Consider the following 57,028-nt stretch of genomic DNA (forward strand, 5'->3'; position numbering starts at 1 on the left):
CCCGATCAATATCCTGCGGGGCATCCCGTCGCCCGCTCTGTGTCTTTGTCCCTGCATCCTGATCACCTCTTTCATCCGCGCCACAACGCAAAAACCCGCAAGGCACAAGGCCTCGCGGGTTTCGGTCCGGGTGCATTTCTCCCGTTGACTTTTATTTTATGCCATAGTTAAAAGAACAAATCAAGAACTTTTTCGGGAAACTTTATAGGCGGCTTGGCTAAGCCGGACTCTTTCGCGGGTTCCCTTTGCGTCCGATCAGCCGCCCGTCAATCACGGCAAGCCCCAATCCGATGACGGCCATCCCGCCGATCTGGCGCAGTGCCAGCGTTTCGCCAAGAAACAGCACGCCCAGCAAAATCGCGCTAACCGGGATCAGGAAGGTGACGAGCAGAAGGTTGCTGGCCCCGGCGCGTTTCAGAAGCTGGAAATACAGGATGTAGGCCAGCGCCGTGCTAAACGCCGCGATGCCGAGCACGGCAAGGATGGTTTCCGTTTTGGGAAACGGCAAATGCCACGGCGTATCAATCATCATACAAATAGGAAGCAGCATCAGGCTTGATGCACTGGTTTGTCCCGCCGCGGTCAGGATGGGCGGGGTGTTTTTGAACCGGCGGCCAAACACCCCGGCACAGCCGTAGGAAATTGCGGCGATCAGTACCGCCAGCGGGGCAAATGGGGCGAGGGAAAAAACGTCCTTGAATACGCTGGTGCCCGTGTTGGAACTCATGCTGGACTCAATCGCGGGAACAATTCCGTCCGGCAAACCGATCACGATCATCACGCCGACAAAACCGGTCAGCACACCAATCACTTTCCGCCGCGTCAGCTTTTCATTCCGGGTCGCCAGATGCGCGATGATCAGGGTGAAAAGCGGTGTCGTCGCATTCAGGATTGCCGCCAGACCGCTTGCGATATGGGTTTGTCCCCAGACGATAAGACTGAACGGAATCAGGTTGTTAAGGGCCCCCATAACAAGGAAGCTTAACCATATCTTCGGATCACGCGGGATGTCGATATGGCGCAACAGAACCACCCACCAAAGTATCATCGCCGCAATCGCCACCCGCCCCAGCACAAGGGTAAAGGGCGGCAAATCGACAAGGGCGATTTCGGTAAAGAAAAACGACCCGCCCCAAAGTACCGAAAGCACAATCAGCATCACCCAGCTTTGCCCATCCATGCGCGGGGATAGGTCTTTGTTCTGGTCGATGTTTTCCGGTTCTGGCGGCAGTGTTTTCGGGCTCGCCGAAATACGCCGGACTCGTGTGCGGTCGCGATCATATTCCGGGTAAAGGGCAATCCCGGTATCCGTGCTCATATCCATGATCCGTCTGAAAATGTGGTGGTGACGGATTGGATGGTAAAGCGTATTGGCGGGGCTGGCTGGCCAGATTCGGACATCAACGCCGAATGGTAAAAATGCTCAGGCAAAAAGCCGCATGCCGCGCTCTGCCGCCATCTTGAAGCTGCTAACGACATGCTCGGCCAAAGCATCCCCTGCCGGGCCGGTACCGGGGCGCTTGGCCAGGGTTATGCGGTATTCGCCAAGCTCGGGCAGTCCGTGGCGGGCATCAAGATGGATCAGGCGGTCGGAAATCACGCTGATCGGGACCGGACAGATCGCAAGGTCAGCCTCGGTTGCGGCAATCTGGGCCTGACAAAATTCGCTGGTATAGGCAACGCGGTAATTGATCCCCGCTTCGTCAAGCGCCCGTAATGCCATCGCCCGCCAATAACAACCCGGTTCGGCTAAAGCGACCGGAAGCGGGCGTTTTTCAATCGTCATTCCGTTGCGGGCACCAAGCCAGACAAGCGGTTCACTATGGATTGGCGGTTGCGGATCAAGTTCGGGGTCATAGCTGAATACGGCGATATCGGTGGTGCCGTCGGCAATGCGCTGGCGCAGGCTTGCGGTCGGACCAAGAAAGACATCGACCTCGACATGCGGGTGGCTGATCGCAAAGCGGCGCATAATTTCGGGAATGGCGATGATGCCATTGTCATTAGGCACGCCAAGCTGCACCTTGCCGGTAAAGTCAGGCGTGCGGAAGCGTGACATGGCTTCGTCGTTAAGCTGCAAAAGACGTCGTGCAAAACCCAATAAAACCTCGCCATCCGGGGTGAGCCGCACCCGACGGGTTTCGCGTTCAAACAGGCTGCATCCGACAATTTCCTCAAGCTTCTTGACCTGAAGACTGATGGCCGAGGCACTGCGATTGACCCGCTCCGCCGCGCGCGAAAAGTTGCCGGTTTCGCAGATCGCGACAAAGGTACGCGCCAGATCAAGGTCAAGATTTGGCAGGGCAGCGGGCAGCGAGGACATGAATATCAACCAGTATTATGAGGTTTCCTAATAGATAATATTAAATCTTCTCGTTTGTCTCATCAATAAGAAATCCTCATCATCTCGCTATCCGTGATTGGGGAAAACTTGAAAAGGATGATGGCCATGGCAGCGCAAATTTCATGCGAGCCGACGGTAGCCGCCAAAACCGACGTGACCAGCAGGTCCGATGGGGTGTGGGTCAGAATGGCGGGTTTTTGGGCCAAATGGCGCGTGCGTCGGGAGACCTATCGCAGGAGTCTGCGCGAGGTTGAGGTCATGCTGGCGATGGAAGACTGGATGCTGAAAGACATCTATGGGGTCGAGCATGGTGATATGATCGCAGCCAAGCGCAGCCTTATGGTCAATTGGCTCGATCCCGGTTGGCAGCTTTCGCGATTTTTGCAGGATCGCATAGAGGCAAACCGGAAGGAAAAGCAAAGGTGGACAGGGCGATAGAGCTGGATCATGGCGATCTGTCTTGCACCGTTATTCCCGTGATGCGAGTATCGCCCAAAGTGCCGTGATCACGGTGAATAAATGCCGTTACATACGGTAAAACATAGCGGGATCTGGAATGAAGATCGCAATTCTTGACGACTATCTCGACAGCATTTTTCATCTGCCGTGCTATAGCAAGCTGGCCGGGCATGACGTGACCATCCTCACGCAGAAATATGATGATCCGGCCGATCTGGCGGGCGCAATTGGCGATGCGGAGGCGGTCGTGCTGTTTCGCGAACGCACCAAAATCACCGATGAATTACTGGCACATTTGCCAGGCGTAAAACTGATCAGTCAGCGCAGTGCCTATCCGCATATTGATGTCGATGCCTGCACGAAACGCGGCGTGTTGCTGTGTTCGAAACAGGGCGCGGGCAAGGCACCATCCTATGCGGCGGCGGAAATGACATGGGCGCTGATCATGGCATCCGCCCGCCAGATCGTCGAACAGAACGCGTCGCTCAAATCAGGCCAATGGCAGATGGGGATCGGCAAGACATTGCGCGGGCGAACAATCGGTATTCTGGGATATGGCAAGATTTCGCGCGTGGTCGCGGGCTATGCCAAGGCATTCGGGATGAATGTGCTGGTCTGGGCGTCCGAGGCATCGCGCAAGGCTGCTACTGAGGGCGGGCTGGATGTTGCCGCGTCACGCGAGGCGTTCTTTGCTGCGCCCGATATCATCACGGTGCATATGCGCCTGACCCCGGAAACCCGTGGCACGATTACGGTCGATGATCTGGCCCGGATGCGCCCCGGAAGCCTGTTTGTCAACACATCGCGGGCGGGGTTGGTGGCTCCGGGCGCGCTTCTGGCGGCTCTCGATGCCGGACGTCCGGGGAAGGCGGCGGTGGATGTGCTCGATACCGAACCCCTGATCGACGCCGATGACCGGTTTGCCAACCACCCCAACGTACTGGCAACCCCGCATGTCGGCTTCGTGACCGAGGATGAGCTGGACATGCAGTTTGGCGATATCTTCGATCAGGTGGTGGCTTATGCCAACGGCGACCCGATCCACATGATCAACCCCGAAGTCTGGCATGGTCGCAAAGCCAAACCGGCATAGATTGGCAAACGGTCGCCTGCGATATCGTCAGGCGACCGTTTTTTGTTCATGCCTTGGCGGCGGCTTTGGCGGCTCGGGCTTTTGCGCCGGGCAGGCGGGCAAATATCGTGATGTTGCCAAGAAAGATCATCACAAGCCCCGTCGCCCCAATCGGCGTCCAGACATAGCCTTCAAGGAAGGTCGAAACCGTAAGGGCCACCACCGGGAACAGGACGGTGACATAGGCCGCACGCCCCGCACCGACCCGGTGCACCAGTGCCAGATAGGCAATAAAGGCAACGACCGACCCCGGAATGGCCAGATACAGAAGCCCGCCAATATAGACCGGATCGGTCGGCAGGACCGGCGTCTGACCGCGCAGCAGGGCAAAGATCAGAAGCATGACCGCACCATAAGCCATGCCACGCGCGACCGCATCGCGGTTGGGAATACCCATCGCGTTCAGTTTGACCGAAACCATGTTGCCCATGCTAAACACCGCCGTCCCGCCAAGCGCAAACAAAAGGCCGGTGATGGCATGCGGATTATGCGACAGGGCATAAATCTGGTTGGCAAACAGGCACGCAATACCGCCAAGGCCGAATGCGGCTCCGAAGACAAAACGCAGCCCCGGCCGTTGGCCATAGAACGCCCAATTGCCCAGCGCATTGAAAATGGTCGAGGTGGTAAAGATCACCGCAACAATCCCCGATGCGATATAGCCGGTCGCCGAATACATCAGGATAAAGTTGATGCCAAACAACCCGCAGCCCAGCAGCACGATCCACGGATGGGCCCGCCACGGAACCGGCCGCCATTTACGCGACAGGATCAGGAATCCGCACAGCACGACAGCGGCCAGCAAAAAGCGATAGAAGATCGACATTTCAATCGGGATCGGCCCGATCTGAAGCTTGATCGCATACCAGGTAAATCCCCAGCAGGCCGTGACGATCAGAAAAAGCAGGGCGGTCATGATAAAGCGGAAACTCCGGTGACGAGAGGGGCAGGGCGAAAAACAGGATAAGGTCGATATGTGGGGCATATCCCAAGCCCGTTTATAGACTGTTTGGGGGATGTACGGCTTTCACGAACTTGCGGTGTTTTTCACAATCTTGCGCAAATCAATGCAGTCCTTCGCACGCCGGGCTTTGCAATATGGTGCTGCAATGCGATGATTGTGCCTTGGAAACAGGACGTGCCGATGTTTGTGCCCAATGGCCGATACCAGAATTTTGAAGTCTACAATCAGCTGATCGGTGATGCCGAACTGCTGAATGCGGGTGATTTTGGCGACAGCATTTCGGCGGCACACTGGCGGCGCAATGCGGATGTCATGACCCGTTATACCGATCCTGACCATCACACCATCAGCCTTTATGTCAATGGTGGTACAGGCATTAAACGCCAGATCGGACCCGATCCGCTAACCGGTGGCGGGCCGGGGCGTTGTTGCCTGATGCCGGCCCATCTGACATCGGATTGGGTGGTCAATGGCGAGGTCGAGCTGTTCCACCTCTATATCCCGCATTCCGCGTGGGAACGCGCGGTGGTCGAGGCGTTTGATATCGAACCCAACGCCGTTGAGGTCCCTGAAAAGACATTCTTCCTTGATCCCCTGATCGAGCAGACAATCCGCCATGCGATGTTGCCGCTGGACTGGAGTGCCCCGGCCGATCGTATGGCGATGTCGAGTGCTGGGCAGATGCTGATGGGGCATATGCTGCGCAGCTATTCGTCGAAACGCGATCTGGAATTCCGGGTGCGCGGTGGCCTGTCGCCGCAAATCAGACGCCGTGTGTTTGATTTTATCGAGGCCAATCTGGATCAGCCGCTGTCACTCGAACAGATTTCAGCCGAGGCGGGGCTTTCGCCCTATCACTTTGCGCGCATGTTCCGCCAGTCGGTGGGCGAGGCACCGCATAAATATGTTCTGCGCCGCCGGATTGAGGCCGCCAAACGGATGCTGCGCGATCCGGCATTGTCGGTTGCCGATATCGCGCTCGCCACCGGTTTTTCAAGCCAGGCCCATCTGACCACGCGGTTCAGCAGCTTTACCGGGTTGACCCCGGCAAAGTTCCGAAGCGTCGCCCGGTAGCGGCGGGGGCGGCGATGTGCTTGTGCCCGCAGACAAGCGATGGCGTTGCGAAACTGCGTAATAATGGGATTGGGCTTTATGCGTTGCTGGCAAAGGGTAAGGCATTTGGTCTGCCAAGCAGATATCCTTGCACATAATCCACGCCGTGATTGGTCAGGAAATCAAGTTCGCCCTGGCGTTCGATCCCTTCTGCCACAACGTCAATGTCGAGTTGCTTGGCCAGATCGATCAGCTTGCTGACGATGGCCTGTTTGTATTTATCCTGATCAACATGGTCGATCAGTTCACGGTCGATTTTAATGATGTCGGGTTGCAGTTGCGGCAACATGTTCAGGGTAGAATAGCCCGATCCAACATCGTCCAGTGCAACCCGAAAACCTGAATCACGATAGGATTTCAGGATCGCGCCAAGATGTTCAATACTGCGGACTTTTTCGGTTTCGATAACTTCAAAGACAACATTGTTGCGATCCAACCCGCATTCCGACACCACATCAATCGTTGTGCGCAGGCAGGAATCCGGATCGTAGATCGAACTTGGCGTGAAGTTGACAAACAGATTTCCCGAAATCCCCGCTTTGTGCGCGTTACGGACATTTGCAGCCCGGGCTGCCCGGTCAAGCTGGAACAGCAGATCGGCTGATTGGGCCGCGCCGAATAGTTTATCTGGTGTGATGACATTGCCGGTTTTATCGGTCCCGCGGATCAGGCATTCATGGGCATAGGGTTTTGTGATGTTTCCAACGGCAAAAATCGGTTGGAAAACGGAATTCAGGCGATTTTCCCGCAGCATATCGCCAAGCCATTCCGCGCCGATCTGTGCGCGTATGGCACCAAGCGACGTGACGCGCGCAATGTCGTCAAGTTGGGGTTCCCTATTGCCGGGCATGATCAGCGCCTTGGTGTCTGTGATTTCTTCGGGCAGCAGATTTTCGGAAATCGCGTCAATCAGCGGGCGCAGACCCGGACGGACATAATCAAGATAAAGCGTTGCAACGGATGTGCTTTTTTCTGCGGAGTGCCCGGACTTCTTGATATTGGCAAGAATTTTTCCCGTTGTATGTGCAACAGGAGGCCAAAGGTAAAGGCGGCCTTCACTTGGGGCCATTTCCGGTATTTTGTCGCACTTCTCGCAGAAGGTCAAAATCGTCTCCGTTTTTTGGTTTTCCAGATCACCCGAAGGTCCATCACCTTGTAAGATAATGGCTTCTTTCATTAAAGCATATGGGATTTGGGTGTGGCAAAAAAAGCCTGAATGTCAGGCGAGGTCGGACCTGCCTGCCAAATATGACCGGCAAATGTGATCGGATTTTACGCACATTCGACGGCGGCCAGTTTCTGATTTTGCGTCCCCGATAGGTCAAAGATCATTTCCCGGTTGATTACAAGTTTCAGCGTCTGGAATTGAAAATTTTCAACTAATCTTTTGATTTTTAATAATTTTTACAAGTTGAAAAATCGATTGACAAGATTGATCAGAGCTATCTAAAATTTCAAACAAACTAAAATATCAATTAATGGCAAAATGCCAATCCAACGGGAGGACTTCCATAATGAAATTTACTGCGAAAACACTCGGAATCTGTGCTGTACTTGCCGGGGCGCTTGCTGCGGGCATGCCTGCGACGGCTGCAACGACGCTTCGTATCGGAACGGTTCTGGCGCCAAATGACCCGATGGGGCAGGGGCTTGAGAAGTTCAAGCTTGATGTCGAAAAAGCCACCAATGGCGACGTTATTATCGAGGTTTTCCACAATTCCCAGCTGGGTGACACCACCGAAATGATCGATCAGGCGCGTGCGGGTGCCGGTATCGGTACGGTCACGGATGTCGCCCGTCTTTCAAGCTTCGTTCCGTCGCTGGCGATCATGTCGGCACCGTTCCTGTTTGATACCTATCAACAGGCCGACAAATTTGCCCTTTCAGATGAATATATCGCCTGGGGTGATGAACTTCGCGAGAAATCCGGCCTCGTGATGATTGCATCGAACTGGTATCAGGGCGCGCGCCACGCCCTGACACAGAAACCGGTGAAAAGTCCGGCTGATCTCGCCGGTGTTCGCATGCGGACAATCGGTGCGCCTGTCTGGATTGAAACCATCCGCGCAATGGGTGCCGAACCGACCCCGATTGCATGGGGCGAAGTATACACCGCCCTTCAGCTTGGCACGATTGACGGTGCCGAAGCCCAGCCGACCGCAATCTGGAATGCCAAACTTTACGAAGTGATCAAGAATGTGACCAAAACCGGCCATATCCAGCTCGTGACCGCGCTGGTTGTCGGTGCCGAGGCATGGGATGAAATCTCTCCTGAAAATCAGAAGATTGTACGTGATCTTGCGGTCGAGGACGGTCGTTATGCGTCGCAGCTAACCATCGAGCTTGGCGAAAAGGCGCTTGAAGATGTTGCCGCAAGCGGGGTTGAGGTCAGCGAAGTTGACCTTGCACCATTCAAGGAAGCTGTAAAGCCGGTTTACAAACAGCTTGATCTCGAAGCCGAGGCCGCCATCGTCAATAAAGTTCTCGGTCGCTGATTTTCCGGTAACGGTAAACGTGCCTTGCGAATGTGCGTTGTTCCGCATGCGGGGCAACGCACATCAATCTTCAAGATGGAATGGAATACATGCTCAAGCAAATTGAGTTTGCCTGTGCCGGGATTCTGCTTGTTGCAATTGTCGTTCTGGTGGGCGTTGCGTCAATTGCCAGGGCGGTGGGATCCCCGATTATCTGGTCAATTGAAATGGCCCAGCTTATTTTCGTCTGGCTTTGCATGCTGGCAGCTGACATTGGCATGCAGGAAAACCGGCATTTCGGTCTTCAGGTCCTGCAGGACAACATATCCCCCAAAGCACGCGATCTCGTCGAATTGTTCAATATCGTCGTGATCATCGGGTTCCTTGCGTTTCTGCTGTATTACGCGTGGGGCAATATGATTTTGATGCATCCCCGTCTTGTCGGCGCGACGCAAATCCATGCCTCTTACATCCATGCTTCGATGGTCGTCGGTCTGATCCTTTTGATGCGGACCATGGTTTTTAAGCTTATCGAACGAATTCGAAGCAGGGGGCAGTTCTGATGCTCATACTGATTGCGGTACTATTTACGGTTTTTCTGGTCATCGGAATGCCTGTCGCCTTTGCCCTGGCGCTTGCTTCGGTGCCGGTATTCATTATGACCGGGGCCATGCCGCCAACCGTGGTGATCCAGAAAATGGTAACGGCAACACAAAGCTTTCCGCTTTTGGCTGTGCCGTTCTTCATCCTTGCCGGAAATCTGATGAATGTGACGGGGATTACGTTCCGTCTGGTCAAGTTTGCCCGTTTGCTAACCGGCTGGATGGCCGGGGGGCTGGCACAGGTATCCATCGTTCTAAGCTTCATGATGGGCGGGATTTCGGGGTCGGCCGTTGCCGATGCCTCGATGGAAGCGCGCCTTCTGGGGCCCAGCATGATCAAGCAGGGCTATTCCAAGGCATCAACGGCTGCGGTTCTGGCCTTCGGGTCGGTTATCACCGCAACCATTCCACCAAGCATCGGACTGATCCTGTTCGGGTTTGTGAATGAAGTTTCGATCGGTCGCCTGTTTTTGGCCGGCGTTCTGCCCGGTATTTTCCTGACGATTGTCCTGATGATCACATCCTGGTTTGTCGCGCATAAGAACGGCTATAAACCCGACCTGCCAAAGGTGCCGAGTGGAAAAGAGCTTTGGTCGAGCTTTTCGGAAAGCATCTGGGCGCTGGCATTTCCGGTCATTCTGATTGTCGGCTTCCGCTTTGGTCTGTTTACCGCGACCGAGGCGGGCGCGTTCCTTGTTTTCTATGCGCTTTGTGTCGGATTTTTTGTTTATCGGGAACTGGACCGCAAAAAGCTTTACGAAGCGGTGACCGGCTCTGTTTCCGACCTTGGAATGGTGATGTTGCTGATCATTATGGCGGCGGTTCTGGGCTATGCCATGACTATTGAACGCGCACCCCAGCAGATTACCGAATTTGTCACAACGCTTACCGAAAACCCGGTTCTGATCCTGACGCTTGTTGTCGCGGTTCTTGTGATCAGCGGCATGTTCCTTGAAGGAGCGGCAAACATCCTTCTGGTCACGCCGATTGTCATGCCGGTTCTGGTCAATGCCGGATATGACCCGGTCCATATGGGGATTTTGATCGTGACCCTGATCAATTTTGGCGGTTTAACGCCACCGGTCGGGGTCATCATGTTTACGGTTTGTGGCATTCTGGATGTCAAAACCGGGGCTTATACCCGGGCATCGATCCCGTTCTTCATTGCGATGGTGGTATTTTTCGTTCTGATGGCGGCAGTGCCAAGCTTGACGTTGTTATTGCCCAACGCATTGATGTAATGAAGGAACCAAGGGATGCAGGCACATGCGCAATTGCCGGGAGTTGAGTGAAAATGAATACATTCATGGGCGGTCTCATGCCTGTTTATGATAGCGCGATGAAAGCCAATGCGCATGTTCCTGCTTCGGCACTTGTTTATGAGGAACTGAGAAGCCGGATCATTTCGCTTGTCCTTCCGCCTGAAACAACACTGGTTCGGGCAGAACTGGCGGACAGTTTCAAAGTCAGCCAGTCACCGGTGCGTGAAGCCATCATGCGTCTGGAACAGGATGGGTTGGTTGCATCCTATCCCCAGTCGCGAACCGTGGTGACCAAGATTGATGTTGCGCGTATCCGCGAGGAGCATTTTCTGCGTGTTGCGGCGGAATGCGAGGTGGTGCGGCAATTGGCGGAAATGGGGGAAACTGCTGCCGTTGTCAAAGCCAAGGGCATCATCAAAATGCAGGAAGCCCTTGCGGGTGATATCGAACAGATTGATCTGTTCAAGCAGCTGGATGAGACGTTCCATGCGGCTCTTTTCAATGGGGTCAATCAATCCAACCTGCATGTGCAGGTGACGGCACGTAGTGGCCATCTCGCACGTGTTCGCATGCTTGATCTGCCGCGTGCGGGTAAAATGCTTTCGGTGCTTGAAGGTCACAAGGCGGTAATTGCCGCGATCCAGTCCGGTGATGGCAATTTGGCCAGTTCGGAAATGCGGCAGCATCTTTCGGGAACCATGGAACGTTTGCCACAGATCGTTGAAGAAAACAGGGAACTGTTTTCATAAGGTTTTAGCCTTCCTCCCGGGCGGCCAATCAGCAAGGCGTTTTTAATAAACGCCTTGCTGATTTTGTTTGTGCCGGTATCGGCTGTCGAGGGGCTTTGCGGAACTGCGGCAATCGCATATCCTGTGGCTCTTGAACAGGAACAGAAATGCAAACAAGTTTTCGCCAGTATCGGTCTGAAGCCGCCAGCCACAGCCACGACGATTTCCACCAGATCATCATTGCCGATCTTGGCATGCTCGAGCTTGAGGTCGAGGGGCGAGGTGGCTGTGTTTCGGGCCGCAGGCTGGCGTTTGTTCCGGCGGGCGATACCCATGCCTATCGGGCGTTGGGGATGAACCGTTTTCTTGTGCTTGATGTCGATATCGATCTTGCGGCGCAAACCGGGCTTGAACGGTTTTGGTATCAGGCGGGCGCGTCACCCTATCTTGAAGTCGGGGCTGGCTATGCCGGGCATTTGACAGGTCTTTTGCAAGGACTTGAGCAAAAGCGTGTGATATCGCGCATACGGCGATTTTCGCCGGATGGACAGGGAAGACTGCAATCTGAAAATCTGTCATTGCGTCATGTGGCGGGAATTGCTGTGTGTGAAAACACCTTTGCCGATGACGCGTTTGTTTGCAAAACTTTAGGCGAAGTCCTGTGCCATTCAGCAGCCACGCAAACTGACAAAGCCGACGCAGGCAGCATGATTCCGATGCGATTGCAGCGCCTGCTTGCCTGGATTGAGCTGCGTCTTTCTGAACCGGTCGGGGTTCCTGAAATGGCGAAGATTACCGCGCAATCGGAAAGCGCGTTATTTGCGGCGTTTCAAAAGCATCTGGGTACAACGCCGATGCGCTGGCTTGGCGAACAACGATTACAGCGTGCCTATGCAATGCTGAATGATCCGCAAAATACAATGCCGCTTGGCGATATCGCGCGTGAGGTCGGTTTTACCGATCAAAGTGCATTTTCCCGTGCCTTTTCCCGGCGGTTCGGACATGCGCCGATTGCGCTTCGCCGCCGAACTTAAAGGCCTCCGGGTTTATCTCATTCGAATGAAATCCGGAGTTTCGGCAAAGACGTCTTCATCCCGACCTGCTTTGATCACCGATGCGATTAGTTGAACTTCGGGATGGTTTCATGACTTTGCTTGATCACCGTACAAAGGCCACCATGATTGGTGGTATTGCCATTGTGCTTTGGGCCTTGCTGGCGTTATTTACGACAGAAGTCAGTGCCATCCCGCCTTTTCAACTGGTCAGTCTTTGTTTCTCCGTTGCGGCCATTTTCAGCTTTATCTGGATCGCACGCGGCGGGTTGGCGGCATTTCAAGCATTGAGGCAACCGGTTGGTGCCTGGGTGCTTGGGGTTGGCGGGTTGTTTGGGTATCACTTTTTCTATTTCGTAGCCTTGGCCAATGCGCCCGCGGTTGATGCCAGTCTGATTGCCTATCTGTGGCCACTTTTTATTGTCCTGTTTTCTGCACTTCTGCCAGGCGAACGATTGCGCTGGTATCACATTGCCGGTGCGGTTCTGGGACTTTGCGGGGCTGCGGTTCTGGTGACCAAAGGGCATGGGTTTGATTTTGATCCGACCTATGGCCTTGGCTATGGCGCGGCAATGGTTTGCTCTATCCTGTGGTCGGGATATTCGGTTTTGAACCGGCGCTATCGCGATGTTCCTGTTGAAGCCGTTTGCGGATTTTGTGCCGGTGCGGCGTTATTGGGTTTTATAACACACGGCGTGACTGAAATCTGGGTCATGCCGGATGCGGGGCAATGGCTTGCGATTATCGGGCTTGGGCTTGGCCCGGTCGGGGTTGCTTTCTTTGTCTGGGATTATGGCACCAAGCATGGCGATATTCAGGTTCTGGGTGTCGCGTCTTATGGTGCACCGTTACTCAGCACGATCCTGCTGATCGGTTTTGGCAAAGCCGAAGCAAGCCCGACCGTGATCGCGGGGTGCCTTTTGATTGTTGGTGGCGCGCTTTTGGCTTCGATAAAAATGCTGCGACGGAAAACGGTTGTTGCGTGACCTAGGGCCTTGTTGGCGCTAGAACTGGATCAGGAAAGAAAATAAGAAAATCCGGAGCGCCAGAAATGACACAGCATATTCCCAAGGCCGAATTGCATCTGCATATGGAAGGTGCTTTGACGCCTGCATTAGTGCGGAAATTCGCCGCCCGCAACGGTATTAGCCTTCCGGACGGGATTTATGATGATCAGGATCGGTATATCTGGTCAAACTTCCCCGAATTTCTGGGCAGTTTTGACAGGGCGAGTGCGGCAATCCGTACCGGTAAGGATTATGCCGATCTGACGCATTGGTATCTGTGCGAACAGGCCAAAGCGGGGGCGCTTTATGTCGAGATTTTCTGTTCGCCGTCACATGCACTCGAATGTGGCATTTCCTTTGATGATCATCTGAATGGTGTTGCCGAGGGGATTGACCGTGCCGGGAAGGAAACCGGAATTATCGGACGGATCATCATGACCTGCGTTCGCCATATCGGCCCGGAAAAGGCGATTGGTGTGGCGACTGATACGGTTGCGTGTGGTCATCCCTATATTGTCGGGTTTGGCATGGGCGGGAACGAAAGCATGTTTTCGCAGGAAGCGTTTTACCCGGCCTATAAAATTGCCGCCGATGCCGGGCTTGGATGTACAACGCATGCCGGTGAAGTTGAAGGTCCGCAAAGTGTCTGGGATGCAATCAACAAATTGCCGGTGACCCGAATAGGGCATGGTGTGCGATCCATCGAAGACCCGAAACTGGTCGAAGAACTGGTGAAACGCGGCATTGTTCTGGAAGTGTGCCCCGGATCGAATATTGCCCTGTCTGTATATCCGGATTACGCATCCCACCCACTGCGCAGGCTTTATGATTCCGGGGTTAAGGTGACGTTGGGATCAGATGATCCGCCGTTCTTCCACACAACATTGGCCGAGGAGTATCAGCGCGCTAAAGATGTGTTTTGTTTTAGCGAGAATGAGCTTCGTGGTATAACGCGTACCGCCCTTGAGGCGGCCTTTGTGGATGCGGACACGAAAGCCATACTGATCGCAAAGCTTGATGCGAACTAATACAAAACGCCCCAGAAATCCGGGGCGTTTTTTGTTCTGTTACCAGGCAACTTTACCCAGAAGCTTTTCACCAAGCGTTGTCAGCTTTGCGCGTTCATAGCGCGTCTGTTCCCAATTGCGCGGGTCACCCGGGAAGGCGTGACCGCGTGCCGGCAGGCGTTCCGACCAGCTTTTGGTCCGCCAATCAACAAGTTCCTGTTCCTCGGGCGTTGCCGGGGCCATGGATATATATTGCGCAACGCGGGTCTGGTTGGACCGGTTGGCGCGAATGCCATGTGCAAGCAGGCTATTGAAAATCAGAAGATCGCCCGCCTGCATCGGAATGCGTTTGGGTTCATACGGAATATTGGCGATGTCCGGACGAAACGGGTCTCGGTCCTTTGGCGCGGTGGCAAGCCATTCGGCGAAATTGGCAAACAGATCCGGTACACACTGGAACCCACCCATATCATCATTGGTATCGACCAACGATAAAACGCCCTGCACATTGATCGGCAGCGGGACCTGACTGGTGTCGGCGTCCCAATGAATGAAACCGTCAAAGGCACGCGTGCCGACATTGGGCGTATTAAGGTTGGCGCGATCAATCGATACCCAAAGATCGGTCCGATCCCAGATATCGACAAATGCGTCATAAATCCGCGGTGTCTGGCGGTTATCCCACATTGATTGATGATGATAGGCTTCGACCATGCCGGAATTGTTCAGTTCGGTCATGGCATGGTCGCGCATTTGCGGCTGGGCCCAGCTTGCCGGATCATTCGGATTCATTTCCTGAAATTCCCAGAGGAAATCGACGGTGGCTTTGACCTGTTCCTGCGGGACGGCATTTTTTACGACAACAAAGCCATAGGTTTGCCAGTGTTTGAAGTCCGCATCCGATAGCACGCGGAGCGGCAGCGATTTTTTAAGATCACGCAATTGCGTGCCGGTGACTTCCTTGACCGAGGCATTGCCCGGCCGGTTCGCATTCGGGCCGGTCGGGGCCATTGTCGCCGTAGTTGCGTTTGCCAGCATGCTCATGATTTTTCCTCCCGCATGGTTCATGATGTTGGAACCATTCTAGAGGGCCGCAATGGTCGCGCCCACTGACAGGGCGGACATAATATGATACTATTCGGCCAAATTAATCGATTTTGATAGCCGTATAAGCGGGTGTTTGAATGAAACTGCTGTTCGAACATGTGAAAATTGCACCGGATCGGTCATGGCGCGGCCTGCACCGGAACCTGCGTGCGATCCCGTTCGAGTGGCATTTTCATCCGGAATACGAACTCACCCTGACGCTCGGAAGTGAGGGGCAACGCTATGTCGGGGATCATATCGGTTCTTACGGTGACGATGATCTGGTCTTGCTGGGCCCGAACCTGCCCCATACATGGCATTCGCACAATGCCGCCCCGCCCGCATCCGGGAAAATCGATATGGGAGCCTATGATCTTGATTTGCAGGCAAAGCCGGGCGAACGGCCACATCAGGCCTTTGTGTTCTGGTTTACGGCCGATTGGATCAATAATGTTTGTGAAACCATGCCGGAATTTGCGCGGCTGCGACCTGTCCTGACAGATGCACGGCGGGGTGTGAAGTTCGATACCCTATCAGCACGAAAGGTTGCGGCCTTCACACACCGGTTTGATATAGGCGATCCGGCCGACCGGTTATTGTTGCTGATAGAAGTATTGCGGATTTTGCTGGATGCGCAGGAACGGATACCGCTTGCGTCCGAACGGTTTGACGCGACGGTGCCCGATTATCATGAGGCAACCCGGCTTGGTCGGGTTCTGGATATTTTGCATTCGCACTATGTCGAACAAACCGGAAGAGCCGAAATTGCCGAGCAGACCGGCATGAGCGAGCGGACCCTGCGCCGTTTTTTCAAACGTCATACAGGGTCAAGCATTCAGGATTATCTAATGGGATTGCGGTTGGGGCGGGCGGTGTCTTTGCTGTTGTCGTCCGAATTGCCGATTTATCGGGTGGCGGAGGAATCCGGGTTTCAGAACCTGTCGCATTTCAATCGGCAATTTGACCGTCATCGCGGCATGTCGCCCAGCCGGTTCCGACGTGAACGGTTTGAAAAGGGAATGTTGCAGTCGGTTTGAGAAGGTAGACGTGCCTATTAGAAACGAGGCAGGGGCCAGTCGGTATGATTGGTTGCCAGATGCTGGTCAAATGCCTGCCAGAAAAGGTTTCGGAAAACATCGCGTTCCTGAAGGATTTCATGGCGGGCTTCGGGGATTTCGACCATTGCAACCGATGGATGATCGCCAAACAGTTCCTGTGTGGCGCGGTTGCTGACCACCTGATCGTTTCCTGACAGAATCATCGTAATCGGGGGCAGGGGCGAGGTCACAAAATTATTATCCGGTACAATACGCTGGGATAATTCCGCCTGTGCCCTGAAACAGGCATCAAGCCATCCCGCCGAAACGCCACCAACCACCAGATCAGGGTTATCTTGCAGGCAGGTGACGTTGCGTTCGTAGCGCGCCCTATCCGACGTCAGCAGATTGTCATCGGCAAAGGGTTGCAATGGTGACAGCAGCTTTTGTCCTGGCAGGAATTGCTTGTCGAAACCATATCGGCACAGTCCGGCTGACAAAAACTGCGCGGCAAGTGCGATCCAGTCCGGCCCACCAAGCCCGAAAAATGGGGCGATCATGACGCTGCTTTCAAACAGGGACGGTTTTTCAAGCAGCATGTGCATGCCCACCAGCCCGCCAGTCGAGTGGGTCAGAAGCAGATCACAGTGGATATTGTAATGATCGGCCAGGTGCGAAAGCACATCATGCGTATCTTCGATATAATGGGCGATATCGCGGACATAACCCATATGGTTTTCGGTGACTTCGCGGGTTGATCCGCCCTGTCCGCGGAAATCGAAAGTGACACAGCCAAGCCCGCGTTCGGCAAGTTCATGTGCTGTTTCGCCGTAGCGTTCGATGAACTCGCCGCGCCCCTGAAGGATCAGGACATGACCAATGGCATTTTCAGGCGAATTCAAGGCATAACGAAATGTCAGGCCGCTTCGTCCGGTAAATCGATCAATGGCAAAGGTCATGTCTGTGCGTGCTTCTTATGGCGGAAGGCGATGATCAGTTGTGCAAACTGTTCATCAATTTGCGGTCTTTCCCGGGACTTCCAGTGACACTTCGATGAAATGGGTCATTTTGTCGAGCATGCTGACAAAATCGGGGTTGAAGGTTCCGCGCCGCAGACTGCCCAGGGACGCGGAATCCGACAGATTCAATTCACCATAAACCGCATCGCTGCTGGTCTGGCATTTACTGTTGGCGCTTTGCTCGTCGTAATGGTCGCATCGACGGATAATGCCATCCATACCGTAATGCTGGTTATCGGGATGCATGGTAATGGCAGTATGGGCATGATTAAGCGTCCGCCAGTCCGGAGCCGCAGATTTGACAATGTCGACACCCTCACACAAAGGATGTTCGTCAATCAGGTGTTCTTCGCCCTGATACCAGATCAGGCGCTTGTTATCATTTGTGACCTTGTTGCAGAAGAAGTCGGCCGCCAATAAGGGATCAACCGTGTGGTCATCGGAACTGGCCACCATGAAGACGGGGATATCGAACGTATCCATGGTGCCATCGCGATAGGGTTCAGTCAGCAGATGAAATTCCGCCGCGGCATTCATTGCCATCGAACCATATTTGGCAGCATCACTGTTTTCACCTTTGCCAACCCAGCTTTGGACATAACGGGCATAGGGTGTCAGCCATGCCTGATCGCTTTTGGCAGCAAAGCCCGGCGATAGTAAAACCATTGCCGTCATCCGCGGATCGCGGCGACGGGCATCAAATTCGCGCCCGATCAGGGCCGCCCCCATCGAATAGCCAATGGTGATGACATGGTCGGTGCCGTTTGCGAACCCGTCCAAGCCATAACGCACTGTTTTGATCCAGTCCTCGTAACTGACGTCAATCAAATCACCTGGGACGGTGCCATGCCCCGGAAGAAGCAGGCCATGGAAGGTCGCGCATGGGAATTTGGATTGCAACGTATCGCGCACATCGGTCATCAGAAACGGACTGTCTGTCAGGCCATGTACCATCAGGAAACCGACATCTTTGCCATGTGCCGTGTCATTGCCCGCCGCATCGCAGGCCGCTTTGTTCGGACCTGATGCGAAAGGGGCACGCATCGCGACCACCTGGTCAAGATCGTATTGGCCAAATGGCGCGGCTTCCTTGTCAAAGCGCTTTGCTTTAAGTGCCGTGTGAAGCTGTTCGCGGGTTTTCTTGACATAATCGTCAAATGATTGGTTCTCGGCGGGGGCACCAATGGCAAGGCCGGACGGATCATGTTGCGGGTCTTCGAAAATGCATCCCGACAGTGCAATCGTCGCCGGAATGGTCATAGCGACAAGTGTCGAACGCAAAAGGCCGTTTGCGGACATGGAATGCTTCCCCGTTTCGTTTCGGTGTGGTGGCTTGTCCGATAAACTCTAACTCAGGCTGCATTATGACGCGACCAACAAAAAAGCGGCCCGTAACGGACCGCTTTGAAATCGGTGGCAGAACACGCCCGAAAGCTGGCTTATTCCATGATTTCCCAGCTATGCGTGATTTCGGCCGCCTTCGACAGCATGATTGAGGCCGAGCAATATTTCTCGGCTGAAAGTTCAACCGCACGGGCCAGTTTGGCTTCGTTCAGGTTTTCACCCTTGGCCTTGAAATGCAGGTGGATTTTCGTGAATACCTTGGGGTCGGTTTCCGCACGCTCGGCTTTGACATCGGCTTGGACATCGATGATTTTCTCGCGGCCTTTCTGAAGGATATGCACGACATCAATCGACGAGCATCCTGCCAGACCGAGAAGCAGCATCTCCATCGGGCTAGGACCAAAGCCGGTGTCACGGTTGCCATCCATGACAACGCCATGGCCAGAGCCGCTGGTGCCGGTGAAGGTCAGATTTTCAAGCCACTTTACGCGTGCTTCCATGATCGGGTTCCTTGTCTTGAGAATTGCATGCTTCATCGTCTAGCCTGCCTGATCGGTTCGCGCAAGCCGTGATCAGATAAGGCAGTTAAAGGTTGAAAAACATCAAGTACAGGGGTGTAAAACTGTTATAGGAGTTTTTACCTTAACAGGAGATAATGTATGTCATTCCAGACCGTTATCGCCAAGGAGGGTAAATCATGACGCAGGATGCCGGACGCAGCAAAAGCCGTTTCATGATGGCTATGGAGCATGTTTTGCGTGAAGTGAACCATGAAGTCATCAGTCCTGCGATCCCTGATATGAGCGTCGATACGGCTTTGCCGCTTATTATCAATGTTGCCAAGTTGCGTGCCGACTATCTGAAATATGCCTTCAAGCTCAGTGCAGATCGCAACGACAATCATCCGACGGCCGAGGAACTGGCGAAGCTTAAACTTCTTCGCGAGAGCTATCAGGAAATGCTTGCGGCTGCGCGTGAACTCGAACATTGCATTGATCGGGGATATATTGACCTGCCGGTCGGCGATAAAAAATCGTGACGCATTGGCTCTGGTCGCAAGACTAAGCTTGTCATATACTTACGTATGGAATAAGAGCTTTGAAAAAAGGCCTGCTAAGCGGCCTTGGTAATAAAATCCGATGGTTTTGGGGCATTATAGATAACACGGGAAAGGGAGTGCGTCGCAAAGCGGCGCGTGCGTGTATTGTCAATTGCTCCAGACATTGTCGCCACAGCAGCACTATCGCGCGACGGCATTATATTCATCGGTTCGTCCGATTTGAAAATCGCCCATGCCAATTTGGTTGCGGTTAACCTTTTTAACGCATCGAAGTCGGCCTTGCGAGACGGAACCGAAATCAAGCAGTTCCTTGCTTTTCTTGCCAAAAATGCGGAATTTTCGTCTGGCGACAGTGTCGGTGCGGCACGCGAAGCGCTTAGCCTCATTTCTGGTAAGGATGCCAAGGCCGATTTGCCAGCCTTTCAAATGAATGGCAGAAAAGTTACGTGGCGTAAGGCCGAAGGTCCCGAAGGTGTGACAGCACTGGTCTTTCGCGAGGCTGGCAAGGCAGAAGAGCTTGCCAAGGCATTGGCCGATCACAAGATTTTCATCCAGCATCTGATCGATGTGTTGCCTGTCCCGGTTTACCTCAAGAATCTGGATGGTGTGATCAACCGTTGCAATGATGCTTTTGCCGAGTTGCTGGGGCAGGATCCCAAAAAGGTGATTGGCGGCAAATTCGCCGATGTGGCCCCGGCGCCGCTTGTTAGCCGCATTTTCGATTACGAGGCACCGTTGCTGAAATCAGAAGGCAATGTGCGTCATGAAATTGATTTCGAAATGGACGGTGTCGAAAAATCCGCATTGTTTGCCGCCGCCAGCCTGAAGGGGCCAAGTGGCGCAATTGCCGGTACGATTGGCTCGTTGATTGATGTGACATCGCTAAAACAGGCACAGGCCGAAGTCGCCGCGGCAGCACAACGTCTGACAGGGCTTTTGGAAAAGGCACCAATCGGTGTTGGCATTTCCAACCGGGATGGCGGGGAATTCCAGTTTTATAACAAGATGTTCGAGACTCTTCTGTCTCTTGATAGTGATGGGATGGTGCCAACGGACACAGTGCTTCTTTCGGAGCGATACCGAGAAAAAAGTCTTCAGGATATGGATATGCTTGGCGAATTGCAGGATGTGGAATTACGCATTCGCCGTCCGGCAGATTCAGATGCGCGGTGGTTGAAGGCATCCATGGAACCGCTGACATTCGAGGGGCAGGAATCTGTGCTCTGGTGGATAAGTGATATCACCAAGCAGAAGCTTGCCGCACGTGAACTGCAGAATAAGGCAAATAACGATGAACTGACCGGCCTGGCAAACCGTGCGCGTTACATGCAGAAGCTTTCACAATGTGAAACTGTCTTGCGCGGTACGGATACGCCAGCGTCAATCTTCCTGCTTGATCTTGATGGCTTCAAGACCGTGAACGATACATTGGGGCATGGTGCTGGCGACTGGGTTCTGGTTGAAACGGCAAAGCGGCTCAAGCGTGTTGCCCGTCGGGCGGAGGAAGTGGCGCGTCTGGGCGGTGATGAATTTACCCTGTTTTTCATTAATAAAGGTGATGAAAAGGAAATGGCGGCACTGGCCGATGACATTATTGCCGAGATCTCCAAACCCTATATGTGGGAAGGGAATCGTTGTGATATTGGTGCATCGATTGGCTTTACCGTTTTCGACGCAGGCTATTGCGACATGACCGAGCAATTACGCCGTGCTGACAAGGCCATGTATGAGGCCAAAGAAGCCGGCAAGGGGCGGGCCTGTCTCTATCGGCCAGAACTTGAACCCGATTTGCACAGGGATGATACTGTCTAGGTCTGATTGGTTTGCTCAAGTGGAATTTGGGGTGGGGGGATGTGATCATCCCGCCTTTTCCTTTGCTGATTTGATCAGTTGCATCCGCCAGTACTGCGGTTTTGCCGAGATTTTCAATTAGCTAATAGGTCTAATCAGGCACATTTTTGCCGGGAATCTGGTGGTTGGCACAAACAAAAACGCCCGGCACATGGCCGGGCGTTTCGTGTTCGATGCGTCCTTTCTGGTGAAAGGATCAGCCGCTGTAGTACATGTCGAATTCGACCGGGTGCGGCGACTGTTCGAAGCGGATAACTTCTTCCATTTTCAGGGCGATGTAAGCGTCGATCAGGTCGTCGCTCATCACATCGCCTTTTTTCAGGAAGTCGCGGTCTGCGTCGAGGCTGTCAAGTGCTTCGTGCAGCGAGCGGCAAACGGTCGGAACTTCTTTGAGCTCTTCCGGCGGAAGGTCATAGAGGTTTTTGTCCATTGCATCGCCCGGGTGGATCTTGTTCTCGATACCGTCAAGGCCAGCCATCAGCATTGCGGTGAATGCGAGATACGGGTTGGCAAGCGGATCAGGGAAGCGAATCTCGACGCGCTTGCCCTTCGGGGACGCGGTGTAGGGGATACGGCAGGAAGCAGAACGGTTACGAGCCGAGTATGCCAGCAGAACCGGTGCTTCGAAGCCCGGGACCAGACGCTTGTAAGAGTTGGTCGTCGGGTTGGTGAAAGCGTTCAGTGCTTTGGCGTGTTTGATGATACCGCCGATATAGTACAGAGCGGTGTCAGACAGGTCCGCATAGCCGTTACCAGCGAACAGCGGCTTGCCTTCGTGCCAGATCGACTGGTGAACGTGCATGCCCGAGCCGTTGTCGCCAAAGACCGGCTTCGGCATGAAGGTTGCGGTTTTGCCATACTGATGTGCAACCATGTGGATGCAGTATTTGTAAACCTGAACGGCGTCAGCATGTTCGATCAGGGTGCCGAAAGCGATACCCAGTTCGTGCTGCGACGGTGCAACTTCGTGGTGGTGCTTTTCGCAACGCACGCCCATTTCGTTGATGTAGTTGACCATTTCGGCGCGGATGTCGTTGGCCGAGTCAACCGGCTGTACCGGGAAATAGCCGCCCTTCGGACCCGGACGGTGGCCGCGGTTGCCGCCTTCGAATTCGGTGCCGGTGTTGTACGGACCTTCTTCGGAGTCCAGCTGATAACCCATGCCTTCGCCAGCGGTGGTCCAGCGAACGTCATCAAACATGAAGAATTCCGGCTCTGCACCGAAATATGCGGTGTCGCCGATACCGGCCGATTTCATGTATGCGAGTGCGCGTTTTGCGGTCGAACGCGGGCAACGCTCGTAACCCTGGCCAGTGGCCGGTTCGATAACGTCGCAAACGATGATCAGGGTCGGCTGCGCGGTGAACGGGTCAACAACAGCGGTCGACGGATCCGGCATAAGGATCATGTCGGATTCGTTGATTTCTTTCCAGCCAGCGATCGACGAACCGTCGAACATGATGCCGTCAACAAAAACGTCTTCGTCGATTGTGCAGATGTCCTGCGCGGTGTGCTGCCATTTACCTTTGGAATCGGTAAAGCGCAGATCGACAAACTGGATGCCTTTTTCTTTGATAAGCTTAAGTACAGAAGCAGCGTCAGACATGATGCAACCCTTTAAAACTCAAAATTAGTGATCGTACGATGTTCAATGTCAGGTAACGGACCGATTAGATCGCGTCGTTGCCCCGTTCACCGGTACGAATGCGGATCGCGTCCTCGAGCGAGGAAACGAAGATTTTACCGTCACCGATACGACCGGTGTGAGCGGCTTGCTGGATTGCCTCAATCGCACGCTCGACAAGCGTGTCCTCAACGACGATTTCCAACTTTACCTTCGGCAGAAAGTCCACAACATATTCGGCGCCGCGATACAGCTCCGTATGGCCTTTCTGTCGGCCGAAGCCTTTGGCTTCGGTAACGGTAATCCCTTTGAGGCCAATCTCTTGAAGGGCCTCTTTAACCTCGTCAAGCTTGAATGGCTTGATGATGGCTTCAATCTTTTTCATTAAGCGCCCTCTGCTTTTTGCGAGAGTTGCGTAGAACTCGGAAAGCTCCATTGCTTTGCCGCGTTAATTGCACGGGCCGTGCCAGTTTTGGCCCGCGCGGTCATTCTAAGGAGTCTCTGCGTGAAAACCCAGCAAAACCCATGAAGTTTTTAAGATTTTCTTGATCGCATCTGATTGTCTTTTAGGCAGAATGTTTAAAATTTATGCAAACATTGTGAGATGGCAGAGGTCAACGAGGTTCTCCGCGATCCGTGCTTGCCTGATCTGCCTGCGTCGTGCGACAGAAAATACATAAAACACGTATCATGACGACAGGGCATGGATCATATAATCTGCCTGTCTGATTTATAATTTGCGCCACCAGACAGATAAAAGCCGGTTTCCACCGACTGGTACTGAAACTCAGAGAAGGACGCCTCATGACCGAATTTGTCGGCAATCCTCTTTTCGCTTCGGGCGGCATCACGATTTTTGAAGTGATGAACGAACTGGCCCAGAAACATAATGCCATCAATCTAGGGCAGGGAGCGCCCGATACTGACGGTCCGGCTGATATTCGCGAAGCTGCGGCCAAGGCGACGATGGAACTGTCCAATCAATATCCGCCGTTGGCAGGTGTTCCGGAGTTGCTTCATGCGGTTGCCGACCATAACAAGCGTTTCTATGATATCGAGGTCGATCCGAAGAAAGAAGTCCTTGTCGCGGTCGGTGCGACCGAGGCGCTGGCTGATGTGATCCTTGGTCTTGTTGCGCCCGGCGATGAAGTGATCCTGATCGAACCCCTTTATGACAGCTACCTTCCGATGGTGAAGCTTGCGGACGGTATCCCCAAACTGGTACGTGTCACACCGCCAAGCTGGGATCTGCCACGCGAAGAACTTGCAGCGGCCTTCTCGGAAAAAACCAAGCTGATCCTGATAAACTCGCCGCAGAACCCTTGTTCAAAGGTCTATGGCGATGATGAACTGCAATTCATTGCTGATCTGTGCATCAAGCATGATGTGATCGCACTGTGTGACGAGGTTTATGAACATCTTGTCTTTGACGGGCGCAAACACAAACCGCTGATGACTTTTCCCGGTATGCATGATCGCACCGTACGCATAGGATCAGCAGGCAAGACATTCTCACTGACGGGGTGGAAGATCGGATACATCACAGCATGTGCAAAATTGATGGAGCCGATCAAAAAAGCGCATCAGTTCCTTGTTTTCACCGTGCCGCCAGGGTTGCAGCATGGTGTGGCCTACGGCCTTAACAAAGGTGATGATTACTTCGAAGGTTTTACTGCTGAAATGCAGGCAAAGCGCGACTTCCTGATGAAGGGCCTGAAAGAGGTTGGCTTTGGGGTTCTGGATTCGCAGGGTACTTATTTCATCACCTGCGATTTCCGACCGCTTGGCTATGATTGCGATGATGTCGAGTTTTGTCAGATCATGATCAAGGAGGCCGGTGTTGTGGCGATCCCTGTTTCGGCGTTCTATCAGGGCAAGGATGGCGGCGTTCGCCATTTTGTGCGGTTCTGCTTCTGCAAGGAAGAAGCCAAAATGTCCGAGGCGATTGAGCGGATGAAGAAGGCGTTTGCAAGGTAGAAAAGCAAGGCATTTAAGGGAAACAGGCCGAGAACTTTAGCCTTCGGCCTGTTTTTTTGGGGACGCTGTCAACCGTGATCAGGAATTGACCATTTCCCAACTCCCTGTGCGGGCCGAGCGGGCCAGCGCATCCAAGATCTGCATATTGGCAATCCCGTCTTCAATCGGGTAGTCGACCGGGCTTTCGTCGTTAAAGATCGCCGTCGCGTTCTCGCCTTGCAGGGTATAGTGGTTGCCAGTCGGGAATTTGATTTCGCGTGCTTCGTCAAAACCTGGCTGCTTTTGCGTACCGACCCTGATCACTGCCGGATTTTCCGGCACCGGGTTGAACGGCATGATGATTTCAATGCGGCCTTCGGTGCCAAGGATATGAACGCGCTGCACGGCGGCGGATTGTGTGCCGCAAACAAAACTTGCCTGAACGCCGCTTCCGAAATCGAGCATGCCCGAAACAAGCCGGTCAGTACCGAATTTCGGATCCTTGTCCATCAGGGAAACCACACGCACCGGTTCCTTGCCCGTGATATAGCGTGGGCCGACAATGCAGTAGCAGCCGATATCAAGTAAACCGCCACCGCCGATATCCTTTTTGTTGCGCACATTGTTCGGATCGGCATTGAAATAGGTAAAGATGCTTTGCACCGTGCTGATCGTGCCGATCTGACCGCTTTCGACGAGCCGACGCGCTTCCTGCCATTGCGGATGATGACGAACCATAAAGGCCTCAAGCACGTGTTTGCCGCTTTTATCGCGGGCCGCGATCAGGCGTTTGGCGTCTTCGGTGTCAAGCCCGATGGGTTTTTCGCACAGCACGTGTTTTCCGGCTTCCAGCGCTTTGATTGTCCATTCGACATGCAAGTGGTTGGGCAGGGGATTGTAGATTGCTTCGATTGACGGATCAGCCAGCAGTTCCTCATAGGAGCCATAGGCGCGCGGAATGCGCAGACTTTGGGCGGTTTCACGCGTTTTTTCCAGATCACGTCCGGCAATGGCAAGGATTTCAAGCTTGTCGCTTTCCTGCATGGCCGGAATGACCTTTTCCGTGCCGATCTTTGCCGTGCTGATGACGCCCCACTTCATTCCGATACTCCGTATTGTTTTCTCTTTTGCGGCGCGCATGATTGTTTCAGGCCTGCGCGCCGTGTTAATTTCGCCCGGAATGGCGGGCGTGTTCAAGATATTGAATTGATTTAATTAGCGCACTTGCCTGATCGCGCAAGATGTTCAAACGGATGGGGGCCTGTTCGGGCGGATTGGTTGTGATGATAAGTACCAGATACAGAACCCGCAGTCGCCCGGTTTGCGGGACTTTGAGAAGTTCGGTGGAAAACGGGGCAAAAAAGTAAAAATATGCGCTTGACGTCCGGTGCTCCCGGCGATAAAAACCGCGCCACACGACGGCGGGTGTAGCTCAGGTGGTTAGAGCACCAGATTGTGGCTCTGGGGGCCGTGGGTTCAAGTCCCATCACTCGCCCCATGTGAAAAGGTCAGGCAGAAATGCCTGGCCTTTTGTCTTTCGGGCTGCTTTCCAATTCCAAAACCGGGACTGATCTGCTAGTTAGCCTGTGCGCTCGCGCCCATTCGTTTGTTCCGGTTCCGAGGAGGTCGCCCCCATGTCCGCAAATTCAGTAAATCGCATTACCCTTCGCCGTCCCGATGACTGGCATTTACATCTGCGCGATGGCGCGATGCTTGAAGGGGTTATTGGCGAAACCAGCGAACATTTTGCACGTGCGATCATTATGCCGAACCTTGTGCCGCCGGTGGTCAAGACCGAGGATGCGATTGCCTATCGTGACCGGATTAACGCGGTCATCCCGCAGGGGCACGATTTTACGCCTTTGATGACGCTTTACCTGACCGAAGGGACCAATCCCGATGATGTCGAGGAAGGCTACAAGTCCGGTGTGATTACCGCACTGAAGCTGTATCCGGCCGGGGCAACGACCAATTCGGCAAGTGGTGTGCGCGATTTCGACAAGGCGATGCCGGTGCTGGAGCGCATGGCAAGTCTTGGTATTCCGCTTTGCGTGCACGGTGAAGTCACCGATCCTGAGATTGATATTTTCGACCGCGAGGCCGTGTTCATCGACCGCGTTCTTGATCCGCTGCGTAAGCGTTTGCCGGAATTGCGTGTGATCATGGAGCATATCACCACCGAAGACGGTGTCGAATATGTCAAAGCCAATGACAGGAACCTTGGCGCGACCATCACGACCCATCACCTGATCATCAACCGCAATGCCATTCTGGTCGGAGGCATTCATCCGCATTTCTACTGCCTGCCGGTGGCGAAGCGTGAAAAACATCGCCTCGCACTGCGCAAGGCAGCAACCAGCGGTGATGTGCGTTTCTTCCTGGGTACTGACTCCGCCCCGCATACCGATGACCGCAAGGAAAGCGCGTGTGGTTGTGCCGGTATCTTTACCGCCAATAATACTGTCCAACTTCTGGCACATGTGTTCGAGGAAGAGGGGGCATTGGACAAGCTTGAAGGCTTTGCCTCGGTCAATGGTCCGCAGTTTTATGGTCTGCCGTTGAATGGCGACAAGATCACATTGGAAAAACGCGATGCGGCGGCAACTTTCCCGGCCAGAATTGAAACCGGTGAGGGCCCAGTCACGGTGTTTGATCCGGGCTTCCCGATTTACTGGCACTATGCCGGTTAGGTTTGCGTCGATCATGTTCAAAAGGGGCTTGTTATGCAGGCCCCTTTTTTGTGGCTTCTACGGTGATGGTCAGCCCGTGATATCAATATTGGCTGGTGCCGCGCTCAGCCCTAATGTCATGCGATAGCTTTCGGCTGCCGCAATAGCCTGTGTTGCGATCATCGCACTGATGTTGCGTGACGCACCCTTTGCAACATTGAAATCGGCCGATGATGTGCCGGGCATAGAGGCGGCCCGCGATATGGCGGCCTGATTGGCAATCGCTGCAATCCCGTCAAGGCCCTGAAGCGGGTGAATGCTGACCTTGCCGCCGGTGGCGTAAAGTCGCCCGTCAGGACCGGCAGTATAACTATAACTGATCATTCCGGCATTCGCACCAGCAAGGGTCTGATGGCTTTCTTCCTCGGTCCTGACGTTGGCGTCACGCGCCTGCAATTCCCGAACAATGTCGCGTTCCCGGTCCGTCAAAAGGGCGGGATTGCTTGTTGGCAGGCGTGCACTTTCCGGTGTTGTTTCGCGTGCTTCGCGTTGTTGCGCGGTGCTGCCCCGGATGTCGGGTACGGACGCACCGGGCAGGGCGCGAGGGTCAAGTTGTTGAATAATGGTAACAATTGATGCCGCACTGTTAACCGGTGTGGAGGGGGCGTTTGGCGCCGGATCTGATAGCTGTGTTGTGGTGCTCGCATTGCCAATCGGTCGGATTGACACGGCAGCGGGCCTTAAAGGTGTTGCAACAGAGCCCCCCTCAGCAGAACCTGATCCTGCAGATTGTTGCCCGGCACCGGGAAGGGCACGGGTGGCAATGACTTGCCCAAGTTGCCCACCACTGCCAGGAATAAGCTGAATTGCACCATCCTGTGTCATGGGAGCATTATATATCAACTTATGGTTAAGTGTATATGATTGGCATCACTGCAATCACGGCAGTTTGATGTGATCTTGAATTGCTGATCGATCATAGAATGCAGGAACGCAGTCGATATGGTGTAGGAGAAATAGCCGTTTGAAACACCTGCTTATGCCTGTTTTGATCATGCTTTGGGCGATAGTGTCGGTACCTGCAATTGCCGCACCTGATGCTGATCTATGGCCCGATTGGCAGGCGCATGATGATTCGAACGACGCCATCATTGATCATTCTGTCTGGCAGACGATCCTTGACCATCATCTGGTGGTGGTTTCGTCTGGCGTCACGGCATTTGATTATGCAGGTGCCAAATCTTCAAGCCTTACGCATCTCTCGGATTATCTTAATGCCATGCAGGCGGTTAAAATTGACGCATATAACCGCGATCAGCAAATGGCCTTCTGGATCAATCTTTACAATGCGCAGACTGTTGCGGTGGTCATGGATCATTATCCGGTCGACAGCATTCGGGATATCGACATTTCACCGGGGCTTTTTTCGCTTGGATTATTTTCGTCAGGCCCTTGGGACAAAAAACTTTTGACCGTCGAAGGCAGGTCTTTGAGCCTGAACGATATCGAACATCGTATCCTGCGGCCCATCTGGCAGGATGCGCGTATTCACTATGCCCTTAATTGTGCGTCAATTGGTTGTCCGGCGTTGGCAGCGACGGCCTATGACGGAAACCGGATCGAAGAGCAGCTTGATAAGGCGGCTCTTGCTTTCATCCAGGATGAACGGGCGGTGAGGTTGGCCGAAGACGGATCAGAGATCGAACTGTCTTCGATTTTTGACTGGTATCGGTCCGATTTTGGCAAAAGCGATGCGGCATTTTCCGATCATCTGGCGCGTTATGCCGGATTGGAGCTTGCAACATGGCTGAGCGTTCACGGCGAGGACCTGCCCATCAGCTTCTATCATTATGACTGGTCATTGAACGATAGCCATCCCTGAGGTCGTGTTGTTTACGCCGCTGTCATGCGCCAGTTATAGTGGGGCGCGCGGCTGCTTCGGGCGCGAACAGGGGGTGATGGCAGGCGATTTTGCAAAACCTGATCAATCGTGTGACGGACGTCACTGGCCGAGATGCCATCATAGCGCATTAATGTCTGGACGATCGGATCGGCCAGCATTTCGTCGATGGTCAGTTCCTGATCCACATATTTCATTGCTCGCATCCCATTCATATTGTTGCGCCCAAGATAAAGCGATTGAAAATCATTCGCAACAATTAAGTTGTATCCATTGTCTTTTTTCATCTTTTCGCTGTAGCCGCGTTGTGCTGCGTCAAAGTCAGACGGGCGATTTTACGCTATATAAGGTGTTTCTTGTGCTGGGGCGCTGTTGATAACGGACCACATCCTGCGGTGGCTGGTTTTCAGCTATTTTCTTGATTCTCGTGTTTTCTGGCTCTAACGCTGTCATCTGGCTTTCGAAATCCGATAAAGCCCAATAACTGTGGCAAGAATAGGCTGGGAAGATGACACGTCCGGGAATTCGTGAATTTGCGTTGCTGTTTTTACTGGCGCTGATGTGGGGCAGTTCATTCACCTTCATCAAGATTGGTGTGCATGCCTATTCGCCGCTGGTGGTCGCAGCCGGGCGATTGGCTGTCGCCGCACTGGTGCTATGGGCCTTTGCCTTTATTCGCAAAAGTGACCTTCCCAAGGGACGGCGCGCGTGGTGGTCGACCTTCTTTGTTGCGTTGTTGGGGAATTCTGTGCCCTTTTTCCTGATCAGCTATGGCGAAACGGAAATCGATGCCGGGCTAGCGGCAATTCTGATGTCTGTCGTGCCGCTGACAACGGTGGCGCTGGCACATTTCGTTACGAATGATGAAAAACTTTCGATGGGGAAGGCGCTTGGTGTGGTGCTTGGCACCATTGGCGTGATTGTTCTGGTCGGGCCGGAAACCCTGACCGGGCTTGGCGGGCAGCTTGTTTTTCAGTTGGCAGTTTTGATCGCGGCCGTGTGCTACGCGATTTCATCACTGGTGGCGCGAAATCTGCGTGATCAGCCGCGTGTTGGGTCTGCGGCGGTGATCCTGACTTTCGCTGCAGTGATGCTCACACCCTTTGCGCTGTTTGTTGATCAGCCCTGGAATATGGGGTGGGACGTCGACGGGGCGCTTTCAATCCTGTATCTGGGGATTTTCCCGACTGGCATTGCCATGTTCCTGATCCTGTATCTGATTGCGCGCGCCGGAGCGAGCTTTGTGGTGTTTAACAATTACCTTGTACCTGCAGTCGGCGTAATGATCGGTTTTCTTGTTCTGCACGAAGTTCCCAAACCGACCAGCGTGATTGCGCTTGGCGTTATTTTGGCCGGGATTGCCGTTTCCCAGCTGCGTTTCGGACGAAAGCCTGTCAGGGCTGGTGATGTTGCCGAAATGGAATGTGACCCGGTAACCCCGATCATGACGGCACCCGGGACCAAAAAATAGCTCTTCGGGGTGGGCATTTTTGCGTTAATTACGATTATTTTCGCCGTTTGTACCGAATGCCGGGACAGGCAGATTTGTCAATATTGTTTGTGCCGGACAAACCTGATACTTTCCGGCTCACTGGTCAGGCATATGTCCATATGTCACGCCGATTGAAGCATTTCTGATCAAGCGTTTAAGAGGTCACGGCTTTTGTCCACCAAAGAGACCAATCCAGATAGCCGCGATATTATCCCGGTATCCATCGAACAAGAAATGCGCCGCAGCTACCTCGATTACGCGATGAGCGTGATCGTCAGCCGTGCGCTGCCCGACGTCCGCGACGGTTTGAAGCCCGTGCATCGACGCATCCTTTATGCAATGCATGAAAACGGCTTTGAATGGAACAAACCATTCCGTAAATCGGCCCGCGTGGTCGGGGATGTTATGGGTAAATACCACCCGCATGGCGACAGCGCGATTTACGACGCGATGGTTCGTATGGCGCAGGGATTCTCCATGCGCCTGCCACTGATTGACGGGCAGGGCAACTTCGGCTCGATGGACGGCGACAAGGCCGCCGCCATGCGTTACACCGAAGCCCGCATGGCTAAGTCAGCCCATTATCTGCTCGATGATATCGATAAGGAAACCATCGATTTCCGGGATAACTACGACGAAACCACCAAGGAGCCATCGGTTCTGCCAGCACGTTTTCCGAACATGCTGGTCAATGGTGCAGGTGGTATTGCTGTTGGTATGGCCACCAATATTCCGCCGCATAACCTTGGCGAAGTTATCGATGGCTGCATGGCCTATGTCGACAATCCGGCCATTACCGTCGAAGGCCTGATGGAATTCGTGCATGGTCCGGATTTTCCGACCGGTGCATTGATTCTGGGCCGTTCGGGCATTCATTCGGCCTTTAAAACCGGTCGCGGTTCTGTCGTCATGCGCGCACGTACCCATGTCGAGGAAATCCGTGCCAACCGTGAAGCCATCATTGTTACCGAAGTTCCCTTCCAGGTGAACAAGGCAACCCTGATGGAAAAGATCGCCGAACTGGTCCGTGACAAGAAGATCGAAGGTATTTCCGATCTGCGTGACGAGTCCGACCGTTCGGGCGTTCGCATGGTGATCGAAATCAAACGTGATGCGGTTGCCGATGTCGTTCTGAACCAGTTGTTCCGCTTTACCGCGCTTCAGACGTCGTTTGGCGTCAATATGCTGGCACTTAATCGTGGCAAGCCGGAATTGATGAACCTGAAAGAAATCATTCAGGCCTTTGTCGAATTCCGCGAAGAAGTCATTACGCGCCGGACCATTCACCTGCTGAAAAAGGCACGTGAGCGCGCCCATCTGGTAGTCGGCCTTGGCATTGCGGTGGCCAATATCGACGAAGTCATCCGCTTGATCCGTGCTGCGGCTGACCCGCAGATTGCACGTGAACAACTGATGGAACGTAGCTGGCCGGCGGGCGATATTGTTCCGTTGATCGAGCTGATCGCCGACCCGAACCAGGTTGGTTCGGACGATGGCAATTATCGCCTGTCCGAAGCGCAGGCGCGCGCAATCCTTGAACTGCGTCTGCATCGCCTGACCGGTCTGGAACGCGATAAAATCGCGTCCGAATTGACCGAATTGGGCGAGAAGATCAAAGATTTCCTTGATATCCTTGGTTCACGCGAACGCAAGATGATCATCCTGAAGGATGAGCTGACGGAAATGCGGAACGAGTTCGCCAATGAACGTCGCAGCGAAATCCTTGAAGCCGAATTCGAACATGACATCGAAGACCTGATTGCCCGTGAAGATATGGTCGTGACCGTATCGCACACCGGCTATATCCAGCGTGTTCCGCTGTCGACCTATCGCGCACAGCGTCGTGGCGGCAAAGGCCGTTCGGGCATGGCAACGCGCGAAGAGGATTTCGTATCCAAACTGTTCGTCGCCAACACCCACACCCCGGTTCTGTTCTTCAGTTCCGAGGGGATGGTCTACAAGATGAAAGTCTGGCGCCTGCCGCTGGGTACGCCGCAATCGCGTGGCAAGGCGCTTGTGAACCTGCTGCCGCTCTCAGAAGGCGAATATATCACAACGGTTCTGCCACTTCCCGACGAGGAAGAATGGCCGAACCTGCACGTGATGTTTGCGACTTCGACCGGTAACGTCCGCCGTAACAGCCTTGCCGATTTCGTGAATGTGAAATCAAACGGCAAGATCGCCATGAAGCTTGAAGAAGATCGTGGTGACAAGCTGATTGCGGTTCAGACCTGCTCGGACGATGACGATATTCTGCTGACGACCCGTCTGGGTAAATGCATTCGTTTCCGTGTTGCAGATGTTCGTGTCTTTACTGGCCGTAACTCGGTCGGTGTACGCGGTATTCGTCTGGCTGACGAGGATGCGGTCATTGCGATGTCCGTCCTGTTTGGCAATCATGCCTCTATGGAAGAACGTGACGAGTATCTGTCGATCGCAAGCAAGCTGCGTCGCGAGGAAATCTCGGCTGATGATAGTCTGCCGTTGGAAATCCTTTCTCAGGAACGTTACGACGAACTGTTGGCAGGCGATCAGCTGATCCTTTCGGTTACAGAAAATGGTTATGGCAAACGTACGTCTGCCTATGAATACCGCGTAACCGGTCGTGGCGGGCAGGGCTTTGCCAATATCGAGATGTCGGAACGCAATGGCAATGTCGCGGCATCCTTCGTGATTGAGGAAGGCGACGAACTGATGATGGTCACCAATGGTGGCAAGGTCATTCGTATGCCGACACACGATATCCGCATTGCCGGGCGTAAGACACAGGGTGTTACCCTGTTCCGTACGGCCGAAGACGAACAGGTTGTTGCTGTCGAACGTCTGTCCAATCTGGGTGACAATGGTGAAGAAGAGCTTGAAGGCGAAGATGGTGTAGAAGGCACCGAAATCGCATCAGGCGAAGATGCACCGACCGTTGCCGAGGATAGCAGCGAGGCAGTGGAAACCGGTTCAGACGACACCGACGAATAAAACGGAAGATCAATGAACGAACAGTCTTCAAACGCCTCGCGTATCGGGATTTATCCGGGCACTTTTGACCCGGTAACCCAGGGGCATATGGACATTATTCGTCGCGCGACCCGCATCGTCGACAAGCTTATTGTCGGCGTTGCGGTCAATGCGGGAAAGGGCCCGATGTTTGGGGTCGAAGAACGTTGCGCTCTGGTCGAAGAGGCTCTTAAGGCTGCGGGCGGCGAAGTTGCTGCCCGCACCATAGTAAAGCCGTTCGGGTCACTTCTGATGCAGTTTGCCCAGGAAAACGGGTCGAGCATCATTATTCGTGGTCTGAGGGCTGTGTCTGACTTTGAATATGAATTCCAGATGGCCGGAATGAATGCCCGTCTTGCCCCAAAGGTAGAGACGGTCTTTCTGATGGCATCCGACAAACAGCAATTCGTGTCTTCGCGCTTTGTGAAGGAAATCGCCCGTCTGGGCGGTAATGTTACCGAATTTGTGCCGGCAAACGTGCTGAAGCGACTGCACGAAAAGCTGGCCGAAGAAAAGGAATAGCGCACCCATGCGTCTTATTCGTCTCGCATCTCTTTTTGTACTCGTATTAGGAATAGTGACCATGTCGAACAGTGGTATCGGCGGCGGTGCTCAGGCCCAGTCGGCCGATGCATCGCAGGATCTGGAAAACACCCTGTATCTGGATCTTGAAGCAGGTCGCGTTGTGATCAAGCTGCGTCCGGATCTGGCGCCCAAGCATGTCGAGCGTATCAAGGAACTGACTCGTGAAGGTTTCTATGATGGTCTGACTTTCCATCGTGTGATCGAAGGCTTCATGGCGCAGGGCGGTGACCCCAAAGGGGACGGTAGCGGTGGTTCGGGCCAGAAACTTCCGGCGGAGTTTTCGAACGAGAATCATGTGCGCGGTACGGTTTCGATGGCACGTTCGTCCAACCCGAACAGCGCTGATTCGCAGTTCTTCATCGTCTTTGCCGATGCGCCGCATCTTGATGGACAATATACCATATGGGGGCAGGTCGTATCGGGTATGGAATATGTCGATGGCCTGAAAAAGGGTGCACCTTGGGCCAATGGCCGGGTTGCAGACCCGGACCATATTGTAAAAATGCAGGTCGCGGCTGACGCGCAATAAGCGCTTTGACGCCTATAATGCAACCGAAAGCCGTCCTTGATCAGGGCGGCTTTCGCGTTTTGGGGGCTGAAAGTGCAAAAACCGGGAAAATATGGAAAACAGGTGTTGACCGCAGCCGCCAGTCCCATTAAAACGCGCTTCACCAACGTTGAGGGCCCGTAGCTCAGTTGGTAGAGCAACTGACTTTTAATCAGTTGGCCACAGGTTCGAATCCTGTCGGGCTCACCAATAAGCCCCTGAAACCCAATCGGTTTCGGGGGCTTTTTCTTTTTCATGATTTTTATTGCGATCACTGTCATGCCGCTTTCCAGCCGATGCGAATGTCAATTTTGGCTGGATTGGAAACGGGCCGGTTTTGATATTTTTTAACATTTGAATGGCTGTCATGCAGTTTGATCGAAAAAGGGGGGTTGACCCTTTGCGATCAGCACATTAAAAGGCCGCTCACCAACGTTGAGGGCCCGTAGCTCAGTTGGTAGAGCAACTGACTTTTAATCAGTTGGCCACAGGTTCGAATCCTGTCGGGCTCACCAATACAAAACCCCCGGAACCCAGATGTTCCGGGGGTTTTGCTTTTCCGTGGTCTTTTCTGTTTTCAAAAACCGATTCCATCCGGTTTGAGCGCCTGCGACGGGCGCTGTTTTACGTGCGATGCAATGCGGCCATGCACGAAAAAATGCTCGTCTTTTCGCTGTTGCGATTGCATCGCAATGTGATTTCTTGTAAGTAATGCAAATCAGTTTCAAATGCACCGGAGCAGGACGTCCGGTGCTGATCGAATTTTGGATCGGAAGAGTTACATGCCTGAACCCGTAAATCCGATGTCCGCATCGCCAGATGCGCAGACTCCGCTTGGCCTTGACGGTGTAACCACGGATGCCGCCAGCGGTGCGATCACGTCAACAGAAGGTGGGGCGGTAACCCTTGATCCGCAAACCGGCTTGCCGATTGCGGATGACGCAGCTGCCATCACCGAAAGCACAATCGTTCCGGATGCTATCAGTGGCTTGCCGGTTTTTGATCTTGTGGATCGTGCCGGTGTTGTCGGTTGGGTTCTGGCCGCGCTTGCATTGGTTGGGATGCTGATATTCTTCTACAAGCTGGTCGGCTTTATCCGGCGTGGAATTTTCGCGGATGGTTTTGCCAAGGATGTCGAACGTCATCTTTCCAATGGTGACGATAAGCAGGTCGCGCAGATTCTGTCGCGCCGCCGTCATCCGGCTGCTCGCATCGGTCTGTTTGGCATGACCTTGTCCGTTGCCAACCCGGAAAACCGTGAAGCGGCGTCCGATATCATTGCTTCCCATGCACGCAAGGAAATCGATGGCCTGAACAGCGGTTTGCGGATTATGTCGGCAATTGCGGTCTTAAGCCCTCTTTTGGGGTTGCTTGGAACCGTTATGGGCATGATTGAAGCTTTCCAGAAGATGGAAGGTGCCGGAAGCCGTATTGATCCTTCTGTTCTTTCGGGCGGTATCTGGCTAGCACTTCTGACGACGGCAATCGGCCTTGTCGTCGCGATCCCGGCAACCGCGTTCCATATGTGGATGCAGGGCGTTATCGCGCGTGCTGCGGCCGTGATGGAAGATGTCTGCACCATGGTGATCAATCGTGGTGAGTTGGCTCGGAAGGGTGCGCTTCGCGCGTCAAACGTCGCTGAACTGCGCCAGGCTGCGGAATAAGCCCGAACAAGGTCGGAATACGCCTTATGCAATTGCGTGATCGAAGTCGTGGTGCTTCGCCGATGATCGGCCTGACGCCGCTGATTGATGTTGTCTTCATCCTGCTGATCTTTTTCATGCTGGCTTCCAGTTTTCTTGACTGGAAGGGGTTTGAAATGTCGGTGACTGTTATGGACGGTCAGGCACGGGCCAGCAGCGATATTCGCCCGGCAACGGTCAATGTCGATGCCAATGGTGGTTTGTCGCTGAATGGTGAAGCCGTCGCTGTTTCCAATCTTGCCGTGACTATTTTGCGTAACCATGCCGGTGCCAGTGTTCATCTGCGGCCCGTCAATGGTGCCGATTTGCAGCATCTTATTGTTGTGATGGATGCGCTGGGACGTGGCGGTGTGACTGATGTGGATCTGATCGAATGAAGCGTCGCATCCAGATCACCGATGACAGCCCGGCTCAGGAACCGATGTTGCCATTGATCAACATCGTCTTTCTTCTGCTGATTTTCTTCATGATAGCCGGAAGTCTGCAAAAGCTGGGGCCATTTGACGTGGATCCGCCCGCAAGCAGCACGGCCGAAGGCCAGCCAGAAGACACGATTGTCCTTTGGTTTGGCAAAAATGCCGAAATCGGGATTGAAGACCGGCAGGGAGACCTTGCGGATATTGCGGGGTTGCTACCGGCTGATTATGCCGGTCGTCCAGTCGAAATTCGTGCTGACCGCACCACAGAAGGTGCCAGCGTTGTTGCCCTTTTGAAACGGTTGCAGGAACTGGGAGTCGAAAAGGTGCAACTGATGACCGCGATGCAAGCAGATCAGGACCAAGACGGATAGAATATGTCGAAACGCATTGATTTCCTGATTGCGACCGGGCTGACCGGTATTGTTCTTGTCGGTGGGATCGTTCTTGCCATGCCTGAACCGCAACCTGCCGGTTGGGGCGGGGCAGGGGCCGTTCAAAGTATCAGCATCTCGCTGGGCAGCGGTCAGGCGACCCAGGGCGAGGCCGAAACACCCGAAGAAAGTGCTGATTCTGAAGACAGTAAGCAGGGTGAAAAACCCGTCGAGGAAGTCGAACCCCAACCAGAACCGGTCCCCGAGCCGGTTGTTGAGCCGGAACCCGAACCCGATCCTGAACCGGTTGTTGAAACCGTGCCTGAACCCGATCCCGAACCGATCGTTGAGCCGGAACCTGTTCCTGAGCCGGTGGTTGAGGAAGCGGTTGAACCGGAACCAGAGCCGGAACCGGAAATCAGTCCGCTTTTGGCCGATGTCATGCCGGTCCGCAGAAAGCCGGAGCCCCCCAAAGCAACACCGGAACCGGCAACGTCCCCCAAACCTGTTGAAAAGGCTGAAGCCAAACCGGTCGTGCAACCATCCGGCGGCCCCGTCGATTCAGTAAAATCAGAAGGCACGGTTGGCGAAGCAACCCAAAGCCAGGCCGCAAGTTCCGCATCGGGAAGTGGCGGAGGTGCGGCAATGAGCAGTGCGGCCTTTACCGACTATCAAGCAGCTGTGGTTCAGATGTTGATGCGTTATCGCGAATATCCGGATCGTGCCAAACGCCGCGGTATAGAGGGGCAGAACATGGTCCGGCTGGTCATCCAGCGTGACGGTACTGTTTCCTTCTTTGAAATGACCAGCCCGAGTGGTTCGTCTATTCTTGATCGTGCGACCCAGGATATGATCGAGCGGGTTAAACGTTTCCCGCCATTCCCCGAAGATATGGCGCGCACAGAGATGAACCTGACGATCCCTGTGATCTACGACTTGCGCTAGACAAAGAAGCCTGCTCCGAAAGGCTGGCTTCTTTGTTTTACGGGGCGGGCAGGTTTAATCTGAACTGTCTTCCCAGACATATTCAATCTGCTCGCGCCATGCGAATTTATCGAGATGCGAGACAATAACACCTTTCATGGCTTCAATCCCCTCGGCTTTCTCAGACTGTCCCTGAAAGCGCAGGGTGACGTCATCGGCCAGAATGATGCATGGGCCCATTGGAAAGCTCACATGGGCCTCATGGGGCGTGAAATCGACTTCTACCTTGTGGGCAAAGTGCTTGCAGAGTTGTTGCAGGTATTTACTGGCCTGCCCGGTCTGAACCGATCCTGTGGTTTTGAACATTGATTTATCGATCTCTGATGGTTTCTTGGGGGATGTTCGGGCCGGTCATGGCCGATCAAGGCCGATCCAGTAAACACCATTCAGTGCTACCGGCTGGAACCGGTCAAAGAATTCGGCGAGGGTTGCGTCTGGATCAAGATCGGCAAAATGATCGGGATGGAACCATTTCGCCATGGCCTGTAACAGCGTCACATTCATGGGCGTGTTATAGAAGTGGTGCCACGCGGAATAGACTTTGCCGTTTTTAATGGCGTCGAGCTCGGGCAAGCCGGTGCGTTCCATGCTTTTGGCCAAAGACGCGCGTGATGTTTCGGCATCGGCGTAGGTTCCAAGTATGATGCGGCCGACATTCTGTTCGGCCGTCATTGTTGCTCCGCCAATTGCGGTTGTGACATAAATATCGGGCTGATCGACGAGCAGTTGTTCAACTGAAATCTGGCTGATGACGCCCGGAATCCGGTCGGCAAGGATATTTTCGCCACCGGCAAGCTCTACAAACCTTCCGATCATTTGGTTGCCCATCGCCTCGCAGCAGGTGCCATGCAGACCAACCCGGCTTTCGAGGAAGACTTTGGGTTTATGCGTTAAACCCTCCAGACCTGATCTGACCTTCGCCAGATTGTCTTCATAGAATTTGACGAAAGCCTCTGCCTGATCTTCCTTGCCCATCAACTTGCCAAGGATACGAATGCTTTTTGGGGTGTTTCCAAATGGGTCACTGCGAAAATCGATCATGACAACCGGAATGTGAGCTGCGCCAAATTGCCTCAGGACTTCATGGCTGTCTGATCCCGGACCATGACCGCCATCAATGCCGAAAATTGCGACATCGGGTTCAACTGTAATCGCCTTTTCGACGCTGAATGTTGCCTCGCCACTGCGGCCGACCAGCGGGATGTCGTCAATCTCGGGGAATTTTGCCTGGTATTGTGCAAAGGTTGCCGGATCAAGTTTTTTGAATTCCCCCATCATACCGGCTACCCAGCGGACCGGATTTTCAGGATCAAGGATGCCAAGACTTGGCAAAAAACGCCCTTCGCCAAGGATCATATGTTTGACCGGTACTTCGACCGTGACTTCGCGACCGGAAACATCGGTCAGGGTAATGGTTTCGCCAGCATGAGCCTGAAAGGTGATCATTGAAGCGACGGCGGCCAGCGTTAAAACGCGTTTGAATGTCATTGCGAAAGTCCTGTTGAAATAGGCAAGAATTGCAGGAAAGTCAGAAACGCCGAAATGGGTGGCACGGCATGCCACCCATCGGGGATAGAGGATCTGTTGGAAGATGGTCTGATCAGAACGCCACCTTTGCTGAAACAAGGAAGGTGCGCCCCGGCTCGTGATAGGGTTCAATTGCACTGCTGTCGTAGCCCGGCGTGGTCCGGGCGACATAGTCACGATCAAAAATATTAAGTGCATCGACGCGTAGGGTTACCGCATTCGACAATGTCTCTGGCGTCCATTCACCATACAGGTTGGCAACAAAGTAAGTGTCGAGCTTGGCATTGCCGTTCTTTTCGGGATCGTCGTCCGACAGTGCCAGTTCAGATGTCGAGCCGACCTGAATGCCAAGGTCATCAAACCGGTGGGCGACTTCAAAATTTGCAATGTCACCGACGATGACGCCTTGATAGGACGCATCGTTGCTCAGCGGGACTTTGCCATTTCTTTCTACATCGGTATGGGTATAGGCAGCGCGGACAAAGCCGGGGCCGTATGTCCAGGTGGCGGACAGATTGACACCACGTGTTGCAAGATCGCTGGTCGTATTTCGTGTTGTATATTCAAGCGAATGGGAACCGTTGATCTTGTTGTAGAACAGGTTTCCATCGAAATCCCATTGCGCCAACTGATAGCGTGCGCCTGCCTTGTAGTTATGCGACCGGGACGGTTTGAAACCGTCATAGGTCCAGATGCCGGTGTAGTTGTAAATCGCAGACTCACCCAGTGGCAGTCCACCAAAGCTTGTACCCAATCCGCCATAGATCATCAGGTCATCGGTCAGGTCATATTCGGTATTGGCGTTACCGCTAAGTCCGAATTCGCTGAAATCGGTTCCGTCAATGCCTTCGAACCATTGTTGATCGCCGCGGCCGCCGAACGAGACGCGCCAGCGATCGGTCAGTGAAAGGCGTGCCTGTGAAAAGACGCCGATATTGGTTGTTTCTTCGGTAAATCGCCCGGCACGTCCAGCCGGGCGTGCCGTGTCGCCGCCGCCGGTTGCTTGATCATGATAGAAATCGACGCCAGTTGTTATCCCGCCCATTCCGACGTCAAAAGTATTGGCAGCCTTACCGTTCAGGGTTTCAATTTCTGCCTCAAGGTGTGTGTTGCCGTTCAGTTTGGGAACATCAAGATGGGTTTTGCTGTAATTGAGGCTCAGTTCCGGTGCCAGAAGATCGGTTGGCTGTTCATCGACATAACTGATGCCAAGCGAGGTATCTTTGTATGAAATCCACTGCGGCGAGGCGCCGCTGGTAAGGGTTCCAAAGTTTGGCCGGGCAGGGCGCACACCTTCGTCTTCAAAATGGCTTGCAAATGCTTCAATCCGTGAACCTTCGGTGCCGGTGAAGGCTATTTTGCCAAGTCCGTTTTCGCTGCCATCTGCCGTGCCAGCAACTTCGTTGTCATCGCCGTCCTTGTAATTGCCCTGATTGCTGTTCTGGATATAGGCAAGAGCTTCGAAGCCGTCATGCTGACCGGCCAAGGTCAGCCATTCGGTAAGGCCTTTGGTATTGCTGTTATACTGGATTTTGGCAAAGCCGCCGAACGGATCATTCGGGTCGAGAATGTCACGGGCATCCTTGGTTTCGTAAGCCATTGAGCCGCCCAATGCATTTGGTCCGGCATCGGCGGGGGCGATCCCGGACTCAACCTTTACCGATTTCAGCATTCCTGGATCAATGATCGCGGTGCCTATATGATGATAGGTGGAATCAACCTGCCGGGTGCCGTCTACCTGAACGTTCAGCTTGGTGTTTTCGATGCCCTGCACATAAACCTTTTGCGCGATGGCGGTCGGGCCGCCAACCTGAACCGATGGTTCGTTCGCAAACACATCCTTGATGGTTTGCGGATTGATGCGATCAAGTTCGTCCTGCGTAACCGTGACACTCCCCGCCGCAGTTGGGCCGCTATCCTGGCTTGCTGTGACTTCGATTGGTGCCAGAACGGTTTCGTCTTTGGCTTTGGTTTCTTGTGCGACGGCTGCTACCGGAAGTACCGTTAGGGCGACGCCGGCAAGCAGGGTTGCGCGGCACAGGCCATGAAACGGTTGGCGGTATTTTTCGAGCAAGACCGGTCTTGATGGCTGCGGCATGCTGATTTCCTTATCAAATAAATTGCCAAATGCGAATGATTTTGAATATTATTATCGCAATGGTTCGAGCAATCGGAATACCGTTTGCGAGATCGCCAATGATGTTTGCGAAAACGCAAATTTTGCTTTTGACGGGATATTCAGGCTTGGAAGGGCACCCATATGGCGTTTGATCGGCAGCATGCGCCGCAACGTTTACGGCGCAATGTGACGCGGCGGGAAACCATCACCGGTCAGCAGCTTGAAGATTTCGGAACAGCGCTACCGCGCAATGCAGCCGAGGGTATTCGACGTCGTCCGGTGATGAGCGGGCGACTGTCAAACGACAACCTTCAGTCATTTTTGAATATCCACACGACCGATACTGTCAGCATGCAAGATGCGGACGTGAAGTTTCCCGTCAAAGCCGCCGTCACGGTTGCGATTGTGTTGCGAGGGCGCGTTTGCGGGGCATTCGATGATGTTCCGTTTGATCTGGATGCACGGGATCAACCAGTGGGGTTTATTTGGGCCCTATCGCAACCGGTTATGTTGCATCGGCAACTCAAACAGGGTGACGATGTCAGCAAAGTGATGATTTCTGCGAAATTCGATTGGGTTGCCAGTCGGGTCAATCACACTGATAGCCGTCATGTCGCAATTGATGATTTTATTCATGCCGGGATCTCTGTTCGGAGGTGGCAACCGTCACGTCGTGCCATAGCACTGGCGGACCAGTTGCTCTATCCACCGACCGATGATCCGCTATTTCGTGATCTTTATGCCGAAAGCCGCGGGTTGGAAATTTTCGCCGAGGCGCTTGGGGCACTTGGTCCTAAGGTCGGGGAGGCAAGTGTCGAGCCGGATGCGCTTGACCAGCATCAGAAGGCGCAGGAAATTCGCAACTATGTTCTGGAACATATTTTTGATGACCTGACATTGTCTGGCCTGGCGGAAAAGTGCGGGATGAGCATTGCCAGCCTGCAACGTATTTTCAAAAATGCCTATGGCACGACGGTCAAGGATTTCATCCGCGAAAGTCGCCTGATTGCAGCGCGTGATGCTATGGAAAAAGACGGCCTGACGATTGGTCAGGCCGCCTGGATGGCCGGTTATTCAAGTCCTGCCAACTTTGCAACCGCGTTCAAGCGGGTCTTTGGCATTTCGCCCTCTGAAGCACGGGGGCGTTAGGGGCTCAGGATCAATTGGGTTCGGTCAGGCGTGATACAAAGGCATTCACATCCGTCTTAAGCTGACGGGAATGCTCTTTTAAGACCTTTGAAACCTTATAAACCTCTTCTGCGACCGAACCGGTGCGATGTGCGGTGCCGCTAACTGATTCCAGATTGCTGTTCACGTTGCTGTTGGCCGATGAAACCGCCGTGATGTTGGAGCTGATTTCCGTGGTTGCCGCGGCCTGTTGTTCAACGGCGGCTGAAATGGCGGTGATGGAATCAACAATCGAACTGATCTGACCAGCAACCTCGCGGATGGCCGTCACGGCGGCGGAGGTGTTTTGCTGGACATTGTTGATCTGGGCTGTGATGTCGCCGGTGGCCTTGGCCGTTTGATTGGCAAGGTTTTTGACCTCGCTTGCGACAACCGCAAAGCCCTTGCCCGCGTCACCTGCACGTGCTGCCTCGATGGTTGCGTTCAGTGCCAGAAGATTGGTTTGGTTGGCGATCTTGTCGATCAGGTCAACGACTGTGCCGATTTCTTCGGCGGAAACATTCAGCGATGCAATAACATCCGATGTCGATTGTACGGAACTTTCAACTTCGTTTGAGACGCTTGACGCGCGTGAAATCTGGCTTGAAATTTCGCGGATCGAACTATCGAGCTCCTCGGCAGACCCTGCCACGGTTGACGCGTTTTCCGCCGAAATCTCGGCAGCGGATTTCGCACTTTCCACCTGTTCGGTGGTTTGGCTCATGCTGCTGATCAGTGTTTCCGAGGCGCTCGACATGTCTTCTGCGGAACTTGCCAGTGCGTCGACAACTTTTGAAACGGTTGCTTCGAACTCACCCGACATTTTCGCCAGTCGGTTGCTGTATGTTTTTTGAGTTTCTTCGTAATAAACCGTTATCGCCATTTCCATATCGATCAGAATGGCATTGGTCGCGGCGGTTACAATTTGCGAAACCGATGAGTCCTTGCGGAAATGGGCAAAAAGAATATCGCAAAGCTTGGCCATGATAAAGTTGTAGGCAGAAACATAGGCTTCCGGGGTTAGGCCGATGATTTCGTGCGCTTTACCGATCCGGCGGACATCGTCGTAATATGCCTGGTCAAATGTACCGTCGAACAGCTTTGCCCAGTGTTTGCGTTGGGCATTTTTCAAACGCTCGATACCGGACGGATCGCCAATGATTTTGGCCAAATCGTCACGCGCCATCACTTTTCGATAAAATTCATCCAGTATCGGGGCGAGGTTTTTCTCGATTATCGGCCACGCCTTTTTAAGGTTGGCTGCCTTCTTTTCATTGAAATCAATGAATTCAAGACGGCGTTTAATTTCCTGATGCATGCGGGTCCCTCGTCGATGTCTCTCATAAAAGGTTGTTTGGCGGGGCATTACCTTAGGTTGGTTAAAGATATTATGATGTTAACTATCCTTAAGGGTAGGAATGTCGGCCGTCCGTTGGACAGATATCAAGATATACCGTTCTCTGCCAGATACTTGTTCCTTTTATCAAACGGATAGATGGGGGTTGTACACGTATAGGAGGTGTTGGATGTGACTGTGATCACGAATGTGGTCCTCGTGCGTCGTCAGGCTGATCAACTCAGTTTCGATGCACACAAAGGAAACATCATGCCCATCAATGCCAGCCAATTGCGCCTGTCCATCATTCGACCGGTTTTGCAAAACCTTGGTCTGTGGTCGCAGGCCGCTGAAAACCTGCTTATGGGGACCGCCGCCCAGGAAAGCGGGTTGGGGACCTATGTGGAACAACTTGGCGGCGGCCCGGCCCGCGGTATTTTTCAGATGGAACCGGCAACTCTGAATGATTGCTATGTCAATTTTCTGGATTACCGTGCGGATCTGAAAGCCAAGATTGATGCCTATCTCGCACCGCAGCCTGACAAGGCCACCCAGCTTGCAACCAATAATGCCTATGCGGCTGCCATGTGCCGGGTGCGATATATGCGGGTCAGTGCCCCGTTGCCCGATGCCAGCGATATCGCGGGGCTCGCGGCCTATTGGAAGCAATATTACAATACCGCCGGGGGCAAGGGCGAAACGGATGAATTCGTTGCCAATTACAATCGATATGTTGGCAATAGCTAAGCTGCCGTAGCGTCGGCGAAAAAATCCGCATCGCCATGCGCAAAAATTGTGGCATATGCGCGATCTTTTCGCCAAAATCCCCCAACGCATGCTGGTGATTGCGCAAAAAATCACCAAAGTAAAAGAGTTTAGGGGGTTACAATGAAACGTCGTCAGTTCCTTAAAGGGGCCGGTATTGGTGCCGGTGCTGCGGTTGCGGCTACGGTTGCCGCACCGGCCATCGTATCCGCGCAGGAAAGCCTGAATTGGCGGATGGTCATGCCGTGGCCCAAAGGAACGCCGGGCCTTGGCACCAATGCCGAAAAGTTCGCTGCCATGGTCAAGGAAATGTCCAATGGTCGCCTGAATATTTCGGTTTTTGGCGCTGGTGAAATCGTCCCGCCGTTCGAATGCATGGATGCGGTCGAACAGGGCGTGGTCGAAATGGCGCACGGCACCCCTTATTACTGGCAGGGCAAGAACCCGGCGCTGAACTTCTTTTCGACCATTCCGTTTGGTTTGACCGCGTGGGAGCTTTCCGCCTGGCTTCGCTTTGGCGGCGGGCAGGAGCTTTGGGAAGAAGCCTATGCCGAATTTAACGTTGTGCCGTTTTATGCCGGTAACTCGGGCATGCAGGCTGGTGGCTGGTTCAACAAGGAAATCAATTCGGTTGAGGACCTTAAGGGCCTGAAAGCCCGTTATGCCGGTCTTGGTGGCGAAGCCATGCGTCGCCTTGGTGCCAACATCACCATGTTGCCGCCGGGCGAAATCCTGCCTGCGATGCAGTCCGGTGCGATTGATGCCGCCGAATGGGTCGGTCCTTGGAATGACCTTGCATTTGGTCTCTATCAGGTTGCCAAATTCTATTATACCCCGGCATTCCATGAGCCCGGACCGGGCCTTGAAATCTTTATTTCCAAGGAAAAATTCGACGCGCTTGGCAAGGATATGCAGGCGATCATTCGTTATGCCGCGCAGGCGATTGCCGAAAATACACTGGCTGATTTTACCTTCAACAACCTGCAATCCTACCAGCCGCTGATCGACAAGGGTGTTGAAGTGCGCCAGTTCTCGGATGATGTCATTCTGGCGCTGGCCGAACAGTCGAATGCCGCGGTCCAGGAAATTGCTGCGAAGAACGACCTGAGCGGCAGGATCGCCGATAGCTATCTTGCTCTGGTCAAGAAGGCGGCGCGCTATGGCAAGGAATTCGAGGCAACCGGACTTTTGCATCGTGCCAAAGTGTGGGGATATTAAGTCCCGCGAAATCCGGAAAGCGACATGCTGGAAATTCGGGGCTGCTTTCGGGCGGCCCCGTTTTTTTTTGTTTTCTGGCAAAGTTCAAGCAAACTTTGCGCGATGTCATCGACGTTACGGGATGTTGGGAACTTTGAATATGACGTGTCACAGACAGCAAAAGCCGCAACTTCAATCCCTTGCAAAGTTACGAATGCTATTTTAGAAGCAGATTTGCGCAAAAAATTGCCAATATGAATTTGGGAGCCCCACAATGAAACGTCGTCAGTTCCTGACGGGTGCCAGCATGGCCGCCGGTGCCTTTGTCGCCAGCAGTGCCGCACCTTCAATTGCCAAAGCCGATGAACAGATCCACTGGCGCATGGTGATGCCCTGGCCGAAAGGCACGCCGGGCCTTGGTGCCAATGGTGAAAAATTCGCCGAGCGTGTGACCAAAATGTCGGGCGGTCGTCTGAAAATTACCGTTTACGGTGCAGGCGAACTTGTTCCGGCATTCGAATGCATGGATGCGGTCGAGCAGGGCGTGGCCGAACTGGCGCATGGCACCCCTTATTACTGGGCTGGCAAGGATGCGGGTGTAAACTTCTTCTCGACCATTCCGTTCGGTCTGATGGGCTGGGAACTGTCGGGCTGGCTGCGTTTTGGCGGCGGGCAGGAACTTTGGGAAGAGCTTTATGCCCAGTTCAACGTCAAGCCGTTCGCGGCCGGGAATACCGGTTTGCAGGCCGGTGGCTGGTTCAACAAGGAAATCAACACCGTCGACGACATCAAGGGCATCAAGATGCGCTATGCCGGGATCGGTGGCGAAGCGATGCGCCGTCTGGGTGCCAATGTGACGATGTTGCCCGCAGCCGAAATCCTGCCGGCCATGCAGTCCGGCGCGATTGATGCCGCCGAATGGGTTGGCCCGTGGAACGATTATGCGTTTGGTCTGACCCAGGTTGGCAAATATTATTACACCCCGGCATTTGCCGAGCCGGGGACAGGGATTGAAGTGTTTGTCAACAAGGACAAATTCGCGGAATTGCCCGAGGACCTTCAGGAAATCTTTGCTGTCGCCGCACAGGCCAATCTTGAACAGACACTGGCAGATTTCACCTTCCACAACATCCAGTCCTATCAGGCCGTCTTGGCCAAGGGGGCGGAAATCCGTCATTTCAGCGACGATGTGATTGCAGCCCTTGCCACCGAGGTCAAGGCAGCGGTCAAGGAAATCGCCGATCAGAACGAACTGAACGGCCGTATCTATGCGTCCTATATGGATTTCGTGAAAAAGGCCGCGCCGTATGGCAAAGAGTTCGAGGCAACCGGCCTTCTGCAGCGTGCCAATGTCTGGGCAGAGGCATAAGAATTTCCCGGTGATATGACCGGATAAGGAAAAAGCGGCATCTTCGGGTGCCGCTTTTTTTATGTGAATGGTGTCCGGTCCGGCAGCATTTTCAATGCACGGTCGGCGCGCCGGGGGGCAGGGGCAGGTCAAAGGTAAATTTGTCCTGGCCTTCATATTCTTTAAGCGCGATGCGTTTGACCAGTTCCGAGCCCAGTGCGAGCGAGGTTTCAATCGCCCATTTGAGCTGATTTACCGCTCCTTCATTGCCCGCTGCCAAGGCCTCGGGCAGGATGCGTTCCTGAAGGAATTTGGCGACCCCGGCGAAGGCACGGGCGGCACTTTCGCAATTGGCGCGTTCGACAACAAAGCGTCCGGACTGTTCGATGGCGGTGGCGATGCCGGAAAGATGGCCCATCATGACCTTTATCTCGCGGTCGTCGCTTTCGGTTTTCTTTGCCACAAAGCGCAGGATTCCTGCGTAAAAGCCGTAATCGGAAGACATGACAATCCTGATCGTTCTTGGTCTTTGGTCGGGTTTGGATTTGCGCCGTTTTAGTCCATAAGCGCGTCGTGGTATAGTCCAAACGCCAACCAACTGTTTTGGCGGCATGATCGATACGCGGAGCCATAAGCCGGATGCTTCAGGGCGGACTTATTTTCATTGTTGCCATGGCCTATATCGGGCTTTTGTTTGCGATTGCGCATTATGGCGACAAATATGCCGAAAAGTGGCGGGCGTCGCGCCTGAAGCCCAGCATCTATGCGCTGTCGATGGCAGTCTATTGCACGAGCTGGACGTTTTTCGGCTCGGTCGGGACGGCGGCGACGCGCGGCTGGGCGTTTTTGCCGATCTATATCGGCCCGATCATCATGATGATTGTCGGTTTTGGTATCATGACCAAAATCGCGACCGTTTGCCGCGAACAGAACATTACCTCGATTGCTGATTTTCTTGGCTCGCGCTATGGCAAAAGCCAAAGCCTGGCCGCCCTTGTAGCGATCATTGCCGTGATTGGGGTTCTGGCCTATATCGCGCTTCAGCTCAAAGCCGTGTCGCTGTCATTTGATGTTCTGATCGGCGAGGTCGGCGAGCAGATCGTGCGCCACAGTGCGACCGATTTTTCCAAGGATACCGCGTTTTACGTCACGATCCTGATGGCGGTTTTCGCGATCCTGTTCGGGGTGCGCTATATCCACGCGTCCGAACATCATGACGGGCTGATCCTTGCGGTGGCGTTCGAAAGCATGGTCAAGCTGGTGGCGCTTTTGTTCGTCGGGCTGTTTGTGGTTTACGGGCTGTTTGACGGCTTTGGCGACATGCGCATCCGGGCCGCGGCCGACCCTGACATTACCGAGATGTTCAAGCCCGATGCGTGGCTGTCATCGCATTTCTTCATCTCGACGTTGCTGGCACTGTTTGCGATTTTCTGTCTGCCGCGCCAGTTTCATGTGACATTCGTTGAAAATGACGACAGCCGGAATTTGAAATCGGCACGCTGGCTGTTTCCGGGCTATCTGATTGCGATCAATATTTTCGTCGTGCCGATTGCGATTGCCGGAATCCTGCTGTTTGGGGGGGACCCGGCGGTCAATCCCGATACGTTTGTTCTGACGCTGCCGTTGCTGGGCGGGGAAAACTGGCTGGCGGTGTTTGCCTTTGTCGGGGGGCTTTCGGCCAGTACCGGCATGGTGATCGTATCGTGCGTCGCGGTATCGACGATGGTGTGTAACGATCTGGTCATGCCGCTTTTGCTGCGGTCGCAGAAATTGCAGGGGCGGTTCGCAGGCGATGTCAGCCAGGTTCTTCTGAAAATCCGTCGTGCGGCAATCATTGCCATCCTGTTTCTGGCCTATGGCTTTTACCGGTTTTTGTCGGAAAAATACGCGCTGGCTGATATCGGGCTTTTGTCCTTTGCCGCGGTGGCGCAGTTCGGCCCGGCAGTTCTGGCGGCGATTTACCTTAAATCGATCAACCGGACGGGCGTGCGGCTTGGCCTGATTTCCGGGTTTGTGCTGTGGAGCTATACCCTGTTGCTGCCAAGCTTTATCCAAAGCGGGCTTTTGCCGATGTCGATCCTGACGGACGGGCCGCTTGGCATTGGTATCCTGCGGCCGCAGGCGTTGCTGGGTGTGGGAATCGAGGACCATCTGACGCACGGGGTTGTTTGGTCGCTTGGGGTTAATTTCGTTCTGATGTTTGTCGGATCGGCGATTGGCGTGCAAGGCGTGACCCAGCGCCGCCAGGCCCAGCTTTTTGTCGATATCTATCGCAAGGATACCAAGGCCAGAAACGATACATGGCCGGGGCGCGTGACGATTGGCGACCTTGAAGACCTTGCCGCGCGGTTCCTTGGCAAACATTGGGCAGAGCGGGCGTTTCGCACCTACCTTAGCCAGCGCGGCGATGATTGCAAACGATCCGATATTGCCGATTTTGATGCGGCGAATTTTACCGAACATCTGCTTTCAGGCGCGGTCGGTGCGGCGTCATCGCGCGTGGTGATGGCGCTTCTGCTGCCCGACAAGGCGGTATCGCGGCGCGATGCGATGGAGCTTCTGGATGAAGCGTCCGAGGCGATCAAATTCAACCGGGATCTTTTGCTCAATACGCTGGAAAACATTTCGCAAGGGGTCGGGGTGTTTGACCAGAATTTGCGTCTGGCGACATGGAACCATCGCTTTATCGATCTTTTGGGCATCACCGCAAGCGATATTCAGGTCACGATGCCGCTTGCGGAACTGGTCGATATCTGCCGTGACAATGGGGCGCGTGCGGTCGATATCGATATCCTTCTGGGGCGCAATGCCGCCCCGCAGATGCGACGATTGCCGCATACTTACGAGCGCAAGAGAACGGACGGCATGGTGCTTGAAATGCGGACCAACCCGATGCCCGATGGCGGGTTTGTCGCGACCATTGCCGACATTACCGCACGTGTCAGGACCGAGGAAGCATTGCGCGAAAGCGAGCGCAATATCCGCATCTATACCGATAACATCCCGGTCATGATCGCCTATGCCGACAAAAATCAGCGGCTGCGTTTTACCAACCGCCCGTATGAGCGGATGTTTGGCATCCGCCGGATCGAGGCGCATGGCATGGCGGTGCGCGAAGCGGTGGGCGAAGAACGCTATGTCCGGCTGGAACCGATGATCCGCGCGGTGCTTGAAGGTTATCGTCAGAGTTTCGAGATCGACTTTCCCGCCCCTAAAGGCGGCTGGGGGGCGAGTGATGGCAGCGAACGGGATCAGCGCAGCGAACGCGAGGACCGCTATGCCGAGGGGACATATATCCCGCACTTTGACGAAACCGGCGAAGTGCTTGGTTATTTCTGTATCTATCACGACATTACCGAACGCCGGAATGCCGAACGCGCGCTTAAGGATGCCAACGAGGGGCTGGAAGCGCGCGTGACGGAGCGCACGCATGCGCTTGAGGAACTGAACTCGGAGCTGTCGGTCGCCAAGGAACAGGCCGAAACGGCAAACGATACCAAGACCCGGTTCTTTGCCGCGGCCAGCCATGATTTGTTGCAGCCGTTAAATGCCGCGCGCCTGTTTACCGTAGCACTGGGGGGCAAGGAGCTTCGCGACGATATCCATGATCTGGTCAACAAGGTTGATCTGTCGCTTAAGGGTGTTGAGGAACTGCTTAACGAGCTTTTGGATATCTGCAAGCTTGATGCGGGCGCCATGCAACCCACCATTCGCGATTTCCGGGTTTCGGATGTGCTCAATGCCCTTAAGACCGAATTTACGCCGGTGGCCGAAAAGGCCGGGCTTCGTTTTGCGGTGCATCCGCGTGATGTCTGGGTCAAAAGCGATAGCAGGCTTTTGCGCCGTATCCTGCAAAACTTCATCTCCAACGCGCTGCGCTATACCCGCCATGGCGGGGCGGTGGTCGGTTGCCGGATGCGCGGTGACAAGATCAGGATCGAGGTCTGGGATAGCGGGCCGGGCATCCCCGAGGACAAGCTTAAAATCATCTTCCGCGAATTCCATCGCCTTGAGGGGCCGGAAACCACCGATGTGAAGGGCCTTGGCCTTGGTCTTGCGATTGTCGAGCGGCTTGGCCGGTCGCTTGATCACACGGTTTCGGTGCGGTCGCGCCCGGGGCGGGGAACGGTTTTTTCGGTCGATGTGCCGATTGGCCAGATGGACGAAACCGCATTGCCCAAACCGCGCCGCCGGATGGCCGGCGAACTGGGCGGTTTGCGTGTGCTTTGCCTTGATAACGAACCCGATATCCTTGATGGCATGCGCGCCATGCTGGAAAACTGGAATTGCGTGGTGGCAACGGCGCGCTCGGGGGTGGAGGCCGAGAAACTGCTGCTTGGAGATGAGGATGATAACAATGATAACATCGGTTTTGTCCCCGACATCATTCTGGCCGATTATCACCTCAGTTCCGGGGAAACCGGGCTGGATGTGCTGATCCGGCTGCGGGACCAACGCGGGCTTGATATTCCCGGTGTGGTGATCACGGCGGACCGCAGCACCGAGACGGCGGAGCTGATCAAGGCACAGCGATTCGCCTTGCTGAACAAGCCGCTGCGCCCGGCCAAATTGCGGGCGCTTATGACGCGGGCAGTGACCCGGCAAAGTTCCGATGCGGCGGAATAGGGGCATATGGTTTTGAAAGATAACATCTTTTCAAGGGATTCGGATTTTTTGCAAATTCCCTGAAAATTGTTCTTGATTTGTTCTTTTGTTTGTGGCATAAAAGAAAAGTCAACGGGGGAAATGCACCCGGACCCAAAACCCGCAAAGCGTGATTCGCTTTCGCGGGTTTTTGCGTATTCGGGCCGGAAAGACAGGAGCAAGATGATGCTGGTAACGACGATGACAGGGCCGCGACCTGACAGGCAGAAAGGAAGACGGCGACAGCGCCAAAGGGGCATCAATGGCGCGTGGAAAAGTCATTACGGCGGTATTGCGTCCGGGTGATGAGCCCGTGGAGAATTTGCGGAAAATTGGTGTGAATCATGACGGGAGAGATGTGCCCTTTGGGTGAGGGCAGTCCGTTCGGAGCGAGGTGGTCCGGGGCGAGGCGATGCCGGGGATCATTCGGCTTGGCTTGGCGACGGGCCTGGTGGCTGCGTTCGGAAATGCCGGAAAATATGTCACCGACGGCGCGAAGTGCGCCCGCCTTGCGTTCATCGACCGTGGCCGGTGTAGCGATCTTGTGTGATGTGGCTGAACAAGCTGAGTGCTCTGATCGCGAGATGGTTTACGTGATAAGGTGTAACGCAGTGGATTTCGGTGTTGTGGGGAAAGGATATTAGTATATACTATTATTGGTTGAATTGAATTCATCTTATGGAGCCTCACGTGAATCCAGTAATTAAAGCTCAAGTGTCAGAATATGCGAAATCGGGTTCAATTAAGTCTTTAAAAGAAAGTGAGAAGTTCGAAGTTTATTCGATTTTTTCGATTTTGACAGGCTATCGTGGGGAGTCTGTTGAGGCATTAGATGTTCATTTGAAAGGCGATGAATTTGGTGTTGATGGTATTGCGCTGCTCATTCAGGGAGAAGTAGTAAAAAATAGAGAGGAAGTTCTTGAAAAAATTGAGCATATCAAGAATCCCTCGATTGAGTTTGTCTTTTTCCAATCTAAGACTAGCGATAAATACGATTATGGGGATGCATCTAAGTTTTTTGATGCAATTGTAGATTTCTTTGAGGGTGATTTGGCCGCTGAAAGTACTCAAGTAAGTGAGCTAACTGAAGCTAAAGATGCAATATATGAATTGGCTGTTAGTAAAAGAAATCCAAGTATAAGTGCGTTCTATATTGCAACTGGAAATTATGACGAGCCAAAAAAGATTGAAAGGCTAAAACAAAATTTCTGCCAGAGAATTTCTGGTATGAATATATTTCACAATAATATTGAAGTTTCTATAGTTGGAGCAAAAGAACTACAAAAGTGGTATCGGGCTGCAACGACTGCAGTTGAAGCTGAGATAGAGTTTCCGAAAGCAGTTGTGATGCCTGAGCATAAAGATGTTGAAGAGGCATACATTGGTTATATTTCTGCCGATCAGTTGGTGAAACTTTTTACGATGCCTGATGAGGATGGTTATCCCGTTGGTATTAATAAATCTGTATTCTTTGACAATATAAGAGATTATGATCCAAATTCTAAAATAAATAAGGAGATAAAAGATTCTGTTCTGAGTGATGGTGGGCGAGATTTTGTTTTTAGAAATAATGGAATAACTGTAGTTGCTAAATCAATAGATAGGACAGGGGATAAATTCAGGATAGAGGACTATCAGATTGTTAATGGGTGTCAGACGAGTAATATTATTTATGAGATTGTTAATGGTGATCAGTATAAAAATTTAAGATCAGGTCATATCGTTCCAGATATAAATATTCCATTTCGATTGATCGGTTCTAAAGAAGATGAGTTTATTTCATCTATTATTGTTGGTACAAACAGGCAAAATCCTGTCAAGGAAGAACAGTTCTGGGCTTTGCGGCCATTTATGAAAAATTTTGAGGAGTATGCTAGGTCAGTTGATGCTGAGGAAATAATATATTTTGAGCGAAGAGAGAATCAGTACCGAGGCCAGCAAGTTGAGAGAGTGCGTATCATTCAGCCTGCGGTGATGATGAAAGCATTGGCAGCATGCATTCTGTTTCAGCCTCATCGGGCAGCCCGAGATTACCGAGGTATTATTTCTGAATATAATGGAAGGCTTTTCCAGGATGAGCATGATGTGAGAATTTATCATGCCGCCTGTTATCTTCACTATAGACTCGAGTTTCTCTGGCGAAATCAAAAAGTTGATAGCAGATCTAAAACATTCAGATTTTATATAATCTGCGCGGTAGGTTTGATTGTCACTGGTGAAAAAAACGTTTTTTCAATGAGGAAAAACAAAATTGAATCAGTTGCCAAGAATATTATAAATATCGGTAAGGATGAAGATGGTTTAAGAAGTATAGTTGAGATTACAACAAAAATAATTGAAGGTAAAATTGGAGATATGAGGGATTTTTCTCAGGAAAAAGTCAGGGATTTGATTCGATCTGAAAGCTTCTCTTTGGAATTCAAAGATAGTGTAAGAAGTAAGATATTCAAATTATTTCATAAGTATCGCGTGGAATGAATTTATTGTTATAGTAATACATTCAGTCGGGGCATTTATCTACATACTGTTATTTTATAGACTTGTTGGAGGCGGTTTATTTTTGAGTAAATGCCAATTTGGCACCAAGCAGCACAAACACCCCGGCAAAGCTTTTCCCCAGCCAGTTCATGATCCTTGGCCGTTCGATGACGTGGCGGCGCAGGGTGCTGGCGAAGAAGCCGTAGAGGATGAACACTGCGAAGGTGATTGCCATGAAGATCAGGCCGAGCAGGGTCATTTGCGCGGTGGTTCCAGTCGCGTTGGTGGTTATGAATTGCGGCAGGAAGGCCAGGAAGAAGAGCGAGAGTTTCGGGTTGAGCGCGTTGAGCAGGATGCCGTCGCGGATGATTTTGGTGGCATGGACCGGATCGGATTTGGCGGTGACTTTCATCGCACCCGTGCCGCGCCACATGCCCCACGCCATGTAAAGCAGCCACGCGACGCCGAGGTAGCGCAGGATTTCAAAGGCAAGGGCGCTTGTGTGCAGCAGGGCCGCGAGGCCAAGGATGCTTGCGCCCATGGCGGGTAGGATGCCGAGCGTGCAGCCGAATGCCGCCCAGATGCTGGCGCGCATCCCGCGACCCAGCCCGATGGCAAGGGTATAGATCACCCCCGTGCCGGGCAGCAGGACGACAATAAGCGAGGTCAGGAGATAGTCGGGGCTGATCATGATAGCGTGGTTCCGTTTTGTGGTTTGACCTGATCAGCCCAGTTAAGCGCCTTTTGATCCGGTATTCTTGAACGGAATTGCAGGCCGGAAATGGATCAGTTTGCCCGTACTGCTTTGGCATAGCGCCCCGGTGACAGGCCATAGGCGCGGATGAAATGCCGGTTCATGTGGCTTTGATCGGCAAAGCCTGCGGTGGCGGCGACGTCGGCAAGTGCTGTTCCCGTCGCAATCAGGCGGCGAGCGAGGTCGAGGCGGCGCTGGATGATATAGGCATGTGGGGTAAGCCCCGTCGCGCGGGTGAAATGGCGGACGGTCTGAAAGCGGCTGAGCCCGGCGGTATTGGCGAGATCGGCAAGCGAGAGATTTTCGTCCGGGGCATCGTCAATCATGGCCTTGGCGCGCGCGATGTTTTGATCTGCTCGGTTGGGGGCCTGATTGCGGGCAGGGTCGGATTGGCCCGGTTTGATTCCGGGCACAATGATCGCGTGATGGAGCAGAAGAAACAGCATTTCTTCGCGCCGGAGGGCTGCGGTCTGGCTGTTGCCCTGAGTGATGGCGTTAAAAAGGGCGGCAAAGCAATTTGCGACATCGGGGGATGTCATGACCGGGTTGGTGAATTCGTATTCGCCTGATTTGCCGTCTGTCATGTCGTGGGCGGCGTAACTGATCAGGTCCGGGTCGAAATAGAGCATGTTCCAGCCACGCGGGCTTTGGCCAATCGGTGTGCCGTCATGGACTTCGCGCGGATTGACCGTGATGATGTTGCCCGCCCCGGCTTCGACCATGCCACGCCCCGAAAGCGATTTCTGTGCGCCCTCAAACATGAAGCCGATGCCGAACTGTTCATGGCTGTGTCTGGCAAAGCTGTGGCGTGTCCTGGCCATGATAGCCTCGACCCCGGTGCAGTCATGAGACAGGATGCGAAACGGTTCGTTTGATGCGTCTGACATGCCAGAAGACTGGCAGTTTTTGCG

General features: G+C 53.6%; 51 protein-coding genes and 3 tRNA genes. 33 read left to right on the top strand and 21 right to left on the bottom strand.

Annotated elements, in window-relative coordinates; genetic code table 11:
- Nucleotides 1–217 precede the first annotated feature (217 nt).
- Nucleotides 218–1,318 carry a DMT family transporter gene (locus tag SMB34_RS09615; protein WP_084716548.1) on the bottom strand — a complete coding sequence of 367 codons (1,101 nt, stop codon included), beginning with the start codon at nt 1,316–1,318 and terminating at the stop codon, nt 218–220.
- 105 nt (nt 1,319–1,423) lie between these two features.
- Complete coding sequence (locus SMB34_RS09620) at nt 1,424–2,323, bottom strand: LysR family transcriptional regulator (protein WP_037989585.1); 900 nt, start codon at nt 2,321–2,323, stop codon at nt 1,424–1,426.
- Between the two features lie 126 nt (nt 2,324–2,449).
- Between SMB34_RS09620 and SMB34_RS09625 the strand changes: the two genes are divergently transcribed.
- Nucleotides 2,450–2,782 (top strand): hypothetical protein, encoded by a 333-nt coding sequence (locus tag SMB34_RS09625; protein ID WP_156962659.1) that lies wholly within the window; start codon nt 2,450–2,452, stop codon nt 2,780–2,782.
- Between the two features lie 118 nt (nt 2,783–2,900).
- On the top strand, nt 2,901–3,896 hold the full coding sequence (locus SMB34_RS09630) for a D-2-hydroxyacid dehydrogenase family protein (RefSeq protein ID WP_037989588.1): 996 nt from the start codon (nt 2,901–2,903) through the stop codon (nt 3,894–3,896).
- A 46-nt stretch (nt 3,897–3,942) separates the two neighbouring features.
- Here the strand turns inward: SMB34_RS09630 and SMB34_RS09635 are convergent, their stop codons facing one another.
- The gene (locus tag SMB34_RS09635) at nt 3,943–4,851 is read right to left on the bottom strand and encodes a DMT family transporter (RefSeq protein ID WP_037989592.1); all 909 of its coding nucleotides are present in this window, start codon (nt 4,849–4,851) and stop codon (nt 3,943–3,945) included.
- A gap of 228 nt (nt 4,852–5,079) precedes the next feature.
- Between SMB34_RS09635 and SMB34_RS09640 the strand changes: the two genes are divergently transcribed.
- Nucleotides 5,080–5,973: a helix-turn-helix domain-containing protein gene (locus SMB34_RS09640; RefSeq protein ID WP_076519702.1), complete on the top strand. Its 894-nt coding sequence runs from the start codon at nt 5,080–5,082 to the stop codon at nt 5,971–5,973.
- A 76-nt stretch (nt 5,974–6,049) separates the two neighbouring features.
- Here the strand turns inward: SMB34_RS09640 and SMB34_RS09645 are convergent, their stop codons facing one another.
- Entirely contained in the window at nt 6,050–7,081 is a 1,032-nt protein-coding gene (locus SMB34_RS09645) for an EAL domain-containing protein (protein ID WP_240478796.1), read from the bottom strand.
- Nucleotides 7,082–7,526: 445 nt separating this feature from the next.
- On the opposite strand from SMB34_RS09645, the gene SMB34_RS09650 reads away from it, so the two are divergent.
- From SMB34_RS09650 to add, 7 genes are all read left to right on the top strand, one after another.
- The gene (locus tag SMB34_RS09650; RefSeq protein ID WP_051682223.1) at nt 7,527–8,507 is read left to right on the top strand and encodes a C4-dicarboxylate TRAP transporter substrate-binding protein; all 981 of its coding nucleotides are present in this window, start codon (nt 7,527–7,529) and stop codon (nt 8,505–8,507) included.
- 89 nt (nt 8,508–8,596) lie between these two features.
- A complete protein-coding gene (locus SMB34_RS09655; protein ID WP_007091902.1) occupies nt 8,597–9,049 on the top strand; it encodes a TRAP transporter small permease in 453 nt (150 codons plus the stop codon).
- Entirely contained in the window at nt 9,049–10,329 is a 1,281-nt protein-coding gene (locus tag SMB34_RS09660; RefSeq protein WP_007091901.1) for a TRAP transporter large permease, read from the top strand. Before SMB34_RS09655 ends, SMB34_RS09660 begins: the two co-directional genes overlap by 1 nt.
- 53 nt (nt 10,330–10,382) lie before the next feature.
- The gene (locus tag SMB34_RS09665; RefSeq protein ID WP_007091900.1) at nt 10,383–11,099 is read left to right on the top strand and encodes a GntR family transcriptional regulator; all 717 of its coding nucleotides are present in this window, start codon (nt 10,383–10,385) and stop codon (nt 11,097–11,099) included.
- A gap of 146 nt (nt 11,100–11,245) precedes the next feature.
- On the top strand, nt 11,246–12,112 hold the full coding sequence (locus SMB34_RS09670; protein ID WP_037989593.1) for an AraC family transcriptional regulator: 867 nt from the start codon (nt 11,246–11,248) through the stop codon (nt 12,110–12,112).
- Between the two features lie 110 nt (nt 12,113–12,222).
- Complete coding sequence (gene yddG / locus SMB34_RS09675; RefSeq protein ID WP_037989667.1) at nt 12,223–13,116, top strand: aromatic amino acid exporter YddG; 894 nt, start codon at nt 12,223–12,225, stop codon at nt 13,114–13,116.
- A 65-nt stretch (nt 13,117–13,181) separates the two neighbouring features.
- Nucleotides 13,182–14,165, top strand: coding sequence for an adenosine deaminase (gene add / locus SMB34_RS09680; protein WP_037989595.1), 984 nt, complete (start codon nt 13,182–13,184; stop codon nt 14,163–14,165).
- Nucleotides 14,166–14,204: 39 nt separating this feature from the next.
- On the opposite strand, the gene SMB34_RS09685 is transcribed toward add, so the two are convergent.
- A complete protein-coding gene (locus SMB34_RS09685) occupies nt 14,205–15,188 on the bottom strand; it encodes a phytanoyl-CoA dioxygenase family protein (protein ID WP_084716550.1) in 984 nt (327 codons plus the stop codon).
- A gap of 140 nt (nt 15,189–15,328) precedes the next feature.
- Here SMB34_RS09685 and SMB34_RS09690 point away from each other — a divergent pair, with 140 nt between their 5' ends.
- A complete protein-coding gene (locus SMB34_RS09690; RefSeq protein ID WP_037989596.1) occupies nt 15,329–16,267 on the top strand; it encodes a helix-turn-helix domain-containing protein in 939 nt (312 codons plus the stop codon).
- Nucleotides 16,268–16,284: 17 nt separating this feature from the next.
- On the opposite strand, the gene SMB34_RS09695 is transcribed toward SMB34_RS09690, so the two are convergent.
- From SMB34_RS09695 to SMB34_RS09705, 3 genes are all read right to left on the bottom strand, one after another.
- Nucleotides 16,285–17,226, bottom strand: a complete 942-nt coding sequence (locus SMB34_RS09695) for an alpha/beta fold hydrolase (protein ID WP_037989599.1) — start codon at nt 17,224–17,226, stop codon at nt 16,285–16,287.
- A 54-nt stretch (nt 17,227–17,280) separates the two neighbouring features.
- A complete protein-coding gene (locus SMB34_RS09700) occupies nt 17,281–18,585 on the bottom strand; it encodes an alpha/beta hydrolase (protein ID WP_037989603.1) in 1,305 nt (434 codons plus the stop codon).
- A 140-nt stretch (nt 18,586–18,725) separates the two neighbouring features.
- Nucleotides 18,726–19,130, bottom strand: coding sequence for an OsmC family protein (locus SMB34_RS09705; RefSeq protein WP_007091892.1), 405 nt, complete (start codon nt 19,128–19,130; stop codon nt 18,726–18,728).
- Between the two features lie 197 nt (nt 19,131–19,327).
- Between SMB34_RS09705 and SMB34_RS09710 the strand changes: the two genes are divergently transcribed.
- Entirely contained in the window at nt 19,328–19,669 is a 342-nt protein-coding gene (locus SMB34_RS09710; RefSeq protein WP_007091891.1) for a hypothetical protein, read from the top strand.
- Nucleotides 19,670–19,825: 156 nt separating this feature from the next.
- Nucleotides 19,826–21,502 carry a sensor domain-containing protein gene (locus tag SMB34_RS09715; protein WP_037989606.1) on the top strand — a complete coding sequence of 559 codons (1,677 nt, stop codon included), beginning with the start codon at nt 19,826–19,828 and terminating at the stop codon, nt 21,500–21,502.
- 235 nt (nt 21,503–21,737) lie between these two features.
- Here SMB34_RS09715 and glnA read toward each other — a convergent pair whose 3' ends face one another.
- The gene (gene glnA, locus SMB34_RS09720; protein ID WP_007091889.1) at nt 21,738–23,147 is read right to left on the bottom strand and encodes a type I glutamate--ammonia ligase; all 1,410 of its coding nucleotides are present in this window, start codon (nt 23,145–23,147) and stop codon (nt 21,738–21,740) included.
- Nucleotides 23,148–23,211: 64 nt separating this feature from the next.
- Nucleotides 23,212–23,550 (bottom strand): P-II family nitrogen regulator, encoded by a 339-nt coding sequence (locus tag SMB34_RS09725; RefSeq protein WP_007091888.1) that lies wholly within the window; start codon nt 23,548–23,550, stop codon nt 23,212–23,214.
- Between the two features lie 419 nt (nt 23,551–23,969).
- Here SMB34_RS09725 and SMB34_RS09730 point away from each other — a divergent pair, with 419 nt between their 5' ends.
- Nucleotides 23,970–25,142, top strand: coding sequence for an aminotransferase (locus SMB34_RS09730; RefSeq protein ID WP_037989608.1), 1,173 nt, complete (start codon nt 23,970–23,972; stop codon nt 25,140–25,142).
- Nucleotides 25,143–25,220: 78 nt separating this feature from the next.
- On the opposite strand, the gene SMB34_RS09735 is transcribed toward SMB34_RS09730, so the two are convergent.
- Nucleotides 25,221–26,222: a Gfo/Idh/MocA family protein gene (locus SMB34_RS09735; protein ID WP_037989609.1), complete on the bottom strand. Its 1,002-nt coding sequence runs from the start codon at nt 26,220–26,222 to the stop codon at nt 25,221–25,223.
- Nucleotides 26,223–26,542: 320 nt separating this feature from the next.
- Between SMB34_RS09735 and SMB34_RS09745 the strand changes: the two genes are divergently transcribed.
- Together SMB34_RS09745 and pyrC are read left to right on the top strand one after the other, a co-directional pair.
- Nucleotides 26,543–26,619: transfer RNA gene (locus SMB34_RS09745), tRNA-His, on the top strand.
- 136 nt (nt 26,620–26,755) lie between these two features.
- On the top strand, nt 26,756–27,811 hold the full coding sequence (pyrC, locus tag SMB34_RS09750) for a dihydroorotase (protein WP_007091884.1): 1,056 nt from the start codon (nt 26,756–26,758) through the stop codon (nt 27,809–27,811).
- A gap of 69 nt (nt 27,812–27,880) precedes the next feature.
- Here pyrC and SMB34_RS09755 read toward each other — a convergent pair whose 3' ends face one another.
- A complete protein-coding gene (locus SMB34_RS09755) occupies nt 27,881–28,519 on the bottom strand; it encodes a putative metalloprotease CJM1_0395 family protein (RefSeq protein WP_007091883.1) in 639 nt (212 codons plus the stop codon).
- 295 nt (nt 28,520–28,814) lie between these two features.
- Between SMB34_RS09755 and SMB34_RS09760 the strand changes: the two genes are divergently transcribed.
- Nucleotides 28,815–29,672 (top strand): DUF547 domain-containing protein, encoded by an 858-nt coding sequence (locus tag SMB34_RS09760; RefSeq protein WP_051682224.1) that lies wholly within the window; start codon nt 28,815–28,817, stop codon nt 29,670–29,672.
- Nucleotides 29,673–29,683: 11 nt separating this feature from the next.
- Here the strand turns inward: SMB34_RS09760 and SMB34_RS09765 are convergent, their stop codons facing one another.
- Entirely contained in the window at nt 29,684–29,887 is a 204-nt protein-coding gene (locus tag SMB34_RS09765; RefSeq protein WP_139328306.1) for a hypothetical protein, read from the bottom strand.
- 311 nt (nt 29,888–30,198) lie between these two features.
- On the opposite strand from SMB34_RS09765, the gene SMB34_RS09770 reads away from it, so the two are divergent.
- From SMB34_RS09770 to SMB34_RS09790, 5 genes are all read left to right on the top strand, one after another.
- A complete protein-coding gene (locus tag SMB34_RS09770; protein ID WP_007091880.1) occupies nt 30,199–31,161 on the top strand; it encodes a DMT family transporter in 963 nt (320 codons plus the stop codon).
- Between the two features lie 192 nt (nt 31,162–31,353).
- Nucleotides 31,354–34,155, top strand: coding sequence for a DNA gyrase subunit A (gyrA, locus tag SMB34_RS09775; protein WP_037989617.1), 2,802 nt, complete (start codon nt 31,354–31,356; stop codon nt 34,153–34,155).
- A gap of 12 nt (nt 34,156–34,167) precedes the next feature.
- Entirely contained in the window at nt 34,168–34,695 is a 528-nt protein-coding gene (coaD, locus tag SMB34_RS09780) for a pantetheine-phosphate adenylyltransferase (protein WP_007091878.1), read from the top strand.
- 61 nt (nt 34,696–34,756) lie between these two features.
- Nucleotides 34,757–35,287 (top strand): peptidylprolyl isomerase, encoded by a 531-nt coding sequence (locus tag SMB34_RS09785; protein WP_051682225.1) that lies wholly within the window; start codon nt 34,757–34,759, stop codon nt 35,285–35,287.
- Between the two features lie 152 nt (nt 35,288–35,439).
- A tRNA-Lys gene (locus tag SMB34_RS09790) sits at nt 35,440–35,515 on the top strand.
- Here the strand turns inward: SMB34_RS09790 and SMB34_RS21045 are convergent.
- Nucleotides 35,510–35,674, bottom strand: a complete 165-nt coding sequence (locus SMB34_RS21045) for a hypothetical protein (protein ID WP_156962660.1) — start codon at nt 35,672–35,674, stop codon at nt 35,510–35,512. The two genes, SMB34_RS09790 and SMB34_RS21045, sit on opposite strands and share 6 nt — an antisense overlap.
- Before the next feature lie 70 nt (nt 35,675–35,744).
- Here SMB34_RS21045 and SMB34_RS09795 point away from each other — a divergent pair.
- From SMB34_RS09795 to SMB34_RS09815, 5 genes are all read left to right on the top strand, one after another.
- Nucleotides 35,745–35,820, top strand: a tRNA-Lys gene (locus SMB34_RS09795).
- 267 nt (nt 35,821–36,087) lie between these two features.
- Nucleotides 36,088–36,969 carry a MotA/TolQ/ExbB proton channel family protein gene (locus SMB34_RS09800; protein ID WP_037989622.1) on the top strand — a complete coding sequence of 294 codons (882 nt, stop codon included), beginning with the start codon at nt 36,088–36,090 and terminating at the stop codon, nt 36,967–36,969.
- Between the two features lie 26 nt (nt 36,970–36,995).
- Nucleotides 36,996–37,385 (top strand): ExbD/TolR family protein, encoded by a 390-nt coding sequence (locus tag SMB34_RS09805; protein WP_007092180.1) that lies wholly within the window; start codon nt 36,996–36,998, stop codon nt 37,383–37,385.
- Nucleotides 37,382–37,798, top strand: coding sequence for an ExbD/TolR family protein (locus SMB34_RS09810; protein ID WP_007092181.1), 417 nt, complete (start codon nt 37,382–37,384; stop codon nt 37,796–37,798). The genes SMB34_RS09805 and SMB34_RS09810 overlap by 4 nt, the downstream gene beginning before the upstream one ends.
- Before the next feature lie 3 nt (nt 37,799–37,801).
- The gene (locus SMB34_RS09815; protein WP_007092182.1) at nt 37,802–38,743 is read left to right on the top strand and encodes an energy transducer TonB; all 942 of its coding nucleotides are present in this window, start codon (nt 37,802–37,804) and stop codon (nt 38,741–38,743) included.
- 54 nt (nt 38,744–38,797) lie between these two features.
- Here the strand turns inward: SMB34_RS09815 and SMB34_RS09820 are convergent, their stop codons facing one another.
- The 3 genes from SMB34_RS09820 to SMB34_RS09830 all read right to left on the bottom strand — a co-directional run bounded on the left by SMB34_RS09820 (nt 38,798) and on the right by SMB34_RS09830 (nt 42,407).
- The gene (locus SMB34_RS09820) at nt 38,798–39,088 is read right to left on the bottom strand and encodes a DUF2218 domain-containing protein (RefSeq protein WP_037989624.1); all 291 of its coding nucleotides are present in this window, start codon (nt 39,086–39,088) and stop codon (nt 38,798–38,800) included.
- Nucleotides 39,089–39,133: 45 nt separating this feature from the next.
- Nucleotides 39,134–40,270 carry an ABC transporter substrate-binding protein gene (locus tag SMB34_RS09825; protein WP_037989629.1) on the bottom strand — a complete coding sequence of 379 codons (1,137 nt, stop codon included), beginning with the start codon at nt 40,268–40,270 and terminating at the stop codon, nt 39,134–39,136.
- Nucleotides 40,271–40,382: 112 nt separating this feature from the next.
- A complete protein-coding gene (locus SMB34_RS09830; RefSeq protein WP_037989632.1) occupies nt 40,383–42,407 on the bottom strand; it encodes a TonB-dependent receptor plug domain-containing protein in 2,025 nt (674 codons plus the stop codon).
- A gap of 162 nt (nt 42,408–42,569) precedes the next feature.
- Between SMB34_RS09830 and SMB34_RS09840 the strand changes: the two genes are divergently transcribed.
- Nucleotides 42,570–43,577, top strand: coding sequence for a helix-turn-helix transcriptional regulator (locus tag SMB34_RS09840; protein WP_139328307.1), 1,008 nt, complete (start codon nt 42,570–42,572; stop codon nt 43,575–43,577).
- A 10-nt stretch (nt 43,578–43,587) separates the two neighbouring features.
- On the opposite strand, the gene SMB34_RS09845 is transcribed toward SMB34_RS09840, so the two are convergent.
- Nucleotides 43,588–44,913 carry a globin-coupled sensor protein gene (locus SMB34_RS09845; RefSeq protein WP_037989635.1) on the bottom strand — a complete coding sequence of 442 codons (1,326 nt, stop codon included), beginning with the start codon at nt 44,911–44,913 and terminating at the stop codon, nt 43,588–43,590.
- 210 nt (nt 44,914–45,123) lie between these two features.
- On the opposite strand from SMB34_RS09845, the gene SMB34_RS09850 reads away from it, so the two are divergent.
- The 3 genes from SMB34_RS09850 (at nt 45,124) to SMB34_RS09860 (ending at nt 48,262) form a co-directional block, all read left to right on the top strand.
- Nucleotides 45,124–45,678: a hypothetical protein gene (locus SMB34_RS09850; protein ID WP_230729542.1), complete on the top strand. Its 555-nt coding sequence runs from the start codon at nt 45,124–45,126 to the stop codon at nt 45,676–45,678.
- Nucleotides 45,679–45,819: 141 nt separating this feature from the next.
- Nucleotides 45,820–46,914, top strand: a complete 1,095-nt coding sequence (locus SMB34_RS09855) for a TRAP transporter substrate-binding protein (RefSeq protein WP_037989637.1) — start codon at nt 45,820–45,822, stop codon at nt 46,912–46,914.
- A 253-nt stretch (nt 46,915–47,167) separates the two neighbouring features.
- Nucleotides 47,168–48,262, top strand: coding sequence for a TRAP transporter substrate-binding protein (locus SMB34_RS09860; protein ID WP_037989639.1), 1,095 nt, complete (start codon nt 47,168–47,170; stop codon nt 48,260–48,262).
- A gap of 91 nt (nt 48,263–48,353) precedes the next feature.
- On the opposite strand, the gene SMB34_RS09865 is transcribed toward SMB34_RS09860, so the two are convergent.
- A complete protein-coding gene (locus SMB34_RS09865; protein ID WP_240478797.1) occupies nt 48,354–48,704 on the bottom strand; it encodes a hypothetical protein in 351 nt (116 codons plus the stop codon).
- 176 nt (nt 48,705–48,880) lie between these two features.
- Between SMB34_RS09865 and SMB34_RS09870 the strand changes: the two genes are divergently transcribed.
- Together SMB34_RS09870 and SMB34_RS09875 are read left to right on the top strand one after the other, a co-directional pair.
- The gene (locus tag SMB34_RS09870; RefSeq protein ID WP_037989642.1) at nt 48,881–52,867 is read left to right on the top strand and encodes a hybrid sensor histidine kinase/response regulator; all 3,987 of its coding nucleotides are present in this window, start codon (nt 48,881–48,883) and stop codon (nt 52,865–52,867) included.
- Nucleotides 52,868–53,575: 708 nt separating this feature from the next.
- Nucleotides 53,576–55,363 carry an AIPR family protein gene (locus SMB34_RS09875; RefSeq protein WP_037989681.1) on the top strand — a complete coding sequence of 596 codons (1,788 nt, stop codon included), beginning with the start codon at nt 53,576–53,578 and terminating at the stop codon, nt 55,361–55,363.
- Between the two features lie 76 nt (nt 55,364–55,439).
- On the opposite strand, the gene SMB34_RS09880 is transcribed toward SMB34_RS09875, so the two are convergent.
- Both SMB34_RS09880 and SMB34_RS09885 read right to left on the bottom strand, forming a co-directional pair.
- On the bottom strand, nt 55,440–56,054 hold the full coding sequence (locus tag SMB34_RS09880) for a LysE family translocator (protein WP_156962661.1): 615 nt from the start codon (nt 56,052–56,054) through the stop codon (nt 55,440–55,442).
- Nucleotides 56,055–56,149: 95 nt separating this feature from the next.
- Nucleotides 56,150–57,004, bottom strand: coding sequence for an AraC family transcriptional regulator (locus SMB34_RS09885; RefSeq protein WP_037989645.1), 855 nt, complete (start codon nt 57,002–57,004; stop codon nt 56,150–56,152).
- Nucleotides 57,005–57,028: the final 24 nt, after the last annotated feature.

It is taken from the genome of Thalassospira permensis NBRC 106175, from assembly GCF_000714555.1.
Taxonomy (GTDB): Bacteria; Pseudomonadota; Alphaproteobacteria; order Rhodospirillales; family Thalassospiraceae; genus Thalassospira; species Thalassospira xiamenensis.

Excerpts from the sequence above, each read along its gene's own strand:
- SMB34_RS09615 (WP_084716548.1), bottom strand. The coding sequence starts at position 1,318 with ATGAGCACGGATACCGGGATTGCCCTTTACCCGGAATATGATCGCGAC.
- SMB34_RS09620 (WP_037989585.1), bottom strand. The coding sequence starts at position 2,323 with ATGTCCTCGCTGCCCGCTGCCCTGCCAAATCTTGACCTTGATCTGGCG.
- SMB34_RS09625 (WP_156962659.1), top strand. The coding sequence starts at position 2,450 with ATGGCAGCGCAAATTTCATGCGAGCCGACGGTAGCCGCCAAAACCGAC.
- SMB34_RS09630 (WP_037989588.1), top strand. The coding sequence starts at position 2,901 with ATGAAGATCGCAATTCTTGACGACTATCTCGACAGCATTTTTCATCTG.
- SMB34_RS09635 (WP_037989592.1), bottom strand. The coding sequence starts at position 4,851 with ATGACCGCCCTGCTTTTTCTGATCGTCACGGCCTGCTGGGGATTTACC.
- SMB34_RS09640 (WP_076519702.1), top strand. The coding sequence starts at position 5,080 with ATGTTTGTGCCCAATGGCCGATACCAGAATTTTGAAGTCTACAATCAG.
- SMB34_RS09645 (WP_240478796.1), bottom strand. The coding sequence starts at position 7,081 with ATGGCCCCAAGTGAAGGCCGCCTTTACCTTTGGCCTCCTGTTGCACAT.
- SMB34_RS09650 (WP_051682223.1), top strand. The coding sequence starts at position 7,527 with ATGAAATTTACTGCGAAAACACTCGGAATCTGTGCTGTACTTGCCGGG.
- SMB34_RS09655 (WP_007091902.1), top strand. The coding sequence starts at position 8,597 with ATGCTCAAGCAAATTGAGTTTGCCTGTGCCGGGATTCTGCTTGTTGCA.
- SMB34_RS09660 (WP_007091901.1), top strand. The coding sequence starts at position 9,049 with ATGCTCATACTGATTGCGGTACTATTTACGGTTTTTCTGGTCATCGGA.
- SMB34_RS09665 (WP_007091900.1), top strand. The coding sequence starts at position 10,383 with ATGAATACATTCATGGGCGGTCTCATGCCTGTTTATGATAGCGCGATG.
- SMB34_RS09670 (WP_037989593.1), top strand. The coding sequence starts at position 11,246 with ATGCAAACAAGTTTTCGCCAGTATCGGTCTGAAGCCGCCAGCCACAGC.
- yddG (WP_037989667.1), top strand. The coding sequence starts at position 12,223 with ATGACTTTGCTTGATCACCGTACAAAGGCCACCATGATTGGTGGTATT.
- add (WP_037989595.1), top strand. The coding sequence starts at position 13,182 with ATGACACAGCATATTCCCAAGGCCGAATTGCATCTGCATATGGAAGGT.
- SMB34_RS09685 (WP_084716550.1), bottom strand. The coding sequence starts at position 15,188 with ATGAGCATGCTGGCAAACGCAACTACGGCGACAATGGCCCCGACCGGC.
- SMB34_RS09690 (WP_037989596.1), top strand. The coding sequence starts at position 15,329 with ATGAAACTGCTGTTCGAACATGTGAAAATTGCACCGGATCGGTCATGG.
- SMB34_RS09695 (WP_037989599.1), bottom strand. The coding sequence starts at position 17,226 with ATGACCTTTGCCATTGATCGATTTACCGGACGAAGCGGCCTGACATTT.
- SMB34_RS09700 (WP_037989603.1), bottom strand. The coding sequence starts at position 18,585 with ATGTCCGCAAACGGCCTTTTGCGTTCGACACTTGTCGCTATGACCATT.
- SMB34_RS09705 (WP_007091892.1), bottom strand. The coding sequence starts at position 19,130 with ATGGAAGCACGCGTAAAGTGGCTTGAAAATCTGACCTTCACCGGCACC.
- SMB34_RS09710 (WP_007091891.1), top strand. The coding sequence starts at position 19,328 with ATGACGCAGGATGCCGGACGCAGCAAAAGCCGTTTCATGATGGCTATG.
- glnA (WP_007091889.1), bottom strand. The coding sequence starts at position 23,147 with ATGTCTGACGCTGCTTCTGTACTTAAGCTTATCAAAGAAAAAGGCATC.
- SMB34_RS09725 (WP_007091888.1), bottom strand. The coding sequence starts at position 23,550 with ATGAAAAAGATTGAAGCCATCATCAAGCCATTCAAGCTTGACGAGGTT.
- SMB34_RS09730 (WP_037989608.1), top strand. The coding sequence starts at position 23,970 with ATGACCGAATTTGTCGGCAATCCTCTTTTCGCTTCGGGCGGCATCACG.
- SMB34_RS09735 (WP_037989609.1), bottom strand. The coding sequence starts at position 26,222 with ATGAAGTGGGGCGTCATCAGCACGGCAAAGATCGGCACGGAAAAGGTC.
- pyrC (WP_007091884.1), top strand. The coding sequence starts at position 26,756 with ATGTCCGCAAATTCAGTAAATCGCATTACCCTTCGCCGTCCCGATGAC.
- SMB34_RS09765 (WP_139328306.1), bottom strand. The coding sequence starts at position 29,887 with ATGAAATATGTGGATCAGGAACTGACCATCGACGAAATGCTGGCCGAT.
- SMB34_RS09770 (WP_007091880.1), top strand. The coding sequence starts at position 30,199 with ATGACACGTCCGGGAATTCGTGAATTTGCGTTGCTGTTTTTACTGGCG.
- coaD (WP_007091878.1), top strand. The coding sequence starts at position 34,168 with ATGAACGAACAGTCTTCAAACGCCTCGCGTATCGGGATTTATCCGGGC.
- SMB34_RS09785 (WP_051682225.1), top strand. The coding sequence starts at position 34,757 with ATGTCGAACAGTGGTATCGGCGGCGGTGCTCAGGCCCAGTCGGCCGAT.
- SMB34_RS21045 (WP_156962660.1), bottom strand. The coding sequence starts at position 35,674 with ATGACAGCCATTCAAATGTTAAAAAATATCAAAACCGGCCCGTTTCCA.
- SMB34_RS09800 (WP_037989622.1), top strand. The coding sequence starts at position 36,088 with ATGCCTGAACCCGTAAATCCGATGTCCGCATCGCCAGATGCGCAGACT.
- SMB34_RS09805 (WP_007092180.1), top strand. The coding sequence starts at position 36,996 with ATGCAATTGCGTGATCGAAGTCGTGGTGCTTCGCCGATGATCGGCCTG.
- SMB34_RS09810 (WP_007092181.1), top strand. The coding sequence starts at position 37,382 with ATGAAGCGTCGCATCCAGATCACCGATGACAGCCCGGCTCAGGAACCG.
- SMB34_RS09815 (WP_007092182.1), top strand. The coding sequence starts at position 37,802 with ATGTCGAAACGCATTGATTTCCTGATTGCGACCGGGCTGACCGGTATT.
- SMB34_RS09820 (WP_037989624.1), bottom strand. The coding sequence starts at position 39,088 with ATGTTCAAAACCACAGGATCGGTTCAGACCGGGCAGGCCAGTAAATAC.
- SMB34_RS09825 (WP_037989629.1), bottom strand. The coding sequence starts at position 40,270 with ATGACATTCAAACGCGTTTTAACGCTGGCCGCCGTCGCTTCAATGATC.
- SMB34_RS09830 (WP_037989632.1), bottom strand. The coding sequence starts at position 42,407 with ATGCCGCAGCCATCAAGACCGGTCTTGCTCGAAAAATACCGCCAACCG.
- SMB34_RS09840 (WP_139328307.1), top strand. The coding sequence starts at position 42,570 with ATGGCGTTTGATCGGCAGCATGCGCCGCAACGTTTACGGCGCAATGTG.
- SMB34_RS09845 (WP_037989635.1), bottom strand. The coding sequence starts at position 44,913 with ATGCATCAGGAAATTAAACGCCGTCTTGAATTCATTGATTTCAATGAA.
- SMB34_RS09855 (WP_037989637.1), top strand. The coding sequence starts at position 45,820 with ATGAAACGTCGTCAGTTCCTTAAAGGGGCCGGTATTGGTGCCGGTGCT.
- SMB34_RS09860 (WP_037989639.1), top strand. The coding sequence starts at position 47,168 with ATGAAACGTCGTCAGTTCCTGACGGGTGCCAGCATGGCCGCCGGTGCC.
- SMB34_RS09870 (WP_037989642.1), top strand. The coding sequence starts at position 48,881 with ATGCTTCAGGGCGGACTTATTTTCATTGTTGCCATGGCCTATATCGGG.
- SMB34_RS09880 (WP_156962661.1), bottom strand. The coding sequence starts at position 56,054 with ATGATCAGCCCCGACTATCTCCTGACCTCGCTTATTGTCGTCCTGCTG.
- SMB34_RS09885 (WP_037989645.1), bottom strand. The coding sequence starts at position 57,004 with ATGTCAGACGCATCAAACGAACCGTTTCGCATCCTGTCTCATGACTGC.